This is a genomic window from Lysinibacillus sp. CNPSo 3705 (assembly GCF_028674935.1).
Taxonomy (GTDB): Bacteria; Bacillota; Bacilli; order Bacillales_A; family Planococcaceae; genus Lysinibacillus.
Window position 1 is genome coordinate 1 of sequence record NZ_JAQZSD010000037.1, and the last position, 53295, is coordinate 53295.

General features: G+C 38.6%; 44 protein-coding genes and 1 riboswitch. Of the genes, 32 read left to right on the forward strand and 12 right to left on the reverse strand.

Annotation, left to right across the window (positions count from 1 at the left end):
• Positions 1 to 457: 457 nt before the first annotated feature.
• On the reverse strand, positions 458 to 1288 hold the full coding sequence (thiD, locus tag PVA17_RS15705; protein ID WP_274068212.1) for a bifunctional hydroxymethylpyrimidine kinase/phosphomethylpyrimidine kinase: 831 nt from the start codon (positions 1286 to 1288) through the stop codon (positions 458 to 460).
• A 579-nt stretch (positions 1289 to 1867) separates the two neighbouring features.
• Here thiD and PVA17_RS15710 point away from each other — a divergent pair.
• The 5 genes from PVA17_RS15710 (at position 1868) to PVA17_RS15730 (ending at position 5170) form a co-directional block, all read left to right on the forward strand.
• Positions 1868 to 2545: a uracil-DNA glycosylase gene (locus PVA17_RS15710; RefSeq protein WP_274068213.1), complete on the forward strand. Its 678-nt coding sequence runs from the start codon at positions 1868 to 1870 to the stop codon at positions 2543 to 2545.
• A gap of 177 nt (positions 2546 to 2722) precedes the next feature.
• Entirely contained in the window at positions 2723 to 2899 is a 177-nt protein-coding gene (locus PVA17_RS15715; RefSeq protein ID WP_274068214.1) for a uracil-DNA glycosylase, read from the forward strand.
• Positions 2899 to 3165 carry a YwdI family protein gene (locus PVA17_RS15720; protein ID WP_132360244.1) on the forward strand — a complete coding sequence of 89 codons (267 nt, stop codon included), beginning with the start codon at positions 2899 to 2901 and terminating at the stop codon, positions 3163 to 3165. Before PVA17_RS15715 ends, PVA17_RS15720 begins: the two co-directional genes overlap by 1 nt.
• A gap of 227 nt (positions 3166 to 3392) precedes the next feature.
• Entirely contained in the window at positions 3393 to 3773 is a 381-nt protein-coding gene (locus PVA17_RS15725) for a DUF423 domain-containing protein (protein WP_274068215.1), read from the forward strand.
• A 218-nt stretch (positions 3774 to 3991) separates the two neighbouring features.
• Entirely contained in the window at positions 3992 to 5170 is a 1179-nt protein-coding gene (locus PVA17_RS15730) for a M20 family metallopeptidase (RefSeq protein WP_274068216.1), read from the forward strand.
• 258 nt (positions 5171 to 5428) lie between these two features.
• Here PVA17_RS15730 and gerQ read toward each other — a convergent pair whose 3' ends face one another.
• Together gerQ and PVA17_RS15740 are read right to left on the reverse strand one after the other, a co-directional pair.
• Complete coding sequence (gene gerQ / locus PVA17_RS15735; RefSeq protein WP_132360250.1) at positions 5429 to 5770, reverse strand: spore coat protein GerQ; 342 nt, start codon at positions 5768 to 5770, stop codon at positions 5429 to 5431.
• Positions 5771 to 5791: 21 nt separating this feature from the next.
• The gene (locus tag PVA17_RS15740; protein WP_483308029.1) at positions 5792 to 6175 is read right to left on the reverse strand and encodes a cell wall hydrolase; all 384 of its coding nucleotides are present in this window, start codon (positions 6173 to 6175) and stop codon (positions 5792 to 5794) included.
• A gap of 1112 nt (positions 6176 to 7287) precedes the next feature.
• Here PVA17_RS15740 and PVA17_RS15745 point away from each other — a divergent pair.
• Positions 7288 to 7470: a hypothetical protein gene (locus PVA17_RS15745; protein ID WP_132360252.1), complete on the forward strand. Its 183-nt coding sequence runs from the start codon at positions 7288 to 7290 to the stop codon at positions 7468 to 7470.
• Positions 7471 to 7631: 161 nt separating this feature from the next.
• Here PVA17_RS15745 and hemQ read toward each other — a convergent pair whose 3' ends face one another.
• Positions 7632 to 8381, reverse strand: a complete 750-nt coding sequence (gene hemQ, locus PVA17_RS15750; RefSeq protein ID WP_132360254.1) for a hydrogen peroxide-dependent heme synthase — start codon at positions 8379 to 8381, stop codon at positions 7632 to 7634.
• 157 nt (positions 8382 to 8538) lie between these two features.
• Between hemQ and lipL the strand changes: the two genes are divergently transcribed.
• Complete coding sequence (lipL, locus tag PVA17_RS15755) at positions 8539 to 9375, forward strand: octanoyl-[GcvH]:protein N-octanoyltransferase (RefSeq protein WP_274068217.1); 837 nt, start codon at positions 8539 to 8541, stop codon at positions 9373 to 9375.
• A 33-nt stretch (positions 9376 to 9408) separates the two neighbouring features.
• On the opposite strand, the gene PVA17_RS15760 is transcribed toward lipL, so the two are convergent.
• Entirely contained in the window at positions 9409 to 10056 is a 648-nt protein-coding gene (locus tag PVA17_RS15760; protein WP_132360258.1) for an RsfA family transcriptional regulator, read from the reverse strand.
• A gap of 566 nt (positions 10057 to 10622) precedes the next feature.
• Here PVA17_RS15760 and PVA17_RS15765 point away from each other — a divergent pair.
• The 3 genes from PVA17_RS15765 to PVA17_RS15775 all read left to right on the forward strand — a co-directional run bounded on the left by PVA17_RS15765 (position 10623) and on the right by PVA17_RS15775 (position 18390).
• The gene (locus PVA17_RS15765) at positions 10623 to 10847 is read left to right on the forward strand and encodes a YuzB family protein (protein ID WP_049667962.1); all 225 of its coding nucleotides are present in this window, start codon (positions 10623 to 10625) and stop codon (positions 10845 to 10847) included.
• A gap of 473 nt (positions 10848 to 11320) precedes the next feature.
• Entirely contained in the window at positions 11321 to 12694 is a 1374-nt protein-coding gene (locus tag PVA17_RS15770) for an HD domain-containing protein (RefSeq protein ID WP_483308028.1), read from the forward strand.
• Between the two features lie 479 nt (positions 12695 to 13173).
• Positions 13174 to 18390 carry a collagen binding domain-containing protein gene (locus PVA17_RS15775; protein ID WP_274068219.1) on the forward strand — a complete coding sequence of 1739 codons (5217 nt, stop codon included), beginning with the start codon at positions 13174 to 13176 and terminating at the stop codon, positions 18388 to 18390.
• Between the two features lie 252 nt (positions 18391 to 18642).
• Here the strand turns inward: PVA17_RS15775 and PVA17_RS15780 are convergent, their stop codons facing one another.
• The 3 genes from PVA17_RS15780 to PVA17_RS15790 form a co-directional block, all read right to left on the reverse strand.
• A complete protein-coding gene (locus PVA17_RS15780) occupies positions 18643 to 19506 on the reverse strand; it encodes an aminoglycoside phosphotransferase family protein (RefSeq protein WP_274068220.1) in 864 nt (287 codons plus the stop codon).
• Between the two features lie 235 nt (positions 19507 to 19741).
• Positions 19742 to 20410, reverse strand: a complete 669-nt coding sequence (locus PVA17_RS15785; protein ID WP_132360266.1) for a class A sortase — start codon at positions 20408 to 20410, stop codon at positions 19742 to 19744.
• A gap of 305 nt (positions 20411 to 20715) precedes the next feature.
• Positions 20716 to 20901, reverse strand: coding sequence for a 2-hydroxymuconate tautomerase (locus PVA17_RS15790; RefSeq protein ID WP_274068221.1), 186 nt, complete (start codon positions 20899 to 20901; stop codon positions 20716 to 20718).
• Positions 20902 to 21065: 164 nt separating this feature from the next.
• Here PVA17_RS15790 and PVA17_RS15795 point away from each other — a divergent pair, with 164 nt between their 5' ends.
• Positions 21066 to 21581 carry a YwhD family protein gene (locus PVA17_RS15795; RefSeq protein ID WP_132360270.1) on the forward strand — a complete coding sequence of 172 codons (516 nt, stop codon included), beginning with the start codon at positions 21066 to 21068 and terminating at the stop codon, positions 21579 to 21581.
• 345 nt (positions 21582 to 21926) lie between these two features.
• On the opposite strand, the gene PVA17_RS15800 is transcribed toward PVA17_RS15795, so the two are convergent.
• A complete protein-coding gene (locus PVA17_RS15800) occupies positions 21927 to 23981 on the reverse strand; it encodes a transglycosylase domain-containing protein (protein ID WP_132360272.1) in 2055 nt (684 codons plus the stop codon).
• A 419-nt stretch (positions 23982 to 24400) separates the two neighbouring features.
• Here PVA17_RS15800 and speB point away from each other — a divergent pair, with 419 nt between their 5' ends.
• A complete protein-coding gene (gene speB, locus PVA17_RS15805; protein ID WP_274068222.1) occupies positions 24401 to 25273 on the forward strand; it encodes an agmatinase in 873 nt (290 codons plus the stop codon).
• Positions 25274 to 25401: 128 nt separating this feature from the next.
• Here the strand turns inward: speB and PVA17_RS15810 are convergent, their stop codons facing one another.
• Positions 25402 to 26118 (reverse strand): 3-ketoacyl-ACP reductase, encoded by a 717-nt coding sequence (locus tag PVA17_RS15810; RefSeq protein ID WP_132360276.1) that lies wholly within the window; start codon positions 26116 to 26118, stop codon positions 25402 to 25404.
• A gap of 166 nt (positions 26119 to 26284) precedes the next feature.
• Here PVA17_RS15810 and PVA17_RS15815 point away from each other — a divergent pair, with 166 nt between their 5' ends.
• From PVA17_RS15815 to PVA17_RS15825, 3 genes are all read left to right on the forward strand, one after another.
• Complete coding sequence (locus tag PVA17_RS15815; RefSeq protein ID WP_132360278.1) at positions 26285 to 26659, forward strand: winged helix-turn-helix transcriptional regulator; 375 nt, start codon at positions 26285 to 26287, stop codon at positions 26657 to 26659.
• Between the two features lie 509 nt (positions 26660 to 27168).
• On the forward strand, positions 27169 to 27738 hold the full coding sequence (locus PVA17_RS15820) for a TetR/AcrR family transcriptional regulator (RefSeq protein ID WP_132360280.1): 570 nt from the start codon (positions 27169 to 27171) through the stop codon (positions 27736 to 27738).
• Positions 27735 to 28493 (forward strand): CPBP family intramembrane glutamic endopeptidase, encoded by a 759-nt coding sequence (locus tag PVA17_RS15825; RefSeq protein ID WP_274068223.1) that lies wholly within the window; start codon positions 27735 to 27737, stop codon positions 28491 to 28493. The genes PVA17_RS15820 and PVA17_RS15825 overlap by 4 nt, the downstream gene beginning before the upstream one ends.
• A gap of 26 nt (positions 28494 to 28519) precedes the next feature.
• On the opposite strand, the gene PVA17_RS15830 is transcribed toward PVA17_RS15825, so the two are convergent.
• Entirely contained in the window at positions 28520 to 29464 is a 945-nt protein-coding gene (locus tag PVA17_RS15830; RefSeq protein WP_274068224.1) for a threonine ammonia-lyase, read from the reverse strand.
• A 205-nt stretch (positions 29465 to 29669) separates the two neighbouring features.
• Here PVA17_RS15830 and PVA17_RS15835 point away from each other — a divergent pair, with 205 nt between their 5' ends.
• From PVA17_RS15835 to PVA17_RS15910, 16 genes are all read left to right on the forward strand, one after another.
• Complete coding sequence (locus PVA17_RS15835; protein ID WP_274068225.1) at positions 29670 to 30101, forward strand: YwiB family protein; 432 nt, start codon at positions 29670 to 29672, stop codon at positions 30099 to 30101.
• A complete protein-coding gene (gene argS / locus PVA17_RS15840) occupies positions 30101 to 31768 on the forward strand; it encodes an arginine--tRNA ligase (protein ID WP_274068235.1) in 1668 nt (555 codons plus the stop codon). The genes PVA17_RS15835 and argS overlap by 1 nt, the downstream gene beginning before the upstream one ends.
• Before the next feature lie 858 nt (positions 31769 to 32626).
• Positions 32627 to 32809: riboswitch (cobalamin riboswitch) on the forward strand.
• A gap of 253 nt (positions 32810 to 33062) precedes the next feature.
• The gene (locus tag PVA17_RS15845) at positions 33063 to 34028 is read left to right on the forward strand and encodes an ABC transporter substrate-binding protein (RefSeq protein WP_274068226.1); all 966 of its coding nucleotides are present in this window, start codon (positions 33063 to 33065) and stop codon (positions 34026 to 34028) included.
• Positions 34025 to 35026 (forward strand): FecCD family ABC transporter permease, encoded by a 1002-nt coding sequence (locus PVA17_RS15850; RefSeq protein ID WP_132360296.1) that lies wholly within the window; start codon positions 34025 to 34027, stop codon positions 35024 to 35026. Before PVA17_RS15845 ends, PVA17_RS15850 begins: the two co-directional genes overlap by 4 nt.
• Positions 35023 to 36498, forward strand: coding sequence for an adenosylcobinamide amidohydrolase (locus PVA17_RS15855; RefSeq protein WP_274068227.1), 1476 nt, complete (start codon positions 35023 to 35025; stop codon positions 36496 to 36498). Before PVA17_RS15850 ends, PVA17_RS15855 begins: the two co-directional genes overlap by 4 nt.
• 72 nt (positions 36499 to 36570) lie before the next feature.
• Entirely contained in the window at positions 36571 to 37134 is a 564-nt protein-coding gene (locus tag PVA17_RS15860; protein WP_132360300.1) for a cob(I)yrinic acid a,c-diamide adenosyltransferase, read from the forward strand.
• A 506-nt stretch (positions 37135 to 37640) separates the two neighbouring features.
• The gene (locus PVA17_RS15865; RefSeq protein ID WP_274068228.1) at positions 37641 to 39851 is read left to right on the forward strand and encodes a heterodisulfide reductase-related iron-sulfur binding cluster; all 2211 of its coding nucleotides are present in this window, start codon (positions 37641 to 37643) and stop codon (positions 39849 to 39851) included.
• 198 nt (positions 39852 to 40049) lie between these two features.
• A complete protein-coding gene (locus tag PVA17_RS15870; protein ID WP_274068229.1) occupies positions 40050 to 41255 on the forward strand; it encodes an acetyl-CoA C-acetyltransferase in 1206 nt (401 codons plus the stop codon).
• Positions 41255 to 42106 (forward strand): 3-hydroxybutyryl-CoA dehydrogenase, encoded by an 852-nt coding sequence (locus PVA17_RS15875; protein ID WP_132360624.1) that lies wholly within the window; start codon positions 41255 to 41257, stop codon positions 42104 to 42106. The genes PVA17_RS15870 and PVA17_RS15875 overlap by 1 nt, the downstream gene beginning before the upstream one ends.
• Before the next feature lie 70 nt (positions 42107 to 42176).
• Positions 42177 to 43313, forward strand: a complete 1137-nt coding sequence (locus tag PVA17_RS15880; RefSeq protein WP_274068230.1) for an acyl-CoA dehydrogenase — start codon at positions 42177 to 42179, stop codon at positions 43311 to 43313.
• A 233-nt stretch (positions 43314 to 43546) separates the two neighbouring features.
• Entirely contained in the window at positions 43547 to 44683 is a 1137-nt protein-coding gene (locus PVA17_RS15885; RefSeq protein ID WP_248717812.1) for an acyl-CoA dehydrogenase, read from the forward strand.
• 3 nt (positions 44684 to 44686) lie between these two features.
• On the forward strand, positions 44687 to 45319 hold the full coding sequence (locus tag PVA17_RS15890; protein WP_274068231.1) for a TetR/AcrR family transcriptional regulator: 633 nt from the start codon (positions 44687 to 44689) through the stop codon (positions 45317 to 45319).
• A gap of 124 nt (positions 45320 to 45443) precedes the next feature.
• Complete coding sequence (gene icmF, locus PVA17_RS15895) at positions 45444 to 48692, forward strand: fused isobutyryl-CoA mutase/GTPase IcmF (protein ID WP_274068232.1); 3249 nt, start codon at positions 45444 to 45446, stop codon at positions 48690 to 48692.
• Positions 48693 to 48842: 150 nt separating this feature from the next.
• Complete coding sequence (locus tag PVA17_RS15900; RefSeq protein ID WP_248717815.1) at positions 48843 to 49004, forward strand: hypothetical protein; 162 nt, start codon at positions 48843 to 48845, stop codon at positions 49002 to 49004.
• A 151-nt stretch (positions 49005 to 49155) separates the two neighbouring features.
• Positions 49156 to 49692 (forward strand): DNA-directed RNA polymerase subunit delta, encoded by a 537-nt coding sequence (gene rpoE, locus PVA17_RS15905; protein WP_274068233.1) that lies wholly within the window; start codon positions 49156 to 49158, stop codon positions 49690 to 49692.
• Positions 49693 to 50259: 567 nt separating this feature from the next.
• Positions 50260 to 51852: a CTP synthase gene (locus PVA17_RS15910; RefSeq protein ID WP_274068234.1), complete on the forward strand. Its 1593-nt coding sequence runs from the start codon at positions 50260 to 50262 to the stop codon at positions 51850 to 51852.
• A 184-nt stretch (positions 51853 to 52036) separates the two neighbouring features.
• Here PVA17_RS15910 and PVA17_RS15915 read toward each other — a convergent pair whose 3' ends face one another.
• Positions 52037 to 52567, reverse strand: a complete 531-nt coding sequence (locus PVA17_RS15915) for a DUF2529 family protein (protein WP_142509202.1) — start codon at positions 52565 to 52567, stop codon at positions 52037 to 52039.
• Positions 52568 to 52722: 155 nt separating this feature from the next.
• Here PVA17_RS15915 and PVA17_RS15920 point away from each other — a divergent pair, with 155 nt between their 5' ends.
• Complete coding sequence (locus tag PVA17_RS15920; RefSeq protein ID WP_132360320.1) at positions 52723 to 53079, forward strand: response regulator; 357 nt, start codon at positions 52723 to 52725, stop codon at positions 53077 to 53079.
• Positions 53080 to 53295: the final 216 nt, after the last annotated feature.

Genomic DNA, 53295 nt, shown 5'->3' on the forward strand with positions numbered 1-53295 from the left:
GTACGCTCCGATAGTTGTTTTTCTTATTATAAACTTAAAAACAAAAAGACCCTATAAGATGACCTTTTTAAAGTGTCTATCCTATAGGGTACATTTTACTAATCAGATGCCTTTTAGTTATTATGCCTCGGCATCATTGAGCTCGGAATCAGCTTAGTGCTTGCAAAGAACTCCTTTCCGTCCCATGACATCCGCAAGAGGCTTTAATTTCTTTAATAGCAGATAATTGGGCACCCACTGAAAAGTGAACGTCTCTAATATCTATAGGGTGGGGTGTCTGTCGCTTTGCTTTCAGTCAAAAAACATCTAGATGACACTACGCTTTCGCTACCAAAACACTTGTACCTGTCACTACGCTTTCGGTCAAAAGACACTTGTAGCTGACGCTTCGCTTTCGCTACCAAGACATCTGTACCTGTCGCTACGCTTTCGGTCAAAAGACATTTGCTGAAAAAAGTTAGATTTCTGTTACTGTTACTTGTGGTGCGCCAAAACGGGATTTTGCACCGTGCATAACTGGCCCTACATAGTCATTTAATGCCCAACCGTGAGCGATTGCAGCTGAAACGAATTCTTTTGCTTCAATTACAGCTTCTTGTACTGAAAGACCGTTTGCAAGGTTTGCTGTTACGGAAGCAGCAAATGTACAGCCAGCCCCATGGTTATAAGTTGAAGCTACTTTTTCAGATTCTAATAAGTAGAATTTTGTACCGTCGAAGAATAAGTCAGTTGCTTTTTCAGTAGCTAACGCTTTTCCGCCTTTTATCACAACGGCTTTAGCACCAAGGTCGTGAATTTTACGAGCGGCTATTTTCATTTCTTCGATTGTTTTTGGTGTCCCAGTGCCAGCTAATTGGCCAGCCTCAAATAGGTTAGGTGTTGTAACTGCAGCTAATGGTAAAAGATGTTGAATCATTGCATCTGTATTACCAGGGTTTAATACTTCATCTTCACCTTTACATACCATTACAGGGTCAATGACTACGTTTGCAGTACCAGATTTTGCGATAGCATCACCTGCGATACGAATAATCTCTTCCGTTGACAGCATACCAGTTTTTATAGCGTCAATGCCTGTTGAAAGAGCAGTATCGATTTGTTTTTGTAAAAGCTCTGTTGGTAATGGTGTTACGTTATGAGTCCAACCGTTTGGATTCATTGTTACGACAACTGTTAATGCCACCATGCCATATGTGCCGTGCTCCTGAAATGTTTTAAGATCGGCTTGCATACCTGCGCCACCTGATGTATCTGAACCAGCAATTGTTAAAGTTTTTTTAAGAGCCATGTGGAATATCTCCTTTATAGATAAAAGTTTTAAAATTACCATCTAGTATAGTCTTATTCTGATGCTGTAAAAATAGTCAGAGTTAGATATTTTTAGAAGGTCAGTTTAACTTCTTTCAGTAGAAGTCTTCTATTTCTATAGACGCTGTGATGAATGTGGTTTTTCTCACTTTTCATCTGAAGGAAGTTAAAGCCTCCACCGGATTCACAGAATCGGAAAGGCGTTAAGGATGTTAGCCTAAAACCATCGATCCGTGCAATAACGGCTAACTGACCTATATCGCTGCCGCTACTTTAGCACTGCGCTTTCGCAAAAAAAAACAGTTGCAGCCGCTCGTTAGTACAGCGCTTTTGCATAAAAAACAATTGTTGTTGCCGCTACGTTAGCACTACGCTTTCGCACAAAAAGCATTTGTCGCTGCCGCTACGTTAGTACAGCGCTTTCGCATAAAAAACATTTGCAGGCCTAAGCGTAAAGCCGATTCGGACGCAATTATGCCAAGGCATAATTGAATTGGATACTTGAATTCAACATTATTTTTTTGTACCGTTGTAAGAAGAGAGAGGGGCTTATATTACAATGAAACAAGTATTCCCGAATGATTGGCAAGCAATACTTGCAGAAGAAATAGAAAAGACATATTACACAAAGTTACAACAATTTGTAGATCATGAATATTCAACACAAACAATTTATCCACCGATAAATGACATAATGAACGCATTTAATACGACGGCCTATCAAGATGTAAAGGTCGTAATTTTAGGTCAGGATCCGTATCATGGACCAAACCAAGCACATGGATTAAGCTTTTCGGTCATGCCGGGAATCAAACATCCACCAAGCCTACGAAATATGCTACAAGAATTACAAGATGACCTTGGCTATCCAATCCCTCAAAATGGAACATTAACAAAATGGGCGCAGCAGGGAGTAATGTTATTGAATACTGTATTAACTGTTCGAGCAGGTCAAGCGAATTCTCATAAAGAACAAGGATGGGAGCGATTTACCGATGCTGTAATCGATAAATTAGCATCAAGAGATAAACCAATTATTTTCGTGCTTTGGGGTAAACCAGCACAACGTAAAAAACAATTAATTCGTAAATACTCAACAGCGCATTTAATTTTAGAAGCACCTCATCCAAGTCCATTAAGTGCTTATCGAGGTTTTTTCGGTAGTAAACCATATTCGAAGATTAATGCACAGTTAGTGGAATGGGGAGAGCAGCCAATTGATTGGAATCTAGCATAGATTGGCATAGATCGCTATCTTCATTCAATAATTTTTTTAACGAAAGCGAAGCAACAGCTACAAATGTTTCCTGTAGCGAAAGCGAAGCAACAGCTACAATTAGACAAGGCGAAATTGAATGCACATCACTTATCGTTTCATGTTACAGTTAATAATAGAAGAAAGTGAGGAACAACGATGAAGGTAAATTGTTTCAAATGTCAATATTTTAAAGTAACGTGGGACCCAAAAACTCCACGGGCATGTGCAGCTTATGGCTTTAAAACGAAGCAAATACCATCTGTTGTCGTTAAACAATCCTCTGGCACAGACTGTTTGAAATTTGTGCCAAAAGCAGAAAGTGGGAGAATGTAATGATTCCTTATCAAGCCGTTATTCAACAACTTGAAAAACAATTATCTGGTGTTAAAAATGCTGGAGACGAACAGCAAATTCGTGAAGCCTTAACGGCAATCCGAGCATTATGTGATGTGGTATTAGACTCATCTGACGATATTTCTAAAGCCCAGTCAAAACATCTACCACAAATGCTAGTGTCAGAACCGAAGCAAACAAGCTTATATACTGCAAAAATTGAAGAAGAAGACGGAGCAAATGGTGATTCAATTTTTGACTTTTAATGATCTTCTTCAGTGAAGACGCCACTTAAAAGGTGGCTAGATGAATGCGGATGTGGTTCCTTTTCAGTAGGTGTCCTAAAGCCTACTGAATGAAGATAAAGCCCCCGGTGGATTTTGATAGGAATAAATTGTGCAACACATTTCAAAATCGGGACCATTGTTTATCTGCGCGAAAGCGACAGCGGCAATTAGCCAAGGCGAAATTGATTAAAGGTAGGGATAATGACATGAAAAAGTTTATCGTAACAGGTGCACTCCACGGCTTTTTAGCAGTGGCATTGGGTGCATTCGGTGCACATGCTTTAAAAGAGGTTCTAGACGATTATAGTCGCGGAATTTGGGAAACTGCTGTTCAGTACCAAATGTTTCATGCCACGGCTATACTGGTGATTGGCATATTGATGAGCTCGAAACTACTAGGTCAAGTAAAGCAGTTAAATTTAGCTGGAATCTTTTTTAACCTAGGTATTGTCTTCTTTTCAGGAAGCTTATATGTACTGGCAATTAGCGGCATTAAAGTTCTAGGTGCCATCACGCCAATCGGTGGTGTTCTATTTTTAACAGGCTGGGTTCTAATTATAGTTGCTGCCCTTAAACATGCGCGTTGAAAATTGAATATAATATTTTTCCAAAGTTACTCCTTTGCACTATGTGTGAAGGGGTTTTTTTGTTGGAAACTAGTAATGGGTTAAGAGAATTTTCCTTCGTAATGAACAATATAATTACAATACAATGGTTAGTTTTAATTCCTATTGTTTTTGTAAGGATTTATAGTACACTATAATTATCAAATAAGTTCGACAAATAGGGAGTGAGGTTTTGTGATATGGAGAAGCTTTTTACTTTACTAGATCATAACTATGATGAAATGGTAGCGATTCGTCGTCATTTACATGAATACCCGGAATTATCCTTTGAGGAAGTGGAAACTCCAGCCTATGTAGCTGCTTTTCATCGAGCATTAGGACATGAGGTTCGTGAGCACGTAGGTGAACGTGGTGTTGTTGCTACTTTACGTGGAGGGAAGCCAGGTAAAACAGTGGCATTACGCGCTGATTTTGATGCACTGGCAATTCAGGAGGAAAATGACGTCCCTTATAAATCAAAAGTGGATGGTAAAATGCATGCATGTGGACATGATGGTCATACTGCAACATTACTAGGGCTTGCTAAAGCACTTCATGCAATAAAGGATGATATTGCGGGCAATGTAGTATTTATTCATCAGCATGCAGAAGAGATGGCGCCAGGTGGAGCAAAGCCTATGATTGAAGATGGCTGTCTAGACGGGGTAGATGTTATTTTCGGTACACATTTATGGGCACCAACACCGTTTGGAGATATATTGGTGAGAGACGGGGCGATTATGGCTGCTGCGGATAAAGTGGAAATTACAATTCATGGCAAAGGTGGTCACGGTGCGGAGCCTCATCATTCTATTGATGCAGTTACTCTTGCGTCACAGTTTGTAGTCAATGCACAGCAGATTATATCTCGACGTATTGATCCATTAAAGTCAGCTGTCTTAACGATTGGTCATTTGGAGGCGATTAATCCTTTCAATGTTATTGCCGAACGAGTAGTATTAGCTGGAACAGTCCGCACTTTTGAAGAGCAGGTACGTAAACAAATGGAGCAAGAACTTGAGGCAATTTTACATGCCACTTGTTTGGCATTCGGTGCAAGCTATGACTATCGTTATACAAGAGGCTATCCACCGGTGTATAACCATGTGAAAGAAACAGAATGTATTGCACAACTTGCAGCAGATATACCAGGAGTAGAAAATATTATTACGTGTCCACCGTTTATGATTGGTGAGGACTTTGCGTATTATTTAGAGAATGTACCAGGAACATTTTTCTTCACAGGTGCTAAAAAGCCAGAGTGGGAAGTAGCATATCCTCACCATCATGCACGCTTTGACTTTGATGAACGTGCAATGTTGATTGCTGCTAAAACATTAGGAAAAGCAACATTGCAGTTTTTACAAGAAAATCAATAGTAAATAAAAATTGGCATGCTAGGAGATATCCTAACATGCCAATTCTTTTGATCTAATGGCAATATCCACACAGATTCCTCGTTTCATACTACTAACACATTTGCGACGCATGCAAGGATACGAGACTCAATGAGGAGTCTAACGAAATTTGCAATGCGACGAAGCTTAAGTAAAACAGAGCGAAGGAGCAAGCCGATTAGCCTATAGAGGAGATGGATTTTACCATTAAGAAAATATGAATTTTTGAATAGCTTTTTCTTATGGATTTTGGTTAAAATAAGCCATTTCTTCATCATATTCAGCGAAATCAAAATAAATCATTGGGAAAAGGAAACGATGATTCGATTTGAGTTCACGTAAAATAACATGGTCTCGACCGGCTGCTTCTACAACGCCTCGCACAGTTTTTGTGTTTTTTCCTTGCTCAACCGCATGCTCGAAGGAAAAATGGAAAGTTCCAGGCTTTCCGCGATTTAATCGGAAAATATTTTCAATATACGATTGCTCCCGTCCAGTTGGTCGTGCTCCAGTCGTCTGTGGAGGCATTACCTGTGGAGGCATTTGTTGTTGCGTTGTCGGTGTCCAATAATAAGGCATCATAAGTTATCAACCTTCTTTCTTTTAGATTTGAGGACAATCTTCTTCGGTTGGCGAGAAGAAGCAATGTGCTTTGAATCTCCCCGTATTCCACTGACCATACCATTGTGCTGGACAATCTCCCTCAGGTCTGAAAAACCATAGAGAACGAGTCGCTGGATGGAATCTTTCGCCTTGAATAACTCTCTTCGCTAATCGAATGTCTTGATCACGTGCGCGTTGATAAAAGTAGCCTTTTTGTGTCGCTTCAAAGCCTCCAGGACGCTGAAAAACCATTTGTTCAATTGTACGAACATCCGTAAAATCTAAACAATCGGCTCGTACACGATTGACGCCAACATTGCCGACCATCAGCATACCTAAATTTCCTTCACCTTCTGCCTCAGAGCGCATAAGCCTTGCTAGCATGGCTGTTTGTGCATCATTCGTCTTTATAACGGCGATTTTTACTCCTCCTCGCAGACAGTATATGCATGATGGTATTGTAGACATGTTTAATTTTAACTTTTTTCAGTAAGTGTTTTGGTAGCGACAGGTACAGGTGTCTTGGTAGCGAAAGCGAAGCGTCAGCTACAGATGTTTTTTGACCGAAAGCGAAGCGACAGGTACAGAAGTCTCCTATCTCTATAGGCGTAAGATGAATGCGGGGCAGTGGATGTCCTAACGCCTGTACCTGCTAGGGGTGGATGTCACGTAATCGGAAAGGGGCGCATTTATGCGATAACGGCTAATTGACCTGCATCCTGCTGCTGACGCCACGCTTTCCCGAAAAAACATCTGTAAGCCTAAGTGCAAATCTGATTCAGGACGTAATTAAAATTGAAAGAAATTCACAATTTAAAAATGCTACGCATATATTAGTAATACGAGTAGTCTGTAAAAGTAGATATTCAACACCAAACGTAAGCTATATAAGTTGATTGGAGTGAAGATGAGGTCCTTGGGAAACAGCGTCACAGATAAGACCCCGAAGCGTAAACGAGTAGGGGAACGAAGGCAAAAAGCATCAGTCCTGTGGTAACGCCTTGTACACTTTCACATAGAAAACACTTTTTCTTCCGATGTCCCAAGGAAACCGCCTAGCCAGGAACGGAAATCAACCCCACGTTATGGTGATGAGCCAAAATTTTATAAATAGAGATAGAATGGGAACATGGGATAGGAAATTGCATGTGTATTGAATACATGTGAGGTGATAGGGTATGGAGATTGGTGTTTGGGTAGGCATTTTGTTGAGTGCTGTGCGGGCATTTTTAGTAGGGAGTTTTTACGGACAGCCACTCCATTGGTATCTCTTAATATTAATGATTGTAGTAGGATTTTTTATCCATACGATTATACTAATTTTGAAAGTTAACGATGAAAGGTCTTTAAAATAAGAAAGTGTCATCGCGGTTGGTGGCACTTTTTTATTTTTTTGATTAAGTAGATGAAATCTAATGTTTTGTAAGTATATTAAAAATAAACTGTGACATACTAAAATGGAAAATTATTTTTTGCTTTTATGAAGGAGTGTTATAATGCATAATTTTGGTACGTTTGTAGCAATTATCATAAGTGCATTCATGGCAGTTGGTATAGCAGAATACTATCATCAACCATATAATTGGTATTTAGTTTTTCTTATGATTCTAACGGGCTTTTTTATTCATACAATTATTTTAATATTGGAATCAGAGAATAACGAAGAACGTGAATATTAAAAAATGAGAGTCCACGACTATGGACTCTCATTTTTTTCTATATTCAGCTGAAGACTCCCACCTTATGAAGTCAGTGAGATGAATCCATTTCCAAACATCTACTGAATGATGATCAAGCACCCTGACGCAATGACGCCAAGGCGATGATATTTAAAAGCAATTTAGACAGTTAAGAATTTCACAAGTTTCTCGTTATCAAGAAGGTTACCAACGAAGAATGCACCAAACTCACCATAGCGAGCTGAAACTTCATCAAAACGCATTTCATATACTAATTTTTTGAATTGTAGTACGTCATCTGCAAATAGTGTTACGCCCCATTCGTGATCATCAAAGCCAACAGAACCAGTAATGATTTGTTTAACTTTACCAGCATAGCCACGACCAATCATACCGTGAGAACGCATTAGAGATTTGCGTTCATCCATTGAAAGCATATACCAGTTGTCATTGCCTTGACGACGTTTATCCATAGGATAGAAGCATACATGCTTAGCACGTGGAAGTTCAGGATATAGACGAGCACGCACGTGTGGATTTTGGTAAGGATCTTCGTCTGACTCACCTGCTAAATAGTTAGAAAGCTCTACAACAGATACATACGAATATGTAGGAATTGTAAAATCAGCAATCGCTAATTTATTGAATTCAGCTTCAAGCTCTTGTAGCTCATCCATTGTTTCACGTAATGTCATAATCATAAAGTCAGCTTTTTGACCAACGATTGCATAAAATGCATGAGCACCTGTTTTAGCGATATCAGCTTCGTTTAATTTTTCTAAATATGCAATGAATTCCTCTACTGCTGCTTGGCGTTCCTCAGCAGAAACTAGTTTCCATGAAGCCCAGTCAATTGAGCGGAAATCATGTAAAGCGTACCAACCATCTAAAGTAATTGCTGCTTCATTCATTATTAAGAACACTCCTTTATAAGTGAATATCTTTCAAATTTTAGTTTATCATAGTTTGTACAGATTCCCTAAGTCCATGATTGCATTTCACGAATTTGACACCTTCGATAGATAATGTATTCTAAAGAGAATAGATGTAGATAGAGGAGTTCCAATCATGAAAAGTATTTTACAACAGCCGATTTGGCGTTTTTACGATCAATCCATTAGCGCGAAGCAAAGATCGCCACTTGAATCCTTTGCAACAGACGATACTTTATGTCAGTTAGTAGGTCAATTAGCTTCTCCACCAACTATTCGTACATGGGTACATGATGCATCGGTTGTGCTTGGTATTCAGGATCACCGTTTACCATATGTGCAGCAGGGGATGGACTTGCTCAAAGAACGTGGCTATGATCCTATTGTACGCAATTCAGGCGGATTAGCAGTTGTGCTTGATGAAGGTGTACTGAATATTTCTATTGTTTTATCTGAACAAACGGAAGCACTAAGCATTAATGATGGCTATGATGTCATGGTAGCTCTAGTAAAAGGTTTGTTCCCTGAAGTATCGGATCAAATTGAAGCCTATGAAATTGTAGGCTCCTATTGTCCAGGTTCTTATGACTTAAGTATTGCAGGGAAGAAATTTGCTGGTATTTCTCAGAGACGTTTACGTCAAGGAGTAGCAGTGCAAATTTATTTATGTATTGAAGGAAGCGGTTCTGAACGAGCAGCACTCATTCGTGACTTTTATGAGAAAAGTCTAAAAGGTGAGGAAACAAAATTTACGTATCCTAACATCGTCCCTGAAGTGATGGCGTCATTATCTGAACTTATTGATGCATCATTAACAGTGGAAGCCGTTGTTATTCGTTTACAGCAGCTTCTTCACAATATGGCAGAAGAAATTCGGGCTGAATCTTTTCATGATGAAGAATTAACGCAATATGCGTTTTATTTACAACGTGTTTTAGAGCGGAATAAGAAAATGCTAGAACCGAAACTTTAATCAAAAATCATTTCAAAGAAAAAAGCGATGCTGCTAATTAAGCGCATCGCCGTTTTCTTGTGCATAAGGACTACTTACAACAAGATTTCCGTTTTTCTCCATTTTAAAAACAGGTGCAATTCGTTCTTCCTCTTCATCTAGTGTTACTAGTCGTCGAGCTCGGTTCATAATTTGTACAAATTGCTCGTAATCTTTTCGAATAGCTCTATTTTCTTCTTCTAGCTGTGTTATGGTTTTTTCTAGTTTTTTATTTTTCTCAGATGTTACGTGTACTAGTTGTCTCCATTTTGTAGACTCATTACCTATTTCACCAGAGTGCTGTAAACGTAATAAATAAGCTATGACAATATCAAGATTTAATGCAGAAAGAGGAATTGATTTACCCTCTGCACCACTACTATTAACTGTAAACATACTAGAAGCACGGCGTCTTGCTGGAGCTCCCAACACTCGCATTCTTTCTTTTCTTTCTTTTTTTGCTTGTGATAATTGTTCCTCGTATTCTTTACGAACAACAGCATTCCAACGAAAACCACATGCAGCAGCTGTACGATTTAAAGCATCACCAGCTTCCTCAAAGGCATTTAATTGTGTACTACCTTCTGTCACATGGCGAATTACCGCCTCAGCTAATAATTCATCGTTTTCTTCTAACCAAGCATCTTGTCTTACTTTACTCATATTAAAATCCTCCCACCTTTATTTGGAACTTTTATTTACAATTAGCATGACCAATCTTTTAACCTTTTATTCATCTATGTGGAAGAATTATTATGCTTGAATACAAGGGGAAAAATGCGATACAATACCCGATGTAGGTTTGTACGTATGCTACATACTTAACTATGTGAAGCCATACGTTCAATAGAAACGAATTTTTGAATCTAGAATCGGCTTTGTGCTTGCACAAAGAGTCCCATTCAGATTCCGTGATATCCGCCGGAGGCTTTATCTTTTAGCGGATGTTTGGACACCCACTAAAAAAGGGATCTAAAACCGTATTTATCTCACCACCTATAGAATAGGAGACTTCTGTAGCTGGACGCATTGCTTTTGCTACAAAAGACATTTGTAACTGCCGTTTCACTTACGTAGCGAAAACACCTGTACAAGTCGCTGCGCTTTCGGTCAAAAGACATCTGTAGCTGCCGCTGCGCTTTCGCTACCAAGACACCTGTACCTGTCGCTACCAAGACATCTGCTGAAAGAAGTTAAAAAAATACTATATAGAAAGGGTTGTTGACAAAATGGCAAACGAATTTAAAGTTTGCGATGAATGTCAGGCCGTTAACTTAAAAACGTTAATTCCAAAATTAAAGGAAATCGATCCTGATGCAACCATCGAAATTGGCTGTCATTCTTATTGTGGCCCAGGACGTAAAAAAACATTTACCTTTGTAAATAGCCGTCCTGTTGCCGCATTAACGGAAGAAGAACTAATGGAAAAGGTTTTAGCAAAGTTAAAAAAATAAGTAAAACAAAACGCTATCTTCACTAGTCTAGTTGAAGATAGTTTTTGTTTTTTTGGGGATTTTTAATATCGACGAATGGAAGAGTCAGAGCGACGGAAGGCCATCGTAGTGACGGAAAGAAGAGCCAGAGCGACGGATAGATCCTTCGTAGTGACGGAAAGAAGAGCCAGAGCGACGGAAGGCCATCGTAGTGACGGAAAGAAGAGCCAGAGCGACGGATAGAACCTTCGGAGTGACGGAAAGAAGGAGCGATGGATAGAACCTTCGGGTGACGGAAAGAAGAGCCAGAGCGACGGATAGAACCTCCGGAGTAACGGAAAGAAGAGCCAGAGCGACGGGTAGAGCGTATAAAGCGGGGGATGGGAAGCTTTTCTCTCGCTCCATCGCTTAGAAATTAGGTCAATTGAATCTTAAATTAAGACGAGAATACAGCAAGTTAGGTTGATAGTCTCTATAATTAAAAGTAAATATGTATGCTAGTCCTATATTTTTCGCATATAATAGAACAAATAGGAAACGGGGGTGCTGTACAATTGACACATTATGCAAAAGCTAAATTACAAGAGGAAAAAGTATTCAAGGATCCAGTGCATCGCTATGTGCATGTACGGGATCAAGCGATTTGGGATCTAGTTGGTACGAAAGAATTTCAGCGATTACGACGAATTCGCCAGCTTGGTACAACGTTTTTAGTGTTCCATGGAGCGGAGCATAGCCGTTTTAGTCACTCGCTTGGCGTTTACGAAATTGTACGCCGCATAGTAGATGATATATTTGCAGGTCGTCCTGAATGGGATGAGGATGAACGATTGCTTGTGCTTTGTGCAGCCCTATTACACGATTTAGGGCATGGACCATTCTCGCACGCTTTTGAAAATGTCTTTGAGCTTGATCACGAATTTTATACAAGGCAAATTTTACTCGGCGATACAGAAGTGAATGCAGTATTGAAAAAAGTATCAGCTGATTTTCCAGAGAAAGTATCACAGGTAATTGAAAAAACCTATCCGAATAAGCAGGTTGTCAGTTTAATATCAAGCCAAATAGATGCAGATCGTATGGATTACTTACAGCGTGATGCTTATTTCACTGGCGTAAGCTATGGTCATTTTGATATGGAACGAATTTTAAGAGTGATGCGTCCGCGAAAAAATCAAGTCGTTATTAAGATGACGGGCATGCATGCGGTAGAGGATTATATAATGAGCCGCTATCAAATGTACTTACAAATTTATTTCCACCCAGTATCTCGCAGCGCAGAGGTTGTTTTAAATAATATTTTAAAACGCGCTAAAGAGCTAAGCTTGGCAGGCTATAAATTTAAGCACGAGCCTACACACTTTTTAGCGTTTTTCCGTAACTCAATTACGCTTGAAGACTATCTTGCATTAGATGAAAGTATTCTTTTTACATATTTTCAGCTTTGGATGCAAGAGGAAGATGCTATATTACGTGATTTAAGCCGCCGTTTTGTTAATCGAAAGTTATTTCAGTACATCGATTTAGACCCAGGTGTTGAATTGGATAAATATCAAAAACTCCAAGAACTCTTCAAGCAAGCTGATTTAAATCCAGAATATTATCTTGTCCATGATACGACGGCAGACCTACCTTATGACTTTTATCGACCTGGAGAGGAAGAAGTGCGTGTTCCCATTTTCTTAGAAATGAAAAATGGAGAGCTACGAGAGCTATCGCGTGAATCTATTATTGTTGATTCCATTTCTGGCCGCATGAAGCGAGATCATAAAGTCTATTTTCCACTAGATTTTTTAGAAGACAACAGTGCCCATTCCGATATTAAGAAGCAAATATTAGCCATCCTTCAAGGAAAAGGGAAAAAATAAAAAATTTTTTTTATGTATAAAAATATGTATATAAAATAATCAAATTAAATAGTATTCCAACATACAAATAGTGAAAAACAGTGAATGTACTCTAAATGAGTTACTTTCACTGTTTTTTTGTTGTGTATAAAGATGAAAAAAGTGGAAAAAATATAGAATCTTTTAAATAAAAAGTCCGTGATTGTTTAGAAATTGTTTAGTATTATCTTTTATAATGAGCCAAAAACCCTAAAGGGGGTGAGGCCTATTGTTGAAGGTGTCACAAAAGTACTATGTATACATTCTAATCGTACATCGAATATACATAAGTCATCATGAATACCTACTCCGAGTACTTAATGGAATGTATGACGACAACTGAATAGGAGGAAAGAGAGATCAACCGATGTTTGCAGCATCCAATTACAACATGTAGAAAGGATGACCGTCGTCAGCAAACACCAACAGGTATCCCTCTGAACTTAGAAAAGGAGAGAAACATGAGGAAATTTAAAAAACTAAACATAGCAATAATCTTATTGCTACTCGTATTCCAAACAGTGCTATCACCGATATCAGTGTTTGCGATTGAAGACACCTCTTCAACACCATTAGAGTCTGAGCAACAAGATCATAACCAAGAAATCGGAAAAGATGGTAAAGAATCTAGTGATATTACTAGTAGCACAAATGGAGAAGGTGGCACAGAAGATAAAAATCCAAGTGAGGATGATAAAAATCCGAGTACAGTAGATAAAGATCCAAGTACAGTAGATGAAAGTCCAAGTACAGTAGATAAAGATCCAAGTACAGAGGATAAAAATCCAAGTGAAGATGACCTTAAGGGCGAAGGGGACGATGCTATCAAACCAGTAGAGGGTGAATCACCACAGCCACCGAATGAACAAATAACACCTGGTTTACCTGTTGATAGAGAAGATATTCACTTTAAAGAGAAAATCACTTTAAAAATTAATGGGGCAGAAGTTTCTGGAACATCGGCACAAGGAAAAGTTGGAGATTTTGTAGAATTTAGAGTGGATTTAGGTTTAGCCCCAGGTCACCAGTATAGTGAAGGTTCTACTTTAACTTATACATTGCCGAGTCAATTTGCAGGTCTAAGTGGAGACACACCTTTATATTATCAAGGTGCTTTAATTGGTAACGTAGTTGTTTCAGGGCAAACTGCTACTCTTACATTCACGGATAAAATTCGTGATGAAGCTAATGCGGGTACAATAGTAGAAGATGTTTATTTCACTATTAAAGGTGAACTTCAATCTGTAGGTGATGGTTGGTTACAGAATATTGAAGTGCCAGGATACCAGACGATTGAATTGAATTTTCAACCAGCAAATAGCGGTCAAGTAGTTTCTAAATCAGGTAAAGCAGACCGTGATGGTAAAAATAGTGAATTTATTACTTGGACAGTAGATGTTAATACGAACTTAGATGTGAATAGTAATACTGGTAATACTACATTTACTGACACATTAATTAATCAACATAGCTTCGAAGGCATTCCAACTGTAACAGAATTAAGTATTTCTCCAACGGGAGCTATAACAGTAGGTAAAGAATTAACACCAGCACCACCGACAACTATTAACGATAATACAATGACAATTGACTTACCTAATAAGGAACATACAGGTTACCGTATTACTTATAAAACAAAAGTTGGCGATCCGGGTAATGTTGAAAATGCAAACTTTGGTAACGTTGCTACTTACAATGGGACATCAACAAAACCAATTTATGTAAATGTTGAATTTGGTACACCTTTAGAAAAGTCAAGTTCAGGTCCTAATATTGCTGATTTAACAACGGAATGGAACATTAAATACAACTTTAATAAGCGTAATATTCCAGCAAAACAGGCAATATTATCTGATACATGGGATGAGACACAAATTTTAGTCGGAAATGTAGACGTTTATGAAGAGAATGGCACACCTGTTGCTAAAGAAAAATATAACTTAACTCATAATAGAACAAATGGTTTCGAATTGTCGTTTAATGACGATGTAACTGGAGCATACGTTATTAAATACAAAACTAAGCCTGCCGATGGTGTATATCCGACAACAGAAATTAAAGTGAAAAATACAGTTACTCGTGAGGATGGCTTGGAAAGTATCGCCTATTCTCATTATAAAAAGAATGAACTAGTATTAGACAAATCTGCTCTTGGGGTTGACTACCAAAATAAAACAATCTCGTGGAAGATTGTGGCGAACCAAGCGAAATATGCGTTGAAAGCTGGGACAATATTTGAAGATACGTATGGTGATTCATTACTAAAATTAAAAGATGGTAGTTTAACAGTCACAGTTGATGGTAAGGAGTTTAAAGACTTTACTTTAGATAAAACAGAAGTTGACGGTAAAGAAAAAGGATTTATTCTTAAATTAGAACAGCCAGTTAATGGTGTAATTGAAATTAACTATACAACAGATTATGAAATTAAAGATATTGGTACAAATGATCGTACCTACACGAATACTGTGAAATTGAAAGACACTGGTATATTTACATCAGAGTCGTCTGATTCAGCAACGCAAAAGGTTAAAGAAGAACAAAAAGCAAATGGTAAAAAAGATGGGTATTATAACTATGAAACGAAAACATTCCATTGGGATGTTGAGCTAAACTTTAACTATAATACATTTGAGAATGCAATATTTAAAGATACATTAGATCCATCTCAAGAAGTGACTAGTATTACAGTAACTGAAGGTCAATTAAATGCAGCAGGACAATTTGAAGCAGTCTCATCAAAAAATTACACTAATACATCACCTAACAAAAATGAAATCGTGCTCGAATTAGGATCGATTAAAGGACCTTATAAGGTGACGTATACATCAAAAGATGCTGATGGTGTATTCCCACATGGTTCAGACATTACAATTAGTAATAAAGCAGCATTGTATGAAAATACAAGTACTAAGCCTAACGCAGAATGGGAGAAAGATGTATCGGTTTCTCATACTAAGAACATCTTAGATAAAACAGGCAAACAAGTAGGTAATTCTCCGCAAGTTAACTGGAGTTTTAAGTTTAACTATGCACAGTCACAATTAAATAACATCGTTATTACTGACACTGTAGATAAAGACAGCGAAGGTAATCCAAACCAATTGATTTTAAAAGATTCATTTAAAGTATATGAAATGAATTTTACAGGAACTAACCCAACACCGACTCGTGGTAAAGAAATTAGTTTATCAGATGCTAATTTTAACGTTGATATTGAAAAAGGTACGTTTACATTAAAATTACCTAATGGTGATAAAGCATATTACGTTACGTACTCAACAGTATTTATGGGAGCATCAGGTGAGAGTATAAACAACACAGTAGATGTTGCTTATACTAGTACAGATGGTGATCATGGTCAGGATGTATTTAATAAAAACAACTTCACTTATGATGGTGGTGGTAAAGTTGGTAAAGTACCATTCGTCATTATCAAAACAGATGCAGCAACAGGTTTACCAATGGAAAACGTTAAGTTTGACTTACTAGGACCATACACAGGTAACACCGTGTTAGCGTCAAAAACAACAAATGCAGATGGCTATTTAAACTATGGCTTAAAATTAGCACCAAGTACTGCCGGTAAGAAATATAAAGTAATTGAAGAAACACAGCCAGGCTATGAACCATTAACAAAAGAGTTTGAACTTGATGAAAAAGAAATCGAAACATCAGGTAAGTATGCTGGTTTCCAAGTGATTGAAATTGAAAACAAACCATTAAGTGGTTTAGCATGTAAAAATTTTGGATTAACAGTATACGATATTGACGGTAAATTAGTTAATGGAACAGTGACATTAGTAAGTGAAGCGACGGGTATATCCGAAAATCATCCCGTTGAAAACGGTAAAGTTACTTTTACTCCAGACCAAGTTAAAGCTGGTCAATACGATGTTTATGATTCAAATGGAAATAAGCTAGGTAACATTACAGTGAAATACGATGATAATTGTAAGGATGAAAATGTAATTCAACCAGCACCTAAGTGTGAAAACTTCACAATCGTGGTTGAAGATATAGACGGAAATATCCGTACAAATATTAAAGAGTTAACATTAAAATCAGGTACTACAGAAGTAAAGGCATCAACAGACGCATCAGGCAAGTTTATTTTTGAATCAAACAAAAATAATCCTACTAATGGTGTAAAGCCAGGCGAGTATCTGGTGTACGAAGGTAAACAATTCTTAGGAACAGTAAATTTAACGTATACAAAAGATTGTGGGCATGAATTTATCATTAAACAATTACCAAAATGCGAAGAGTTCAAATTAACTGTAAAAGATGTTGATGGTAATAAAATTACGGATAATACTACAAAAATCGTTGTTAAAGATGCTGCCGGTAAAGAAATTATTAATACAACAACTAAGACAGGTGTTATTGTATTACGGGATTTAGACCCAGGTACTTACACAGTTGAAGTTGGTGGTGAAAAAATTGGTACCTTCCAAACAAATATCGAATGTGAAAAATCAATTCAACCAGCACCAAAATGTGAACTATTCACATTAACAGTGAAGGATGAAAATAATAAACCACGTCCGAATGTTAGCAATATCACAATCAAAGATGAAACAGGCGCAATTATTGCTACAAACCAAACGACAAATGAATTAGGGCAAATTACTATTGAGCCTAAAGAAATTCCTTCTGGTAAGTATCGTGTATATCAAGGTGATCTGTTCATTGGTCAAATAACAGTTAAATATTCAGAAAGATGTAATGCAGAAATATCAGCAGCACCTGCATGTCCTGAGTTTACATTGACTGTACAAACTAAGTATGGAATGCCTAATGCGAATGCAAAGATCACGGTAAAAGATACTAATGGAAATATCGTTAAAGGTTTAGACAACAGTGAAGTTCTAACAACAAGTATTACTGGAACGGTTGTATTGCCAAACGAAGCTATTAAACAAGGCACGTACTATGTATATGAAGGAAGTAGTTTAATTGGCTCATTTACTGTAAAAGATACATGTTCTGCATTAGTAAAACCAAACCCTGATCCAGGCCCAGGACCGGGTCCAAACCCTGATCCAGGCCCAGGACCGGGTCCAAACCCTGATCCAGGACCTGGACCAAAACCAGAACCGGAGAAGCCAGTTGATCCAAACAAGCCAAAACCAGAACCAGAGAAGCCGGTTGATCCAAACAAACCAAAACCAGAACCAGAGAAACCAGTTGACCCAAACAAGCCAGCTCCAGAACCAGAGAAGCCGATTGATCCAAACAAACCAAAACCAGAACCGGAGAAACCGGTTGATCCAGAAAATCCAGGTAACCCAACAACAGATTCGAAAAATCCAACAAATCCTGGAAAACCTGAAACAACAAAACCTGGAAAACCATCTGTACAAGAAGTCATTGACCAAGGGAAAGACTTAAAACCATACAATCCTTCTACAGCAAATAAAGACACTTTAGATGCATATAAGGATTTCCTCGATAAATACAACAAGTTATCTAAAGAGGAACAGGAAGAAGTAGCAAAATCACTTGATATTGACAAAATCAAAGCAGATGCTAAAGAAATGGAAGCGCAGTTAAAGGCGCAAGGTAAACTGCCACAAACAAATGGAGCAAACCAAACAGCTCTTACACTAATTGGTGTGGCTCTCGTTCTAGGTGCATTATTCTTATTGCGTCGTCGCAATACAGAAGTAAAATAATTTTCAACGTACAGGTAATTGTACTTGGAGTCAAATTTGGTAACACTTTCATAAAATGTTACACATTCAATAAAAAGCACGTTACTAAAAACGAAAAGTTTAGTAATGTGCTTTTTTATTTTTGTATAATTTATTAAAGGATTGTATTGGTATGATTATTGTCCAAAAGGAATAACGAGTAAATATCAATTATTAGTATTTAAAGTTAGCTAACCTTTTCTTCCATCACAAACAGAGAAAATCACCAATATTTTATAGTAACCATTTTTTTAATCTCGCTAAATTATCTTCTAGAAATAACGCATTTTTTTCAATTCCTCGTCGTTTACACCATCCAATACTATTGAATGCATCAGTAAATCGATAGAAAGGTAATACATTTTCTAAGTCAATTAATGGCTTGATACTGTTATAGCCTTCTTGATATGCATTAAACAAGTTAACATCAACACTTAAAAAATCTCGATACAGTTTGGTAAAATCGATTTCTGTTGAACCAAATCTTACGCTTTCAAAATCTATTATTCCTGAAACTTTGTCATTATCAACAATTATATTTGCTGGACGAAAATCCATATGTACAAAGCTTGGTCCATCTGGAGACGGGAGCTGTTGTTTCATCTTTTCAAATTTTTCCATGGATTTTTTAAATAATTGTTCATCCAAAATGTCCTTTACATCCTCAGCAAAACTATAAAATTGGTGTTCAACAAAATTTGACCAGTTCGTAAATTCATTTTTTATACCCGTTAACACTTTATTTGCAGGAGGACGAGTAGAATGCATTTCAGCATGAAGAACCCCGACTTGGTACGCAACTGTTGGTGTAGCCTTAGATGTTAACGGTTTTCCTTTTAATTCAGATAATAAAAAAGCTCCAGCACACTCCGCATCACCAGACCAATGATCTAACATTACAGGAATGGAAACTCTTCCTTTTAAGATTTCATAAGCTTCTAACTCTCGCTGATACTTCAATTTTGAAAAAGGAATTTTCAAAAAAACATTTTCACTATTAGACAAAGTACATTTATAAACTGTTGAACTAAAGGAGTCTTCAACCTCATTAATTGAAATTACCTGCAATCCAAACTGTTGAATGACACGATTTAACATTTAATTTTCCCCTTTTTAATAAAATCCTACCATAGAAATACTCTTGTTTTGTAACAATATCTACATTACAACCTTCCTTCAACAAACCAGCCGTTTGTTAAATAAGGTGCGATTTTACACCCAATTTAATTAATTTTAACAAATATTCCTAAATATAATATTAATCACAAATAAAAGCTAAACTAATGCAGAAATTAGTTTAGCTTAAAAATAACTCGTATTAATGTTTTTTATACTAAAAAGTTTCTGATAGTTTTGCAGGTGCTTGGTCGAATGGATATTGCTCGACAAAATCTGCTTGTACAGCAAGTCGTTTCGTGCCTCTATCAGCGCATGTCACGAGGGTTAAAATAGTTTTATCGGGGATGTCATTAATAACATAAACATCTGTAGCAGCGATAATTTCCTTGATTGTTATTTTGTACTCATAAATATTTGTTAAATCCGTTAAATAAATCGTATCTCCGATGTTTGCCTTGTATAAGGGGCCAAATAAAATATCTTTTTCCTCAAAGTAATGACCTGCTAATGCGTAGTTTCCTTGACCGAGTTTTTGATTAGGCTTCATAGTGCCTGCTCCAACGGCAAGAGAGGCATTACCAACTCCTTTGACGATAGGGAGTTTCATACCAACACTAGGAACAGCGATACTACCAATAACAGGCATTTTCTTTGCGGTTGTTTGAGCTTTTAAAACTTCAGCAATGGATAGAGATTGCACCGCTTCAAATTCAAAATCGACATCCGCGTTTTTGTTTTTTTCAATATCGTCTACACTGTAATCAGTTGTATTTAGTTGTTTACTTAAATGGGCGATAATTGCATTTTGAATGGGATTAATAAAAATAAGTAAGAGGCCAATGATGAGCATACAAATGAGTAGTGATAATTTAAATTTATTCATTTCAAAGATCACATCCTAATATTGAAATTACGAGTTACCGATTGAAGGTCTGACTCCGCCGGTAAAACAGGGAGAATCGCCGGTAAAAGGTGAAGTTCCGCCGGTAAAACAGGGAGAATCGCCGGTAAAAGGTGAAGTTCCGCCGCTAAAATCGAAAAAATCGCTGCTAAAAGGCGGAGTTAAGCCGCTAAAACCGAAAAACGAGGCTAACAAGGCAATTATAGCTTTCCAAACGTTGCAAGGCACTATAAGGCAACAATACGTTAAAATGGGTAGAGCTTTATATGCTCTACCCGTGTTACTCTTTATTTATCGCTTAAGCGCACGCCTGCAACACCGTAATGGTTTTTAGACATTTCTTCGATGAAGATTGTTACATTTTCTGGTGGCGCATTAACTGTACGAGAAACGGCTTCTGTTACTTCTTTTACTAGTGCGCGTTTTTGTTCTTCTGTACGACCTTCAAGCATTTTCACTGTTACGTATGGCATAATATTGCCTCCTTTATTGAATAATGTTGTATAGTGTTTATAAGAAAGTATAAACTTCTTACTTGTATTTAGGCATATGCGCAATGCCAGTGTGTGTTCATTACGGTGCTAATGCGCTTAACTATGCTTTACTTTTATAATAGCAGAACGGAGGTAGTTAAAGTATGGCAAATGAAGAAAAAGCAAAACAAAAAATGGGCTTTACTATTATTAAAAATGACCCAACAGACGGACATAAGGGATTTGGTATCGGTTCGCTTTCGCTTGAAAACGTATCGCCAGTCATTATCGATATAGAAGAGGGGACGGCATCAGTTGAAATTGGTGCTATGCATGCTCGCAGTGATGTGGAACGAGGTATTAAATTTACGACAGATCGTGCTGATTCAGAAGGTGGGAAACCGTATTGGTTGGTTTGGGTGACGATAGACCATAAAGTGGATGGACCTTACTATGCAGGTGTAACTGCATGTGAAATGGTAGTCAATCGCGAAAAACGTCGAGGCTATAAAATTTTAGCTGATCATGTGAATAAAATGGATAAATCTATGAAGCGTCATATTATTGTTGAACATATGGACGCACCATCTAAAAAGGTGTTAGCTTCTTTCTTAGAAGAACTTAATCCGGACTTGTGGGCACGTAGTGAGGAGCAATTGCGTCAAGATTTATTTGTTTAATAGACCTACAATGATTGAACAATATGTGACATTTTGCGATCGCTTTCGATATAAGGTTGAAAGTGGATTTGAAACAAAGTAAACTTGATGCAGAGCTTACATTTTAGTAAGCTAGGACGCTTGGTTCTGCGAATGTGATGAGCGCTATGCGGCATTTGAACAACCCAAACCCAAGCCAAATGCCCCATGATGCTCATCTACTTCGCGAACCATAAATAAGAAAAGCTTTCTGTTCCCACGGACACGGCTCCGGGGAAGAGAAAGCTTTTCTTTTTCGTATATGTCTGTACTTTGTCGAGAGCCTTCGTTAATTAAAACGTCTATCTTCGATAAAGGTTCCGCATGTTAATCTTTAAAGATAGAGAATGGAAGCATATTCCAGAATTTTCCCCACGTATTCGTATCGAGAATATCGAAGTTTGAACATTTTTCAGTTGGGACATCTTTCGCCTCCATATAAACGAGACGTTGTTTTGGGCAGGCATCTGTTGCTAACTTACCTGATTCAATATCGATGACCGCACCTTTAACGTCTTTAGGCTTTGCAAAATCTTCGTTCTTTGTTCCTTTATTGACAGCCTCCATAAAGTCGATCCAAATTTGCTTTGTAGATGCAGTATCTTCTCTTTCTGTTAGATTTTTTCCTTGGTCATAGCCGTTCCACACGCCGGCAGTTAAGCTAGGTGTAAAGCCAATTAACCATTGATCGCTATTTGTAGAGCCAGATTTGGCTGCATACGTATGCGTCATGCGAGAGCGAATGCCAATCCCTGTAGCCGGAGAATAATCACTAAAGACTGGATCGAAAATACCCGTCATCATTTCTGTTAAGATATACGTATTTTCTTTTGATAGAACAGTCTCATCTTCTTTATCAGCTTCTTTATTTTCATAGATGATATCGCCATTCGCATTTTTAATAGAAACAATAGTAGTAGGCGTAGTTTTTTTACCTTGCGATGCTAAAATATTATAAGCATTCGTCATTTCATATAATGTTGTTTCAGTCGTTCCAAGCGCGATGGATAAATTGTCCTTAGTACCGATATTCACGTTGAAGCGATCAGCCATATTATGAAATGCTTTAAATCCAATTTCCTCTAAAGTTTTCACAGCGTAAATATTATCTGAAATAGCGATAGCCTGGGCCATTGACATATCATGGTTTGCAAATTTGCCATTAACATTTTTGGGTGCATATGTGGCACGTCCATGATCATAAGTGAAAGTTGTCTCACCTACATCTAAATAGGTTAAAGGTGTATAACCATTCTCTAAAGCTGCTGCATATAAAATAGGTTTAATGGTTGAGCCTGGCTGACGTTTTGCCTGTGTAACTCGGTTAAATGAACTTGTAGCATAGTCACGACCACCAACTAATGCTGTAACAGCGCCTGTTTTGGATTTCATACTAACAAAAGCAGTTTGAAGATCATCATTAGGCATATGTTTGGCTACAGCACCCTCTGCTGCCTTTTGGTGTTCTAAATTAAGAGTTGTTTGGATAGTCCAGCCACCTTCACTAATGTCGAGATTTTTCGATTTCAAAATTTCACTAGCCTCTTGCCATGCTACATCTAGGAAAAATGGTGCTACAGATTTTGCTGCAACCCAGCTATCATTCTTTAAGACAAGCTTTTCACTCTCTGCACGTGTTTTTTCATCTTGTGTAATAGCACCTTGATCAGCCATCAGTTTTAAAATAACGTGTTGGCGATTAGTTGCTTTATCTAGATTGACAATAGGAGAGTATATACTTGGACCTTTTGGAATTCCTGTTAACATTGCAGCTTCTGCTAATGTTAAATCTTTTGCTGATTTTCCGAAATAAAATCGACTAGCCGCTTCTACGCCGTACATACCATGTCCGTAGTAAACAGTATTTAAGTAGCCTTCCAATATTTCATCCTTATCATAAAAAACTTCTAATCTATAAGCATATAGTGCTTCATTTAATTTTCGTGTCCATGATTTTTCATGTGAAAGATATAGATTTCGAGCGTATTGTTGCGTAATTGTACTTGCTCCTTGAACTTTACCTCCAGCCTTAAGATCCACTAATACTGCACCAGCGATACGAGAAAAATCAAAACCGCTGTGCTTATAATAATCTTTATCCTCAACAGCGACTACCGCTTTTGCTAAATAGGGGGACATCTCATCACGCCCAACCCAATAACGTCGTTCATTCGTAAAGTGATCTCCGATTTGGTTCTCATTTTCATCTAAGAAAATAGACGCTTTAGGTACGGTTAAAGGTGGGGCACCAGCCACTTGAACATAGACGCGTAAAGCTATAAATGCTACTACAATTGCAGATGTAAAGGCGATAAAAAGGGTAAGTACTTTACGCGTACGCTTTACACGCTTTTGTTTACGTTGATAGCTTTTTCTTTGCATCTGACTTCACCTCGTTTTCTCACACTTGCGTATAGTATGTGTCTGAACATTCGTATTTAATCGAAATTATTGGTAAAAACTATTGCACTTTATTCAAAAACATCTATACTTTTTTTGTACTGTTTGAAATGCTAGTGTTCGACAAAAAAACACACTTTGTAGATTTTAATCGAATTTTGCTAGACGTTCCAATAATGTATACGAGGATACAAGGATAGAGGTTTCATTACATTCCTGTAAGTCCTTAATAGAGTAATGATAAAAGGTTCATCCTATTGAAGGATTTGAATGACAAAGATGTCTTGTCAATAAGGTGATTGGAGTGATGAAGATGGAAGCTCCAGAAACGCCCCAGAAAGGATATCAACTCTAGTGGTAAAAATGAATGTAATAATTTTTTATATAGTGGAGGTTGAGGAATGAGATTTGATGAAGCTTATTCAGGAAACGTTTTTATAAAAAGTCATCCTACATATGAGGATGCTCAGGCGGTCATTTATGGTATGCCAATGGACTGGACAGTTAGTTATCGTCCGGGTTCACGTTTTGGTCCACAGCGTATCCGTGAAGTATCTATTGGGCTAGAAGAATATAGTCCATATTTAGACCGTGAGCTTGATGAAGTGAAATATTTTGATGCGGGTGATATACCGTTACCATTCGGTAATGCACAGCGCTCATTAGATGAAATTGAAAAGTATATCGAGAAGCTTTTAGCAGACGGCAAGATTCCTGTAGGTATGGGTGGCGAACATTTAGTATCGTGGCCTGTTATGAAAGCTGTATCTGCAAAATATGATGATCTAGCAATTATCCACTTCGATGCACATACAGACTTACGTGTGGAATATGAAGGGGAGCCTCTTTCTCACTCAACGCCGATTCGTAAAATTGCTGAACATATCGGACCAAAAAATGTCTATTCATTTGGTATCCGTTCAGGTATGAAGGAAGAGTTTGAATGGGCAAAGGAGAATGGCATGCACATTTCAAAATTTGAAGTGCTAGAACCATTAAAAGAAATATTGCCGTCTTTAGCAGGACGTAATGTTTACGTAACAATTGATATAGATGTACTTGACCCCGCACATGCACCTGGTACAGGAACAGTAGATTGCGGAGGCATTACATCAAAAGAATTACTAGCGTCAATCCATGCGATTGCAGCAAGTAACGTCAATGTTGTGGGCTTTGACCTAGTTGAAGTAGCACCAATTTACGACTCATCTGAAATGACAGCAAATACAGCTTCTAAATTGCTAAGAGAAATGATTTTGGGCTGGATCAAATAAGAAGGGTCTTCGAAATGAAGCGGTTGGAACGGGGTTAGCGATATGCTAGCCCTGTTTTTCTTATCCTTTTCAATATAAAAAAGAAGACGCCATCCAAAGATAGCGCCTTGATATTTCGAATAGTTCTATTAAGGGTTCGTTGACCAAAGTCCAGCATGCTTTAATACAACACGTGGATGAAGTTTTAGCTGAGCAACCATTAAATCTGCTAAATCTTCTGCTTGCATCACTTTTTCCGGATTGCCGTCTGTTAAGTTAAGCTCAACCGCCATATCCGTAGCAACTGTACTTGGCGTTAATGTTGTCACGCGAATGTTTTTCTTACGTACTTCAAGCATTAATGACTCACTTAGTCCGATAACCGCAGCTTTTGAAGCCGAGTATGCACTTGTAATCGGTGCACCTTTTTGACCAGCTGTTGATGAGATATTAATGATGTCGCCTGTGTTGCGCTCTAACATCTCCGGTAATACAGCACGTGTTGTGTAGTACACACCTTTTACATTGACATCGATAATATTTGTCCACTCTTCAGGTGTTAAGTCCATGAAGTTACCGAATTTTGAAATTCCAGCATTGTTTACTAAAATGTCGATGGCGCCAAGTTCTCCGCGAATAGATTCAACGGCTTTAGTAATAGAGTCTAAATCCGCCACATTTGCCACAGCGATTGCAACTTTCACATCATACTGCTTAAGTTCCTCTGCAACTTGTTGTAAATTTTCAAGAGTACGTCCAACAAGACCTACGTGAATACCTTCTTGCGCAAAAGCTACTGCTGTTGCACGTCCGATTCCACGTCCAGCTCCTGTAATTAACGCTACTTTTCCTGCGATTGTTTGCATGTTTTTTTGCTCCTTCGGTTGAGATAATTTTATTTAGACGAAAAAATAGATTAAGATTTGTCTTTAAGACTATCCTCATTTTACTACGGTTTTATACATTGTGAAGAGTGCACTTTTTAGTGCGGAGGTTACTAAAAGTTACTTATACGAAAAGGGAGTTAGCTCTATGTCAGATAAATTAAGAGAAGAGATAAAAGAGAGAATATTAAATAACGATTACCATTGTGAAAAAGAACTTACATTATCAATCATTAGTGGTAAATGGAAGGTCGTTATTCTGTGGCATTTAGGCGTCGAAGGACCGCATCGTTTCAGTGAGCTTCAAAGACTTTTTCCGAAAATATCACATAAGATATTATCAAACCAATTACGTGAACTGATGGAAGATGGAATTGTTCACCGAGAAGTGTTTCCAGAAGTCCCTCCGAAAGTCGAATATTCCATGACAGAACTAGGGATGACGTTATTACCAATCGTTGAGATGATGTACGAATGGGGGAAAAATAGAATCGATCAAATTAAACAAGAAAGCAATAACTAGCTCATTTTAGGATAATTTAATTTGCTGTTTTTTTTAATTTTGATACACAAGTTGTTTGAGATGGTAGAACTTTCCTTGACTGTTAACGTCTTTTTTGTAAAAGGGGTGTGCTAAAATGGGCGTTTGGTATTTTTTAATCTTATTTGTAGGGCTATTTCTCGTAATTAAAGGAATATTTATGAGAAAGCAATCTTTGTTAATAAAGAAAATTAGTTTTGTATTTGTAGGATTATTATGTATTTCATGCTCAATATTTATGTTTTCGCCAGGTAGTGCAGAAATAATTTCGGATCTGTTAAATTTAAAATAACGAATATCTGGGGCTATAAGTGGGGAAGCGTAATGAGCTCACTTTTAGCCTTTTTCATTCCAGACATCATAGTATTGGGAGTTTAAGGCTCATTTATAAAGTGAGCTTTTTTTATTTTGAATACTTTATTGACAGTGGTAGGAAAATACTGTTATATTATAGGTAACTAATGTTACCTATTGGGAGGAGGCAAATTTTTTTGGCACCAAAAGAGCGGTTTACAGAAGAAATTTTAATGGATTGTGCTTTTGAAATGGCTAGGAAGAGTGGGATTGATAGTGTTAATGCAAGAGATTTAGCAAAAGAATTAGGTTGTTCGACAAAGCCTATATTTCGATTATTCTCGAGTATGGACGATTTAAAGTATGCAATATATGAAAGGGCTAGCAATCTATACAACGAAAGAATGTTTCAGGGCTTGCAAGAAAGTTCTTTTTTTGGAATGGGGTTAGCTTATATTAATTTTGCTCGCGAGGAAAAAAAGTTATTTGAGCTGTTATTCCTATCCAACAAATATAAGATCACGAGCTTTTCGGAATTGGTAAATGATGTAGAAAACCAAGGGATTATAGCGCTAATTTCTAAATTAACAGGATTAACTCAAACCTCTGCTAAATCTCTATTTATCGATATATGGTTAACTACGCATGGTATAGCGACAATGTGTGCGACGAATACTTGCGATTTAGACAGCTCGGAAATTGAGGGTATTTTAAAAGATGTTTTTGAAGGCGTTAAACTAAAATTATTGAATGGAGAGAATAAATGAGAATAAAAAATTCACCTATTCTTTTATCGCTACTATTTACTTTGCTTGCGCTTGTTTTTCCTTTCGTAGCTGGTGTAATTATAGCTGTCAAACATATAAGTAGCTTAAGCTCTATAGTTTTAATTCAATTTATTGCCTTTGCAGCTGGTGTACTAGTTACTCTTTGGATCATGAAAAAAAGTAGATTCTCTTTCCAAGATTTCGGATTTAGAAAGTTTAAAGCAGAGGCGTGGATAGCGTTTATCATTGTTTCTGAGCTGGTTACATTCTTGAATGGTATGACTGATAAAGATGGTTTTTCTGCGCAGTATGTATTTATTTTACTGCTATTTGTTATTGCCGTTGGTTTTTGTGAAGAGCTTATTTTCCGAGGCTTAGTTTTCAAACATTTATCAGCAAAAGGGCTTAAAGTGGCTATTATAGGTTCCTCAATTTTATTTAGTATTGGACATTTTACAAATTTACTTTCCGGTCAGGATTTTTTAATGACATTACTACAGGTTACTTATGCATGCCTCTTTGGGCTAGTTTGTGCAGAAATTGTAGCAAAGACAAAAAGTATTATTTTCCCGATTGTCTGGCACGCTACGCATGATTTTATTGCATTCTTGACCGATAGTGAGCAGAATGTTCTTGCTGTTTCTATTTATGTCCTTCATTGTTTAGTGTTAATGGGTCTCACAATTTATTTCTGGAGAGCTTTATTTCCTAAAAAGGCTGTTATGAATTTAAAAGATTCTGAGAGTTACGTTTAAACGACAAGCAAAAAAGCATCTACTCATTAAATTTGAGTGGATGCTTTTTTGAATCCGACATTTCCTCCAGAAATAAGGAAGCACACTTTTTCATTTTTACGAATAGGTAAAATTCCTTGCAGGGCAGCGCCAATGCCGATAGAAGAGGAGGGCTCTGCAATAATTTTACCCGCAGAGAGTAAGGTTTTCATCCCACGTTGAATCATTACTTCATCTACACTTACAATCTCATCGACAAGCTCTTGAACAATTGGAAAGTTCCGTTCTCCAGGCTGTAAAGTTAGTAGAGCATCAGCCAAAGATTTGTGTTCCGCTAAAAGCAATCTTTCGCCTGCCTCTAAGCTTTTTGTATAACGCGAAACAACAGCAGGCTCCACACCAATTATGTTGATATGAGGGGCCATGGATTTAACAGCTGTTGCAACGCCACTAATTAATCCACCACCGCCAATAGGAACAACAATAGTATCGACTTCAGGAAGCTGTGCTACAATTTCCAATCCTACTGTTCCTTGTCCTGCTATAATATCGTAATCATCATAAGGATGTATGTTGCAATAGCCATGATCACGACTAAGTTTTTCTGTTAGTGCATGTCTTTCTGCCAGCTTACACTGTACAACTTCAGCACCTAAGGCAAGTATTCCATCAACCTTAACGCTCGGAGCTGAATCCGGTAGAACAATGGTCGCCTTACTATTTAATAGCTTGGCAGCATAGGCAACACCTTTACCATGATTACCAGAGGATGCAGCAACTACGCCTTTTTGTAGTTGTTCTAGTGGCATGGAAAGCATTTTATTGAGAGCCCCTCGAAGCTTAAAGGAGTTTGTTTTTTGCAAATTCTCGGCTTTTATGTAGACGTGACATCCTAAAAGCTGATCGAGCCCATTTAATCGAATAATAGGTGTTTCAAATATATAAGGAGAAATTCTTCGTTTAGCAGCATGAATTTGTTCAAGTGTTAACATAAGCAACCCTCATTTCGTTAAAGAGATTGAAAATTCAAACTTTATAACATAACTGTAGATTTACAGGGAAATTGTGTCAATACTTAAATGGTAAGTAATTCTGAACAAACATCGGATAGAATACTTACTTCTATCTTGAAAAAATATGAGGATTCATCCTATAATAAAAAGGTTATAGTAAAAACAATAAAAGGGAGCGTCCATAATGGCGAACGAAGCAAGATCGCAGGTGAACATTAAGCTCATTTCTAGGATTCACCCGATTGATGGGGAGTCTGAAAGTTATGAAATGTGGCTGACAGGGCAGCTACTTGAAAAAGCAGGAAGCATATATTTGAAATATGAAGAGGTGCAGGAGGATAAAACCATCCGCACAACTATGAAGCTAGGCAATGAACAGGCATTAATTATGCGTAATGGAGCAGTAAAAATGCGATTACCACTTAACATAATTGAACAACAAATGGGTCATTATGAGAGTGATTTCGGTTCAATGCCACTCGTCATTGACACGAAAGAAATGACATTTACAAAGCAGGCAGTAAGCGGAGATTTCCATGTACAGTACGATTTACTAATGGGTGGGCAATCCGTTGGCAATTATACATTAGACATTACATTTACGGAGGTACAATGATGAACGCAGTAGAACAAGTACAACAAGCCATTAAAGCAGCGATTGCACAGGCTGTTGAAAAAGCTGGCTTAGTCGAGGCTGGCACACAATTAAATATTCACCTTGAAACACCAAAGGATAAAGCAAACGGAGATTATGCAACAAATATTGCTATGCAATTAACGAAATTAGCAAAAAAACCACCTCGTGCAATTGCAGAAGCTATTTTGGATAATCTTGACACAGCAGGCACAGATATTGAGAAAATCGATATTGCTGGTCCTGGCTTCATGAATATTACTGTGCGTAAAGATTTCTTATCAGGTGTAGTAAAAGCAGTACTTGAGCAAGGTGCTGATTATGGTCGTTCTAATGCTGGCGCAGGAGAAAAAATTCAAATTGAATTCGTATCTGCGAATCCAACAGGTGATCTACATTTGGGTCATGCACGTGGAGCTTCTGTAGGGGATTCATTATGTAACGTGCTAGATATGGCAGGTTACGAAGTATCTCGTGAATACTACATTAATGACGCGGGTAACCAAATTAATAATTTAGCGTATTCACTAGAAGCGCGTTATAAGCAAGCTTTAGGAATGGATGCTGAGATGCCAGAGGACGGCTACCACGGTCAAGATATTATTGAAATCGCTGGTAAACTAGCAGGCGAGCATGGCGATGCAATTTTAGCAAAATCTGCTGAAGAACGTTTTGCATTTTTCCGTCAACATGGTTTAGCGTTAGAATTAGACAAGTTAAAAACAGACCTTGCAAACTTCCGTGTAAACTTTAATGTGTGGTATTCAGAAACTTCACTATACGAAAACGGCAAAATCGAAGTAGCGTTAGATAAACTAAAAGCAAATGGTCATGTATTTGAAGAAGACGGTGCTACTTGGTTCCGTTCAACAACATTTGGTGACGATAAAGATCGCGTGTTAATTAAAAACGATGGTTCTTTCACATACCTGACTCCAGATATCGCCTACCATGAGGACAAAATTGTACGTGGCTTCGATAAATTAATTAATATTTGGGGAGCTGACCACCACGGCTATATCCCACGTATGAAGGCTGCTATTCAAGCGCTAGGCTACGACCGTGATACACTTGAAGTAGAAATCATCCAAATGGTTCAACTTTATAAAAACGGTGAGAAGTTCAAAATGTCTAAACGTACAGGAAACGCTGTTACAATGCGTGAGCTTGTAGAAGAGGTTGGCTTAGATGCAGTTCGTTATTTCTTCGTGAAAACGGCGGGTGATTCTCACATGGACTTTGACCTTGATCTTGCTGTATCTCAATCAAATGAAAATCCAGTGTATTATGCACAATATGCGCATGCACGTATTTCTTCCATTTTACGCTCAGCGAATGAGCAAGGCTTTGCTGCAACAACAGATCATTTAACGCTGTTAACTGCAGAAAAAGAAATTGATTTACTGAAAAAAGTGGGCGACTTCCCGAAAGTGGTAGCAGATGCTGCGAAGCACCGTACACCACACCGTATCGCCAACTACATTCAAGAAACAGCAGCTGCATTCCACAGCTTCTATAACGCTGAAAAAGTATTAGATGCTTCAAATAAAGAGCTAACAGAAGCTCGTTTAGCCCTTATTACTGCTGTACGTACAACAATTGCCAACGCATTACGCTTAATCGGCGTATCTGCACCGGAAAAAATGTAATAATCGTCTTTCTAGCCCCGGCACAATCATGTGCCGGGGGTTTTATGTTTTAGGAAGCAAGAGCGGTTGAGGCGAGGGAAAGAGTGGCCGGGTTGAGGGGAAGATTCCGGGGCGACGGAAAGAGCAGCCGGAGCGACGGAAAGAATAGTCGAAGTGACAGAAAGAATATGAAGCGACGGAGGGAGCAGCTAGGGCGACGGAAGGAACAGTCGAAGCGACGGAAAGAACCGCCGAAGTGACGGAAAGAATCAGAAGCGATGGAAGGAGCAATCGAAGCGACGGAAGGAACCGCCGAGGCGACGGAAAGAATAGTCGAAGCGACGGAAGAGACAGCCCAAGTGACGGAAGGAACCACCAGAGCGACAGAAAGAATCTGAAGCGACGAAAGGAGCAGCCGGGACGACGGAAAGAATAGTCGAAGCGATGGAAGAAACAGCCGAAGTGACGGAAAGAACCACCAGAGCGACGGAAAGAATCTGAAGCGACGGAAGGAACCGCCGAGGCGACGGAAAGAATAGTCGAAGCGACGGAAGAGACAGCCAAAGTGACGGAAAGAACCACCAGATTCAGCGGGTGTCCAACACCAGATGAAATAGAGGAACTCAATCTAAGAACGCTACGTCCTGTGGCAATGACTGAGTGACCAACATTATATTGGCGAATGTCACGGAATTGGAAAGAAGTTCACATAGGATGTTAGCCTAAAATCATCGCATCCATGCGATAACGGCTAACTGACCTGCATCACGCAGGCCTAAGCACAAAGCCAATCCCGACGCAATTATGCCAAGGCATAATGGATTGTTTAGAAGTCGTCTCGAATGGAGGCGACTTCTTTCATTTTCATGTATAATAAAATCAACTGAATATTATAAAGGTTCTTTACTTAAGTAAAGTGAAAAGGGAAATCGGTGTAATTCCGATGCGGTCCCGCCACTGTATGTGTGAGTTTTTTCAATCTGCGCCACTGAAAATTTCGGGAAGGCTTGAAAAAGCGTATGAAGCACAAGCCAGGAGACCTGCCTTTATGGAAAACACGTTGTAGCCTACGAGGATAGGATGGTGGATTTTGTATATGTATTTTTGTGCAAATTTAACCCCCTCATTATTTTTTGATGAGGGGTATTTGTTTTGGAAGATGAATGTCGATAAATTTGAAAACATGGGCGAATGTTGGTTAGAAGTTCGCGATGTTGATATACCCCTACAATGTTAGGTATCAAAAACTAAAACGTATCGATAAATCAGAAAAACAATAACAACTATATGCACAAATAGACTGAGGAGGATTCACATGAAGAAAATTTGGAAAATAGGGTTATCAGCATTTTTAGCTATTGGCTTACTTGCTGCATGTAATACAAAAGAGGCGACAAATGACAAGCCGTCATCTTCTGAGCAACAAGGGACAACAAAAGTAGACCAAGCAACATTCCCAATGACGATAAAGGATGCTACAGGCAAGGATATTACGCTAGAGGCACCTCCTGAAAAAATTGTCTCACTCATTCCGAGTAACACAGAAATTTTATTTGGCCTTGGCTTAAATAATGAAATAGTTGGTGTGACAGATAATGACGACTATCCACCAGAGGTTACTAAAAAAGAAAAGGTTGGCGGTATGGATTATAATATTGAAAAAATTATTGCTTTAACGCCGGATATCGTTTTTGCGCATGCGTCGGGTATGGGTTATTCAAAAGGAGCTATTGAACAGCTTGAGGCGGCAGGTGTAAAAGTATTTGTTGTAGCGGATGCAAAAAACTTTAATGAAACTTACACAACAATTGAACAGCTTGGTCGTGCAACAGGAAAACTAGAAGAGGCTAAAAAAATTGTTGCAAATATGAAGGCAAAAGTTAAAGAAGTTGAAACAAAACTTGACGGTGTTGAGGCGAAAAAAGTCTTTGTAGAGTCGTCTGATGAGCCAGAAATTTATACAGCGGGTAAAGGTACATTTATGAATGAAATGCTAGAAATGATTCATGCCGAAAATGTGGCAGCAGATTCAAATAGCTGGTATAAAATTGATGCTGAACAAATTATCGCAAAAAATCCAGATGTCATTGTTGTGGCATATAATTACGTACCTAATATTTTAACGAAAATTCCACAACGTGCAGGCTTTGAGACAATCTCTGCCGTGAAAAATAACGCCATAGTACAAGTGGATGAAAATATAACAAGTCGTCAAGGTCCTCGTTTAGCAGATGGTCTTGAGGAATTAGCGAAGGCCGTCTACCCTGAGGCGTTTAAATGAGTAAAAAAATTGTAGCCTATGTAACAGCAATAACGCTTCTAATTATTAGCATCTGGTGTGGCGTGGCGATAGGCTCGGTTCATATTCCGCTAGAAGTATTGTGGAATAAGGCGGCTGATGAAACAGCCGCCAATATTTTATGGAAAATTCGATTACCTCGAGTTTTGCTTGCGGGGCTTGTAGGGGCGTCACTTGCAATTGCAGGGGCCGCTTTTCAAGGCTTATTAAAAAACCCTTTGGCTGACCCTTATACGTTAGGTGTTTCCTCTGGTGCATCAGTTGGCGCAGTTATGACGATTTTTTTTAGTATATCAATACCTGTTGTAGGTCATTTTACATTGCCGACCTTTAGTATGATAGGTGCCATATTAACGATGGTAGCTGTTATGGGCTTTGCTAGAATAGTAGACCGCTCGTTAAAAATGGAAACTCTAATTTTAACGGGAGTTATATTTAGTTCATTTTTAGGTTCCTTGATTTCTTTAATGATTGCATTATCTGGTGAAGAGCTTCGCCAAGTTATCGGATGGCTGCTCGGCTCAGTATCGATGCGTGGTTGGCCTTATGTTCAGATGATTATCCCGTTTGTCATAATAGGCTCCATTATGCTTTGGACACAAAGACGCGAGTTAAATGTGCTGTTATATGGTGAAGAACGCGCGAAGCATCTAGGTGTTCATGTTAAGCGTAGTAAATATATTATTTTAGTGGGCGGATCCATGTTGACAGGAGCTGCGGTAGCTGTTTCTGGAACGATTGGCTTTGTTGGTTTAGTCGTCCCTCATATGACGAGAATGGTTTGGGGCTCTGATCACCGACACTTATTGCCATTATCCTTTTTAAATGGGGCAACTTTGCTGATTATTTGTGATTTAATAGCACGAACAATTATTATGCCAAGAGAGCTACCGATTGGTGTCATTACTGCATTTATTGGGGCACCGGTTTTTTCTTATATTTTTTACAAGCAACGTAGAAGCAAGGGGGTACGGGCATGATTGTTGTTGAACATCTTTCCGGCGGCTATGAAGACGTACCTATCGTCCAGGATATAAGTTTTTCAGTTGAAAAAGGCAAAATACTAGGGATCTTAGGGCCGAATGGTAGCGGGAAATCCACACTGTTAAAAGTAATAAGTGGTATACTACCAGCAACTGCAGGCACTATATTAGTAGATGGCAAAAGTAGCAGCTCTTACAATGCTCGTGCATTAGCAAAAAAAATGGCGGTGCTACCACAATTACATGCTAATGCTTTTTCTAACAGTGTACGGGAGGCAGTATCACTTGGGCGTTATCCACATCAAACAGGTTTCTTTTCAAGCTGGACTGATCGCGATGAACAAGCAGTCCAACATGCCATGATGCAAACTGGTGTGAAACGCTATGAACAAACACCGATGGAATTTTTGTCGGGCGGGGAGCAGCAAAGAGTTTTTGTAGCCCAAGCTCTTGCGCAAACAGCTGAAATATTGCTGCTAGATGAACCAACGAACCATCTAGATATTGCTCATCAACGACAAATTTTAGATATGGTGCGAAAAGAAGCTATTGAAAGTGGTTTGACCGTTATTATGGTACTGCATGATATGAATTTAGCCTCCCTCTATTGTGATGAATTATTGCTAATGGAGGAAGGTCGGATGCGAGCATTGGGGGCGCCGCATGAAGTATTAATCGCTTCGCAAATCGAAGACGTCTATCAAGCGCGAGTTGCAACTTACGCACATCCAGAAATTCCAAAGCCTCAAATTACCATGATGCCAGCATCAGTTGAACATCAGCAACGTGCTGTCATTACAAAAGAAAATTTCACTGTTACAGATCGTTATATTAAACTTCAATCGGAGTTTCCGTTAAAAACAGTGTCCTCAGCTGTCCATAACCCAGGAATCGGTTGGTATGATTGTCTACTAAATCGCTCTGTACCAATAGATTATGTCATTAATGATGTAAAGAGAGAGGTCGCTGAATTTCTACTAAAGGAGCATTTTTCATCTACAAGTACCGTCGTCATGTTAACAGCTGTTCCAACAAATCTTGTAGCTATTAATGAATATAAAGCTTCCTTTGGCAGCGTCCTAGTTGCCGTTACGGCCGGAGTAGGCAATGCAGTTGATGTGTCTCGTACACATGAAAGACAAGATAAACCACATATTGGTACTATAAATACGTGGGTTATTGTTAATGGTTGTTTATCAGAAGAAGCGTTTTTCCAAGCAATGATGACGGCTACCGAGGCAAAAACAAAGGCATTGCAATCGGAAAATATTCGCGATGAACTTAGTGGTACAATTGCGACAGGTACTGCTACGGATAGTTTATTAATTGCAGCTACACAAAAAGGGGAAGAAATGCTGTATGGAGGTCCCATTACTGATGTAGGTAAGATTATCGGTAAAGGTGTTTTTGAAACAACTGTACAGGCAATAAAAAATTATCTTCATTCAGCAGATACACCTGCTAAATGAAAATAATGCCCTGCACGACAGCGGCAATTACGCTCAGGCGAAATTATAAAATAACTTTAGGGAGATGAGAGAATGAAGCTTTACACGAAAACCGGCGATACAGGGAAAACAAGTCTTATCGGTGGACGCGTTGATAAAGATAGCTTACGCGTTGAAACATATGGGGCCATTGATGAATTAAATTCTTTTATTGGTAAGGCTGTTAGTGAACTAGATCGTGAATTATTTAAGGATATTTTAATGGATTTAGAAACAATTCAGCATGAGCTTTTCGATGCGGGTGGCGATCTTGCTAACGTCATGAAGGAACGCCATTATAAGCTAACAGAGCAGCCAATCGAAGTGTTGGAAACGCGTATTGATGCATTATCAGATGAAGCACCGCCGTTACAGCGCTTTATTTTACCAGGTGGTGCACCAGCAGCTGCAACCTTACACATTGCTCGCACAGTAGCACGTCGAGCAGAGCGTCAAATGGTAACGCTTATGAAGGAAATCGAAGATGTACCGACAATTGTACAAAAATATTTAAACCGTCTATCTGACTATTTATTTGCAGCTGCAAGGGTTGTGAATTTCCGATTGAATGTCGCGGATGTTGAATATATTCGAAGTGGCAATGTCTTTAAAAAATAATTACCTAAAGTTGTGGTTATTGTGATGAAGATTTATCGGAACAAAATCTCATTTTATCGGAACAATTTTAACTTTTATCGGAATAATTTCAGTTTTTATCAACTAAGGGCGATATGAGATCACGAGCAGAGGAACGAGAGGCTAAAGGCATCACGTTGAAATAAAATAACTACTTTGAAATCTAGCGCACTAAAAAAAGTCGATTTGTCATCAAAAACATGATGCAAATCGGCTTTTTTGACTATGTAAATACTACAAAAGAAGACAAATTTATATTAAAAATATATCTTTAGTGTTTTAGAACGCTCTTAAAATTTAGGGTGGCATTTTTTCTAGTAAAATGTAAGAATATAAAATTATCAGAAATATTTCCGTTTTATGTTGACTGAATGCTCACTCATTTATTAGAATAGGAATATAATGATGGAATGACGTACATTTACGTATGAGCTAGCAAATTTATCACAAAGAGAGAAAGTTACGACAAACTAAGGGGGGGACCAACCATGAGTCCATTAGTAATTGCAAACATTGTTCTAACAGTCGTGGTTGTGCTTTATGCAGTAGGATTGTTCTTCTATCTGTTAAAAACACGCTATAAGTTTGTGCAATTGGGGAAAAAGATAGAATTTGATGAAAGTGTTAAAGAACGAGTTCGTTATCTTATGGTCAATGTACTTGGCCAAAACAAGCTATTAAAAGATCCAAAGAGTGGTTTAATTCATGTCATGTTCTTTTATGGATTTTTGATGGTGCAGCTAGGTGCCATTGATTTAATTTGGAAGGGGTTAGCACCTGGATCACATTTACCGCTTGGTGTTTTCTACAGTGTGTTTACATTTTTCCAAGAGCTTGTGGTATTAATGATTTTAGTGGCGGTTGTGTGGGCATTTTACCGACGCTATGTAGAAAAGCTAGTACGTCTAAAACGAGGCTGGAAAAATGGTCTTGTCTTAATTTTCATTGGTGGGTTAATGGTATCCACATTACTTGCAAATGGTATGGGAATAATTTGGCATGGTGAAGGACTAACTTATACAGAGCCAGTTGCTTCTGGCATTGCTGCTATTTTTAGTTTCTTACCAGTATCAGCAGCGGCTGCTGTGTTCTATGTGATGTGGTGGGCACACTTATTAATTCTTTTGACATTCTTAGTGTATGTACCACAATCGAAGCACTTCCACTTGATTGTAAGCCCGATTAATGTGTACATGAATCGTTTAGATCGTACAGGTACTTTAACACCGATCGACTTTGAGGCATTAGAAAATGCTGAAGATGAAGAGGATATTCCGGCAATTGGTGTTGGCCGTATTCAAGATTTTACACAAAAACAAATGTTAGATTTATATTCCTGCGTAGAGTGCGGACGCTGTACAAATATGTGTCCAGCATCGGGAACAGGGAAAATGCTATCACCGATGGATTTAATCGTGAAGCTTCGTGATCATTTAACATTTACAGGTGCTGTTGTAACAAAGCAAAAGCCATGGGTTCCTTATCAATTCTTTGCTAATACAAAGGGGAATCAGCTAGCGATGGCAGCTGGTGCTGAGGGGGCAGTCATTGAAGATATTTACAGCCCTTCTTTAATTGGCGATGTTATTACAGAATCTGAGATTTGGGCATGTACAACTTGCCGTAACTGTGAAGATCAATGTCCTGTTATGAACGAGCATGTCGATAAAATTATTGATTTACGTCGTTACTTAACGATGACTGAAGGGAAAGTGAACCCTGATGCTCAACGCGCGATGACAAATATCGAGCGTCAAGGCAATCCTTGGGGCTTAAATCGTAAAGAAAAAGAAAATTGGCGTGATCTCGATCCAACAATTCATATTCCAACAGTGAAAGAGCTGAAAAAATCAGGCGAGGAAATGGAATATTTATTCTGGGTAGGTTCCATGGGGGCATTTGATAACCGCTCGCAAAAAATTGCATTAGCTTTCTGTCGTTTATTAAACGAGGCGGGCGTGAAGTTTGCAATTTTAGGAAATAAAGAGAAAAACTCAGGGGACACTCCTCGTCGTTTAGGAAATGAATTTTTATTCCAAGAGCTGGCAACTGCAAATATTGATGAATTTGAGAAAAACGACGTGAAGAAAATCGTTACGATTGACCCGCACGCTTACAATATCTTTAAAAATGAATACCAAGACTTTGGCTGGAAGGGCGAGGTCTACCACCATACAGAACTATTGAATCAATTGATTGAAGAAAATCGCCTGGCGTTAAATTACGAAGTTCATGAAACGATTGTTTTCCACGATTCTTGTTATTTAGGTCGTTATAACGATGTATATGATGCACCACGCGAGATATTACGTGGCATCCCAGGTGTTAAGCTTGTGGAAATGGAGCGTAATCGTGAAACAGCAATGTGCTGTGGCGCAGGTGGCGGTTTAATGTGGATGGAAGAGCATGGCGGCAATCGTATTAACGTAGCACGAACAGAACAAGCTTTAGCAACTGATGCATCTGTTATCTCTTCTGGATGTCCTTACTGCTTAACGATGCTAGAGGATGGAACAAAGGCTAAAGAGGTTGAGGATTCAATCGGTACATTCGATGTTGCAGAACTATTAGAGCGTTCTGTATTTGGTGAAAAAGTGAAAGCTGTCGAAGAAGCAGCGGATGTAATGGCTGAGGAAGTAGTAGCTTCTGTGGACAGTGCCGAACAAAACGAGAATGCGGAAACTAACGCAGAAAAATGATGTTTATTGCAGAAATATTTTAGTTATCTGAAAAATATAAATTGCACAATAAATAATTGTTTTGTAGAATAAGATTAAATGGAGATGGGAGTTGAACTATAAACTCCCATTTTTCATAGCTAGGGGTCGAGCGAGCGTTCAGTCAACGTAGAAGCTCTAATCCTTCTTCTGAAACGTAAAACAAAAGGGGTGTTTTACTTGAATAGAGCTGTAATTTTAGCAGGAGCAAGAACTGCATTTGGTAAGTTTGGAGGTTCACTATCAGCATTAAGTGCAAGTGACTTAGGTGCAATCGCCATAAAAGGGGCACTAGAGAAAGCGAATATCTCGCCTGACGAAGTGAATGAAGTAATTTTAGGCTCCGTTTTACAAGGGGGACAGGGCCAAATTCCTTCAAGGCAGGCTGCGATCAAAGCAAATTTACCAATAGCAGTGAAAACAGAAACGATTAACAAGGTTTGTGCGTCAGGGATGCGTGCTGTAACACTAGCAGATCAGCTAATTCGATTAGGGGACGAAGAAGTAATAATCGCTGGTGGTATGGAGTCCATGTCCAATGCACCGTATTATCTACAAAATGGTCGAACAGGTTTACGCATGGGCGACTCAACAATGGTGGATGGCATGCTATATGATGGCTTAACATGTGCCTTTAATAAGGCAAGGCCACATATGGGAAGCTACGGTAATACAACGGCGAAAGAATATTCGTTAAGCCGTGAGGAGCAGGATGCTTGGTCAGTTCGCAGTCATGAACGTGCACTTGCAGCAATTGAAAAAGGTTACTTTGCTGAAGAAATCGTGCCTGCGGAAATTCCACAACGTAAGGGAGAACCGCTTCAAGTCGATACAGACGAGGCACCAAGACCCGGTACATCAATGGAGGTACTTGCAAAACTCAAGCCAGCCTTTGACAAGGATGGAACAATTACAGCAGGTAATGCACCTGGCGTTAACGATGGTGCTTGTGCCCTAGTAGTAATGAGTGAGGAACGTGCAACTCGTGAAGGCAGAGAGCCACTTGCGGTGATTATCGGCCATGAAGAGCTTGCTATTGAGCCAGAGAACTTTCCACAAACACCAGGGCTTGTCATTAACAAATTACTGAAAAAGACGGGGAAATCATTAGCTGACATTGATTTGATCGAAATCAATGAAGCATTTGCAGCTGTAGCTCTTGTCAGCAAGCAGTTGGCGGATTTAGATGCTGAAAAGGTCAATGTTAACGGTGGTGCAGTGGCACTAGGTCATCCAATCGGAGCATCTGGCGCACGCATTATTTTAACACTTGTTCATGAATTAAAGCGCCGTGGCGGTGGTATCGGAATTGCGGCTATCTGCTCAGGTGGAGGGCAAGGCGATGCAATTATGATTGAAGTACCGAAAACAGGGGGACATGAATGATGGGAATTCAAAAAGTAATGGTTATTGGTGCTGGGCAAATGGGCTCCGGCATTGCACAAGTTTGTGCACAAGCTGGTTATGATGTCAAACTGAACGACATGAAGCAAGAATTTTTCGAACGTGGTTTGGGCGTCATTACGAAAAACCTGACACGTGATGTCGAAAAGGGTCGTAAAACTGAGGAAGAGAAAGCAGCTATTCTAGGTCGTATTAATATGTCACTAGATTTACAGGATGCTAGTGATGTAGATATTATCATCGAGGCAGCAGTGGAAAATATGGAAGTAAAGCAATCCATCTTTAAGCAAATTGATCAGATTGCACCGGCACATGCCATTTTAGCTACGAATACATCGTCTTTACCAATTACGGAAATTGCAGCTGTAACAAATCGTCCAGAGCAAGTAATTGGTATGCACTTTATGAATCCGGTACCTGTTATGAAGCTAGTAGAAATTATTAGAGGGTTAGCTACAAGTGATGAAGTCTACAAAGCGGTTGAAGACATGACAGTAACATTATCGAAAACGCCAGTGGAGGTAAATGACTTCCCGGGCTTTATTTCGAATCGTATTTTATTACCAATGATTAATGAAGCGATCTACGCATTGTATGAGGGTGTAGCATCGAAAGAAGCTATTGATGATGTAATGAAGCTTGGAATGAATCATCCGATGGGGCCATTAACATTAGCAGATTTCATTGGTCTTGATACATGTTTATCTATCATGGAGATTTTACATGAGGGCTTAGGTGATAGTAAATACAGACCTTGTCCATTGCTTCGTAAATATGTGGCAGCAGGATGGCTAGGTAAAAAATCTGGAAGAGGCTTTTACGTTTACGAATAATCCTATGGGGATGGGGTGATTCAAAACGAAGTGTAATGCTACGGGACAACATACAGGGGTGACATTATAGATGCATTTACAATTTACAGATGAACAAATAATGATGCGTGATATGGTTCGAAATTTCGCTCAGGATAAAATCGAACCGTGGGTTGAACGAATGGAGGCAGGAGAATTTCCGCGTAAGCTCCTTACACAAATGGGGGAATTAGGTTTAATGGGGATTACGGCGCCTGAGGAATTAGGCGGCTCAGCGATGGATTTTACATCGTACATAATTGCTATCAATGAACTATCGAAGGTGAGCGCAGTAATGGGGGTTATTTTATCTGTGCATACTTCGGTAGGAACAAATCCCATTATTTATTTCGGCAACGATGAACAAAAGAAACGTTATGTTCCAAAGCTTGCTGCAGGTGAATATTTAGGGGCATTTTGTTTAACGGAGCCTAGCGCTGGTTCAGATGCTGGCTCTTTACAATCCAAAGCGGTGCGAGATGGAGATGAATATGTCATCAACGGCTCCAAGGTGTTTATTACAAATGGTGGAGAAGCGGATGTTTATATTGTCTTTGCCTCAACGAATCCTACTGAAAAAACACGTGGTATTTCAGCCTTTATTGTTGAAAAAGGAACTTCGGGCTTAATCGTAGGAAAAGATGAACAAAAAATGGGCTTACACGGCTCACGTACAGTTCAACTTACATTCGACAACTGTCGCATTCCAGCCGCAAACCTTCTTGGGGAGGAAGGGGAAGGCTTTAAAATCGCAATGGCCAATTTAGATGTTGGACGTATTGGAATCGCAGCACAAGCTCTAGGTATTGCTGAAGCAGCGCTAGAGGCAGCCACTGCATATGCCAAAGAACGTGTTCAATTTGGAAAGCCTATTGCAGCGCAACAAGGTGTTGGCTTCAAGCTTGCTGATATGGCGACTGCTGTGGAAGCAGTGAAATTATTAGTCTATCGGGCTGCGGATTTACGCACAAAAGGGTTACCGTGTGGAGCGGAGGCCTCGATGGCAAAACTTTTTGCCTCTCGTACAGCAGTGCAAACAGCGCTAGAAGCTATACAGATTTTTGGTGGTTATGGCTATACAAAAGATTATCCAGTAGAGCGTTATTTCCGAGATGCAAAAGTGACAGAAATATACGAGGGTACAAGTGAAATTCAAAAGCTAGTCATTAGTAAACATTTACTGAAATAAGGTTTGTTGCATTGTTGATTTTCCCAGGATAATGTCGATTGCTAACATAAAACGCTCGTGTAACCTGAAAACTGGTCAGGTCATGCAATGAATCGCTCAGTTACCTCAATGAACGGATCAGGTAACCAAAAGATTTGCTCAGTTTTCTCGAAGCAATATAGCAGGAACATGATCAAAAATTGAAATCAACAATATAGCACAAATAGAGTCTAACGAAAAAGGGGAAATGGACAATGAACTTTCAATTATCAGAAGAGCATGAGCAATTACGCGAAATGATTCGTGATTTTGCTATTAATGAAGTAGCACCAACAGCAGCTGAACGTGATGAGAACGAAGAATTTGACCGTGCAATTTTCGATAAAATGGCGGAGCTAGGGTTAACAGGTATTCCATGGCCAGAAGAATACGGTGGTGCAGGCTTTGATTATCTTGCATATGTCATTGCTGTAGAAGAATTATCACGTGTATGTGCTTCAACAGGGGTAACGTTATCAGCACATACTTCACTTGCTGGTTGGCCGATTTTTAAATTCGGTACAGAAGAACAAAAACAAAAATATCTTCGTCCAATGGCAGAAGGTAAACATATAGGTGCATATGGTTTAACAGAACCAGGATCAGGCTCTGATGCTGGTGGCATGAGAACATATGCAAAACGTGATGGCGATGATTATATTTTAAACGGCTCGAAAATTTTCATTACCAATGGTGGAGTAGCAGATACATATGTTGTATTTGCAGTAACAGATCCAGAAGCTAAACATGGCACAACTGCTTTTATCGTTGAAGCTGGCTTTGAAGGTTTCTCGGTAGGGAAGAAGGAGAAAAAACTAGGAATTCGTTCATCTCCTACAACTGAAATTATTTTTGATAACTGTCGCGTTCCGAAAGAAAACATGCTTGGAGCTGAGGGAGAAGGCTTTAAAATTGCGATGACAACACTTGATGGAGGACGGAATGGTATTGCGGCACAAGCTGTAGGGATTGCACAAGGCGCATTGGATGCAGCGGTTGAATACGGTAAAGAGCGCGTGCAATTTGGTAAACCGATTACTGCTAACCAAGGTGTCTCCTTTAAACTAGCGGATATGGCAACTCAAATTGAAGCATCTCGACTGCTTACATACCAAGCGGCTTGGTTGGAATCAAATGGTCTACCTTATGGTAAAGCATCTGCAATGGCAAAATTAATGGCTGGCGATACTGCGATGAATGTAACGACTGAGGCGGTTCAAGTCTTTGGTGGGTATGGATATACGAAAGATTATCCTGTTGAGCGCTTCATGCGTGATGCAAAAATCACACAAATTTATGAAGGTACACAAGAGATTCAACGGCTTGTTATCTCTCGTATGTTGACAAAATAACGTATGACAGGAAGAGATAAAAGACCCGAAGTACAGTCGACGGTTAAAGATGAAAATCTCATCGCCATTCGTCGAGAACAAATGATAGAGGGAGCCATTAAATTATTTAAAGAAAAAGGTTTTCATCGTGCTACCACGAGAGAAATCGCAAAAGCTGCAGGCTTTAGTATCGGAACATTATATGAATATATTCGTACTAAGGAAGATGTCCTATATCTTGTATGTGATAGTATTTATCACCATGCGATGGAGCGACTTTCTAGTTATGAGATTAAGGCAGGAACTATAGAAGAGTTAAAGGAAATGATTCGAGAGTATTTCTTGCAAATTGATAGTATGGTTGATGAGCTGACAATCATGTATCAGGAAACTAAATCATTATCAAAAGAAGCACAACGCTATGTATTTAGTAAAGAGTTTGAAATGGTTGGTACTTTTGAGCGATTACTACAACGCTGTGTGCAATCAGGTGAAATAACGATGACGGATCAACAAATTCACTTGGCAGCAAATAACTTAGTCGTTTCTGGACAAAGCTGGGCATTCCGTAAATGGGCGCTCCATCGTCAGCACTCTATTGACGAATTTATTGAAATGCAAATAACATTGTTTATTTCAGGCATAAAGGGGTTCTAATAAGTTTTTGTAAAGGGGTTGTCGGTAATTGCATAGTGCGACATTGCAATTACCGATTTTTTTATGCATTATGCTCTATAACACAAAGGTGTAATTGATTAAGGGGAGAAAGTGGGGATTTCATATGACAAAGGTAGAAGTATATCGTCCAAAAAATCACGTACGTTTTGTAACAGCATCTAGTCTTTTTGATGGACATGATGCTTCGGTTAACATTATGCGACGTATTTTACAATCCAGTGGTGTAGAAGTAATCCATTTAGGACATAACCGCTCCGTAGAAGAAGTCGTAAATGCTGCGATTCAAGAGGATGCACAAGGCATTGCAGTATCTTCTTATCAAGGCGGGCATATGGAATACTTTAAATATATGTATGATTTGCTACGTGAAAAAGGAGCACCACATATTAAAATTTATGGTGGCGGCGGTGGTGTTATTTTACCACGTGAAATTAAAGAGCTACACGCTTACGGGATTGCAGGGATTTTCTCGCCAGAGGATGGTCGCGTTTTAGGATTACAAGGGATGATTAATGAAAAAATTAAAGGGACTGATTTCCCAACCGCTACAGGTAACTATCAAGAAAAGTTGGATGCCTTAACACCAGAAACGCCAGAAATATTAGCAAATTTAATAACTGCTGCTGAGTCCAATGATGATGAAGAAACGAAAAAGATGCTAGAAGAAGCTCGCAAACGCTCAAAAGGAACACCTGTATTAGGTATTACAGGAACAGGTGGTGCGGGAAAATCTTCCTTAACGGATGAATTAATTCGTCGTTTCTTAAAGGAGTTTCCGGATAAACGCGTAGCTATTCTTTCTGTCGATCCAACAAAGCAAAAAACAGGTGGCGCTTTACTTGGTGACCGAATTCGTATGAATGCGATTTTTAATAATCGAGTATACATGCGTAGTTTAGCAACACGTGGATCTCGTACAGAGCTTACTGCTTCTATTGGGGACGTGCTAGACGTAGTGCGTGTCGCGGACTATGATTTAATCATTGTAGAAACAAGTGGTATTGGTCAAGGTGATGCGGAAATTACAAAATACACGGATCTTTCCATGTACGTGATGACAAGTGAGTTTGGTGCTCCAACTCAGCTTGAAAAAATTGACATGATTGATTTTGCGGATGTAATCGCCATCAATAAATTTGAACGCAAAGGCTCAGAGGATGCGCTACGTCAAGTGCAGAAGCAATATCAACGTTCACGAGAACTTTGGGATGAATCACTTGATAATATGCCTGTGTACGGTACGATTGCCAGCCAATTTAATGATAAAGGAACGAATGCTTTATTTGCTGCATTAATAAATATCATTAATACGAAGACAGGAAGTAATTGGGAAACGGGATATGAGCAATTTGCAAAAACTCAAAAGCAAGATGTTATCATTCCGAACGATCGTCGTTATTATTTACGAGAACTGACAGATACTGTGCGTGGCTATCATAAAAAATCAGCGCAACAGGTAGAATTTGCTCGTCGTCTATTCCAATTAGAGGGAGCTATTGCAGCGGTTAAGGAAAAAGCGCCAAATGATGCACTTATCGCATCTCTCACTTCTTTAGCAGAAGGCGTTAGAGATGAATTAACGGCTGAATCTAAACGTATTTTAGACAATTGGAATGCTTTAAAAGATGCGTATGCAGGAGACGAATTTGTCACGAAAGTTCGTGATAAAGAAATTCGAACAATTTTAAAGACAACAAGCCTCTCAGGTACAAAAATACCTAAAGTTGCTTTGCCGAAATTCGTAGATTATGGTGAAATTTTACGCTGGGTTTATAGAGAAAATGTACCTGGTGAATTTCCGTATACAGCGGGGGTATTCCAATTTAAACGTGAAGGTGAAGATCCGAAGCGACAATTTGCTGGAGAAGGAACGCCTGAGCGTACGAATAAACGATTCCATTATTTATCGAAGGATGATGATGCAAAACGTTTATCAACAGCATTTGATTCAGTAACGTTATACGGAGAGGATCCAGATTACCGACCAGATATTTATGGAAAGGTTGGAGAATCGGGTGTATCAATTTGTACGTTAGAGGATATGAAAAAGCTTTATGCAGGCTTTGATTTATGTGCACCATCGACTTCAGTATCAATGACAATTAACGGTCCAGCACCGGTTATTTTGGCAATGTTCATGAATACGGCTATTGATCAGCAAGTGAAACTACGTGAGGAAGAACTTGGTCGACCATTGACAGTTGAAGAATTTACAGAGACACGGGAGAAAACATTACAGGTTGTACGTGGAACCGTGCAAGCAGATATTTTAAAAGAAGACCAAGGGCAAAATACATGTATTTTCTCAACAGAGTTTGCGTTACGAATGATGGGAGATATTCAGCAATACTTTATCGATCATAAAGTTCGTAATTATTACTCAGTATCTATTTCTGGGTACCATATAGCCGAAGCTGGTGCGAACCCAATATCCCAATTGGCCTTCACATTAGCAAATGGCTTTACGTATGTGGAATATTATTTAAGTCGAGGCATGAATATTGACGACTTTGCACCAAATCTATCATTCTTTTTCTCTAACGGACTCGATCCAGAGTACACGGTTATTGGACGTGTAGCCCGTCGTATTTGGGCAATTGTAATGCGTGATAAGTACGGCGCCAATGAACGAGCACAAAAATTAAAATATCATATCCAAACATCTGGACGCAGTTTGCATGCACAGGAGATTGATTTTAATGATATCCGCACAACATTACAGGCGTTAATGGCATTACAGGATAACTGTAATTCATTGCATACAAATGCATATGATGAGGCAATTACAACGCCTACGGAAGAATCTGTACGTCGTGCAATGGCTATTCAAATGATTATTACGAAGGAACATGGCTTAGCGAAAAACGAAAATCCATTACAAGGGGCGTTTATCGTAGAAGAGTTAACAGACCTTGTAGAAGAAGCGGTACTTGAAGAGTTTGATCGTATCAATGATCGTGGTGGCGTCCTAGGTGCAATGGAAACACAATATCAACGTGGTAAAATTCAAGAGGAATCCATGTACTACGAGATGCTAAAACATTCAGGTGAGTTACCAATCATTGGTGTGAACACATACTTAAATCCGAATCCACCTTCAGAAGATGAAATTAACAATATGGAAATTGCGCGTGCATCGACGGAAGAAAAAGAGACGCAAATTCAAAATTTACATGCCTTTTGGAAGCAACATGAAGGTGAGAACGAAGCGGCCCTTGCTCGTTTACAACAAGTAGCTGTCAACAACGGCAATATTTTCGCGGAGCTAATGGAAACCGTAAAAGTCGCTAGCTTAGGGCAGATCACAAATGCTTTATATGAGGTTGGTGGACAATATCGTCGTAATATGTAATTGATAAACATGTGAATTTTCTTATTGTTTAACATTTATTCTATTTTGTGCAAAATGTTTGTGAAGTTTTAAGTGTCTAGTCCTAGGATTAGGCACTTCTTTTTATTTCCGTTATAATAAGAAATGTAAAAAAAGGGGAGGCGCAGTAGAATGATGAAATCAGCTATTAACTACATCATTATTTTAGCTTTGGTGGTAGGAGTTATTTTCCTGTATGATAAGCAATTTGGCGCTGTTCCTTTACTAATATTATCGGTCTATATGTTTTACTTAGGGATAAAAAAAATGCGTGATATAAAAAACAGTAATTGAAGCTAGCAAAGAGGATAAAACTTTGTATATAATGGGTATTATGCTTATGATATGGAAAGTTACTTTTGTGCGGCCTTTTTTGCTGCGCTCCGACAATAAAGCTATATAAATTTTAAAACGTCCATAGTGATGAGGGAAAGGAAGTGCACGAATGAATTTTCGTGAAATGACAAAAGAACAATTAACGGAAGAATCGTTAATTAACTTAGCGTACGCAATTTTAAATGAAAAACGTGCCTCAGTGTCTTTTAATGACTTATTAACAATTATTCAAGAGCTTGTAGGCTATAGTGATGAAGAAATGAAAGCTCGCCTGCTACAATTTTACACAGATATGAATGTAGATGGTCGCTTCTTATTTAATCAGGAAACTGGCTGGGGCTTACGTGAATGGTATAAAGTTGAACAGATTGAAGAAGAAACAGCTCCTTCTGTTAAAACTCATAAGAAAAAATCTAAAGCAGCCGTTGAAGATGAGGATGATTTAGATGAAGATCTAGATGAAGAAGATATTGACTTCGATGAAGATTATGAAGAATTCGTTGAAGATGAAGATGATCTAGATGAAGAAGATGGTAAAGAAGATATCGATTTTGATGAAGAAGATCTAGAGGACATCGATGAAGAAATCGACGAGGACTTTACTGAAGAAGATGAAGAAGAATTTGAAGAAGAGGACGAAATCTAACTTATTTCACCAAACAACTTCTGAAATAAGCTGATTCCGGACCCGATTATGCCGAGCCATAATTGATGATAATTACTCTTTGAAATTTTCTTTCTTTTATCCTTGTAGTAAAAAATCTTGACTTCTATCGCGGTTCCGTTTAATCTTTTACTTGGGCTCCTTAATTAAAGGAGAAAGACCGTGTATGTAATACGCTCCCCCTGCAAACCTATGCAGGAGGAGCGTTTTTTTATTTTTTTAACTATATTCAGTCAAGTTCTCCCATGTTTATAGCTACGGAATGAATATAAATGCTTTAAATTATTCATGATGTATAATAATCGGTGACTGCGTATATGTTAGGATGAAATTTTTAAAAGGAAAGTAGAAAAGAGATAGAAACGATTACAGCTTCGAATCGACTACAATTTTGTAGGCATTCTCGGCTTTTCTTATTTTAGGGATAAGAAATATCAATTTCTTAGGCCGTAGAGACATTTGCACCAATGCTCAAGATTACTTAGCTTAGGACGTGAATGCACTTTTCTTACTAGTAATTTCTAGAACAATATAAGGAGGAATTTTTTCATGACGAAGTATATTTTTGTAACAGGTGGGGTTGTGTCTTCACTTGGAAAAGGGATTGTAGCAGCATCTCTAGGTCGTTTATTAAAAAATCGTGGATTAGAAGTAACGATTCAAAAATTTGACCCATATATCAATATTGACCCAGGTACAATGAGTCCTTATCAGCATGGTGAGGTTTTCGTAACAGATGATGGCGCAGAAGCTGACTTAGACTTAGGTCACTACGAACGTTTCATAGATATTAACCTAGGAAAACATTCTACAGTAACATCAGGGCGTGTTTATCAGTCTGTATTACAAAAAGAACGCCGCGGTGATTACAATGGTGGAACAGTACAAGTAATTCCTCATATTACAAATGAAATCAAAGATCGTATTCAACGAGCTGGTCGCGAAACAAATGCGGATGTAGTTATTACAGAAGTAGGCGGAACAGTTGGGGATATTGAGTCATTACCATTCCTTGAAGCAATTCGCCAAATGAAAACGAATTTAGGTCATAACAATGTGATGTATGTTCACTGTACGCTTATTCCTTATATTAAAGCTGCGGGTGAGCTAAAAACAAAACCAACTCAGCATTCTGTAAAAGAATTACGTTCTTTAGGTATTCAACCAAATATTATCGTTGTACGTACAGAGCAAGAAGTGCCACAGGATATGAAAGAAAAATTAGCTTTATTCTGTGATGTTCAGCCACACGAAATTATCGAATCTCGCGATGCAGAACATTTATATGAAGTACCACTAAACCTTCATGCTCAAGATATCGATGATATCGTGCTTGACCATTTTGGCATTGAAGCACCAGAGGCGGATATGGAAGAATGGCGCGAGCTTGTAGCAAAAGTGAAGAGCTTACCAAATAAACGAAAAGTAGCATTAGTAGGTAAATATGTAGAACTACAAGATGCTTACATTTCTGTTGTAGAGGCATTAAAGCATGCAGGCTATGCATATAATTCTGATATTGAGATTGACTGGATCAATGCAGAACACGTGGATGCTGACAATGTTGTTTCACTATTAAAAGGTGCTGACGCCATTTTAGTTCCAGGTGGCTTCGGTGATCGTGGAGTTGAAGGTAAAATTTTAGCGACACAATATGCTCGTGAAAATAATGTACCATTCTTAGGTATTTGCCTAGGTATGCAACTTGCAACAGTGGAATTTGCTCGTAACGTACTTGGTTTACAAGGAGCACATTCTACAGAGCTTGATCCAAAAACAGAATATCCGATTATCGATTTCCTACCAGATCAAAACGACAATGTAGACATTGGTGGTACATTACGTTTAGGTTTATATCCATGTAAGTTAAAAGAAGGCTCAAAGGCGATCCAAGCTTATGGTCAAGAACTTGTTTATGAACGTCACCGCCATCGTTATGAATTTAACAATGAGTATCGTGAAGCGATGGAAGCTGAAGGTCTTGTCTTCTCAGGTACAAGTCCTGACGGTAAATTAGTAGAAATTATCGAGTTACCAGAAAATAATTTCTTCGTAGCATGTCAATTCCACCCTGAGTTGGTATCACGACCAAACCGTCCACAGCCATTGTTCCGTGATTTTATCGGAGCAACATTCAAATAATGAAAAAAGAGTTGTCTCAAGTGCTGAGACAACTCTTTTTTTGATAGAAAGAACTTGTTTCTCGATAAAAGTCCAAAATGTTTCGATAAAATGAGATTTTGTTTCGATAAAAGCTCAAATAGTTTCGATAAAGAGCGATTTTGTTTCGATAAATCTTCAAAGTATTTCTGTAATGTTAGATTCTTTACAGCTCTTCGTCATCAAGACCAAGCATTTCATCATACGCAATTTTTACTGCCTCATAAACAAAAAGGGCAGCAATAGCATGTGGCACGACTATGCGCTTGCCTAAATCGTTCGGTAATAAACCACCGCGCATGCGTGTTGAAATATACGTATACGCTAAATCTGCTAGTGGATTTTCAGAGTTATCGACTTCGCTAGCAACTGCTGCAAATGGAATAAACTGATTATTTAATTGCTGTGCTAAGGCTAATGCATCCTCATCGTGTGCACTACGTGTAAAAATGCATACTCGATCAGCTTCTGTGATCACTGTATCTTTTGTCCAAGGGACTAACTTGGTAAAACGTTCAACAGCTTGGCATGCATTTAATTCGACAACTTGCATTTCGCCAAAACATGCGAAATAGACATTGCCTTCACCAATACCCGCTTGTGCAAGTAATCGTGCTGTTTCTTCAATAGCTTCCTCTTCAGTTTGTGTTATTCTTTGTAATAATCCACTTAATTGTGTTGTTAGAATTTTTGACATGATCCCACCTCAATCAATATTATAGGTATGATAAGAGCATAAAGCAAAAGCAGATAATTTATAATACTAGAAGGTATTAAGAGGTTAAAGGAGAATAATACATAATATAGGAAGTTTTGTGTAAGAATAATAACTCAAAAAGGGCGGAATGAAATGTGAAACGATTACTAATTGTCGATGATCAACCAGGAATTCGTTTGCTTTTAAATGAAGTGTTGAAAAAAGAAGGTTATGTTACATATTTAGCTGCAAATGGTATGGAAGCGCTGAAATATGCTGAGGAGGAAATGGATTGTGTCCTATTAGACATGAAAATTCCAGGGATGGATGGCATAGAAATTTTAAAGCGCTTAAAAGAGAAGTGGCCACAACTTCCAGTATTCATGATGACTGCATATGGTGAATTGGACGTTGTACAGGAGGCATTAGATTTAGGAGCAATCCGATATTTTACTAAGCCTTTTGATATTTTTGAAGTGCGAGATGAAGTAAATAAAACATTAAAAGTATAGAAAAACAGGCAGTGGTCAACACCGCCTGTTTTTCATGATTGTTATAAGATTATTAGTAATTTTCTACCGTTTTATATTCACTAGCTGCCAAAATATATAACTCATCACCATAACATTCGCTTACGTGCAGAAAACAAGACGCTGTCGCTACGTTGCACTCCGCTTTCGCGTAGAAAATAAAAGCCCCTGCTTTTCAGGGGCTGAAACCTTCGTTTC

Bases quoted from the DNA above. Each gene is read 5' to 3' on its own strand.
- PVA17_RS15875 (WP_132360624.1), top strand. From the start codon at position 41,255: ATGGGAATTCAAAAAGTAATGGTTATTGGTGCTGGGCAAATGGGCTCC.
- PVA17_RS15850 (WP_132360296.1), top strand. From the start codon at position 34,025: ATGAGTAAAAAAATTGTAGCCTATGTAACAGCAATAACGCTTCTAATT.
- argS (WP_274068235.1), top strand. From the start codon at position 30,101: ATGAACGCAGTAGAACAAGTACAACAAGCCATTAAAGCAGCGATTGCA.
- PVA17_RS15910 (WP_274068234.1), top strand. From the start codon at position 50,260: ATGACGAAGTATATTTTTGTAACAGGTGGGGTTGTGTCTTCACTTGGA.
- hemQ (WP_132360254.1), bottom strand. From the start codon at position 8,381: ATGAATGAAGCAGCAATTACTTTAGATGGTTGGTACGCTTTACATGAT.
- PVA17_RS15915 (WP_142509202.1), bottom strand. From the start codon at position 52,567: ATGTCAAAAATTCTAACAACACAATTAAGTGGATTATTACAAAGAATA.
- PVA17_RS15810 (WP_132360276.1), bottom strand. From the start codon at position 26,118: ATGCAAACAATCGCAGGAAAAGTAGCGTTAATTACAGGAGCTGGACGT.
- PVA17_RS15800 (WP_132360272.1), bottom strand. From the start codon at position 23,981: ATGCAAAGAAAAAGCTATCAACGTAAACAAAAGCGTGTAAAGCGTACG.
- speB (WP_274068222.1), top strand. From the start codon at position 24,401: ATGAGATTTGATGAAGCTTATTCAGGAAACGTTTTTATAAAAAGTCAT.
- PVA17_RS15865 (WP_274068228.1), top strand. From the start codon at position 37,641: ATGAGTCCATTAGTAATTGCAAACATTGTTCTAACAGTCGTGGTTGTG.
- icmF (WP_274068232.1), top strand. From the start codon at position 45,444: ATGACAAAGGTAGAAGTATATCGTCCAAAAAATCACGTACGTTTTGTA.
- PVA17_RS15765 (WP_049667962.1), top strand. From the start codon at position 10,623: ATGGCAAACGAATTTAAAGTTTGCGATGAATGTCAGGCCGTTAACTTA.
- PVA17_RS15760 (WP_132360258.1), bottom strand. From the start codon at position 10,056: ATGAGTAAAGTAAGACAAGATGCTTGGTTAGAAGAAAACGATGAATTA.
- PVA17_RS15825 (WP_274068223.1), top strand. From the start codon at position 27,735: ATGAGAATAAAAAATTCACCTATTCTTTTATCGCTACTATTTACTTTG.
- PVA17_RS15740 (WP_483308029.1), bottom strand. From the start codon at position 6,175: ATGCTAGCAAGGCTTATGCGCTCTGAGGCAGAAGGTGAAGGAAATTTA.
- gerQ (WP_132360250.1), bottom strand. From the start codon at position 5,770: ATGATGCCTTATTATTGGACACCGACAACGCAACAACAAATGCCTCCA.
- PVA17_RS15885 (WP_248717812.1), top strand. From the start codon at position 43,547: ATGAACTTTCAATTATCAGAAGAGCATGAGCAATTACGCGAAATGATT.
- PVA17_RS15900 (WP_248717815.1), top strand. From the start codon at position 48,843: ATGATGAAATCAGCTATTAACTACATCATTATTTTAGCTTTGGTGGTA.
- PVA17_RS15775 (WP_274068219.1), top strand. From the start codon at position 13,174: ATGAGGAAATTTAAAAAACTAAACATAGCAATAATCTTATTGCTACTC.
- PVA17_RS15835 (WP_274068225.1), top strand. From the start codon at position 29,670: ATGGCGAACGAAGCAAGATCGCAGGTGAACATTAAGCTCATTTCTAGG.
- PVA17_RS15780 (WP_274068220.1), bottom strand. From the start codon at position 19,506: ATGTTAAATCGTGTCATTCAACAGTTTGGATTGCAGGTAATTTCAATT.
- PVA17_RS15860 (WP_132360300.1), top strand. From the start codon at position 36,571: ATGAAGCTTTACACGAAAACCGGCGATACAGGGAAAACAAGTCTTATC.
- PVA17_RS15795 (WP_132360270.1), top strand. From the start codon at position 21,066: ATGGCAAATGAAGAAAAAGCAAAACAAAAAATGGGCTTTACTATTATT.
- PVA17_RS15890 (WP_274068231.1), top strand. From the start codon at position 44,687: ATGACAGGAAGAGATAAAAGACCCGAAGTACAGTCGACGGTTAAAGAT.
- PVA17_RS15725 (WP_274068215.1), top strand. From the start codon at position 3,393: ATGAAAAAGTTTATCGTAACAGGTGCACTCCACGGCTTTTTAGCAGTG.
- thiD (WP_274068212.1), bottom strand. From the start codon at position 1,288: ATGGCTCTTAAAAAAACTTTAACAATTGCTGGTTCAGATACATCAGGT.
- PVA17_RS15845 (WP_274068226.1), top strand. From the start codon at position 33,063: ATGAAGAAAATTTGGAAAATAGGGTTATCAGCATTTTTAGCTATTGGC.
- PVA17_RS15715 (WP_274068214.1), top strand. From the start codon at position 2,723: ATGAAGGTAAATTGTTTCAAATGTCAATATTTTAAAGTAACGTGGGAC.
- PVA17_RS15855 (WP_274068227.1), top strand. From the start codon at position 35,023: ATGATTGTTGTTGAACATCTTTCCGGCGGCTATGAAGACGTACCTATC.
- PVA17_RS15880 (WP_274068230.1), top strand. From the start codon at position 42,177: ATGCATTTACAATTTACAGATGAACAAATAATGATGCGTGATATGGTT.
- PVA17_RS15785 (WP_132360266.1), bottom strand. From the start codon at position 20,410: ATGAATAAATTTAAATTATCACTACTCATTTGTATGCTCATCATTGGC.
- PVA17_RS15790 (WP_274068221.1), bottom strand. From the start codon at position 20,901: ATGCCATACGTAACAGTGAAAATGCTTGAAGGTCGTACAGAAGAACAA.
- PVA17_RS15745 (WP_132360252.1), top strand. From the start codon at position 7,288: ATGCATAATTTTGGTACGTTTGTAGCAATTATCATAAGTGCATTCATG.
- PVA17_RS15720 (WP_132360244.1), top strand. From the start codon at position 2,899: ATGATTCCTTATCAAGCCGTTATTCAACAACTTGAAAAACAATTATCT.
- PVA17_RS15710 (WP_274068213.1), top strand. From the start codon at position 1,868: ATGAAACAAGTATTCCCGAATGATTGGCAAGCAATACTTGCAGAAGAA.
- PVA17_RS15830 (WP_274068224.1), bottom strand. From the start codon at position 29,464: ATGTTAACACTTGAACAAATTCATGCTGCTAAACGAAGAATTTCTCCT.
- lipL (WP_274068217.1), top strand. From the start codon at position 8,539: ATGAAAAGTATTTTACAACAGCCGATTTGGCGTTTTTACGATCAATCC.
- PVA17_RS15815 (WP_132360278.1), top strand. From the start codon at position 26,285: ATGTCAGATAAATTAAGAGAAGAGATAAAAGAGAGAATATTAAATAAC.
- PVA17_RS15770 (WP_483308028.1), top strand. From the start codon at position 11,321: ATGCTAGTCCTATATTTTTCGCATATAATAGAACAAATAGGAAACGGG.
- rpoE (WP_274068233.1), top strand. From the start codon at position 49,156: ATGAATTTTCGTGAAATGACAAAAGAACAATTAACGGAAGAATCGTTA.
- PVA17_RS15730 (WP_274068216.1), top strand. From the start codon at position 3,992: ATGGAGAAGCTTTTTACTTTACTAGATCATAACTATGATGAAATGGTA.